This window comes from Streptomyces sp. 2114.4 (assembly GCF_900187385.1).
Taxonomy (GTDB): domain Bacteria; phylum Actinomycetota; class Actinomycetes; order Streptomycetales; family Streptomycetaceae; genus Streptomyces; species Streptomyces mooreae.
The window spans coordinates 3,854,049-3,909,332 of the sequence record NZ_FYEY01000001.1 but is presented as its reverse complement, the minus strand read 5'-3'; the positions used below and the strand labels follow the sequence as shown (position 1 = coordinate 3,909,332).

At 72.5% G+C, this 55,284-nt stretch carries 53 protein-coding genes, 2 pseudogenes and 1 riboswitch (2 of these 56 running past the window's edge); of the genes and pseudogenes, 27 read left to right on the top strand and 28 right to left on the bottom strand.

The annotated features are described in order from the left end of the window. The 3 genes from CFW40_RS17155 to CFW40_RS17145 form a co-directional block, all read right to left on the bottom strand. Positions 1–292 carry the start of a hypothetical protein gene (locus CFW40_RS17155; protein WP_176956480.1) on the bottom strand. 695 nt of this gene lie to the left of the window's left edge, so the window shows 292 of its 987 coding nt (coding positions 1–292); its start codon is at positions 290–292; the stop codon falls past the left edge of the window. A gap of 223 nt (positions 293–515) precedes the next feature. Further along, positions 516–1,208 (bottom strand): hypothetical protein, encoded by a 693-nt coding sequence (locus CFW40_RS17150; RefSeq protein ID WP_088798722.1) that lies wholly within the window; start codon positions 1,206–1,208, stop codon positions 516–518. A gap of 116 nt (positions 1,209–1,324) precedes the next feature. Further along, positions 1,325–2,344 carry a cation diffusion facilitator family transporter gene (locus CFW40_RS17145; protein WP_088798721.1) on the bottom strand — a complete coding sequence of 340 codons (1,020 nt, stop codon included), beginning with the start codon at positions 2,342–2,344 and terminating at the stop codon, positions 1,325–1,327. A gap of 226 nt (positions 2,345–2,570) precedes the next feature. Here CFW40_RS17145 and CFW40_RS17140 point away from each other — a divergent pair, with 226 nt between their 5' ends. From CFW40_RS17140 to cobM, 3 genes are all read left to right on the top strand, one after another. After that, complete coding sequence (locus tag CFW40_RS17140) at positions 2,571–2,840, top strand: hypothetical protein (RefSeq protein ID WP_256331427.1); 270 nt, start codon at positions 2,571–2,573, stop codon at positions 2,838–2,840. Positions 2,841–3,084: 244 nt separating this feature from the next. Beyond that, on the top strand, positions 3,085–4,536 hold the full coding sequence (gene cbiT, locus CFW40_RS17135; RefSeq protein ID WP_088798720.1) for a precorrin-6Y C5,15-methyltransferase (decarboxylating) subunit CbiT: 1,452 nt from the start codon (positions 3,085–3,087) through the stop codon (positions 4,534–4,536). Beyond that, complete coding sequence (cobM, locus tag CFW40_RS17130) at positions 4,533–5,369, top strand: precorrin-4 C(11)-methyltransferase (protein WP_256331428.1); 837 nt, start codon at positions 4,533–4,535, stop codon at positions 5,367–5,369. The genes cbiT and cobM overlap by 4 nt, the downstream gene beginning before the upstream one ends. Before the next feature lie 106 nt (positions 5,370–5,475). Here the strand turns inward: cobM and CFW40_RS17125 are convergent, their stop codons facing one another. After that, entirely contained in the window at positions 5,476–5,703 is a 228-nt protein-coding gene (locus tag CFW40_RS17125; RefSeq protein WP_088798719.1) for a bacteriocin, read from the bottom strand. 768 nt (positions 5,704–6,471) lie between these two features. Here CFW40_RS17125 and CFW40_RS17120 point away from each other — a divergent pair. Beyond that, positions 6,472–6,837, top strand: a complete 366-nt coding sequence (locus CFW40_RS17120) for a hypothetical protein (RefSeq protein WP_088798718.1) — start codon at positions 6,472–6,474, stop codon at positions 6,835–6,837. Between the two features lie 26 nt (positions 6,838–6,863). Here the strand turns inward: CFW40_RS17120 and CFW40_RS17115 are convergent, their stop codons facing one another. After that, positions 6,864–8,150 carry a cobalt-precorrin-5B (C(1))-methyltransferase gene (locus tag CFW40_RS17115; RefSeq protein ID WP_088798717.1) on the bottom strand — a complete coding sequence of 429 codons (1,287 nt, stop codon included), beginning with the start codon at positions 8,148–8,150 and terminating at the stop codon, positions 6,864–6,866. A gap of 17 nt (positions 8,151–8,167) precedes the next feature. On the opposite strand from CFW40_RS17115, the gene CFW40_RS17110 reads away from it, so the two are divergent. After that, entirely contained in the window at positions 8,168–8,947 is a 780-nt protein-coding gene (locus CFW40_RS17110; protein WP_088798716.1) for a cobalt-precorrin-6A reductase, read from the top strand. 135 nt (positions 8,948–9,082) lie between these two features. Here CFW40_RS17110 and CFW40_RS17105 read toward each other — a convergent pair whose 3' ends face one another. Further along, on the bottom strand, positions 9,083–9,310 hold the full coding sequence (locus tag CFW40_RS17105; protein ID WP_088798715.1) for a hypothetical protein: 228 nt from the start codon (positions 9,308–9,310) through the stop codon (positions 9,083–9,085). A 138-nt stretch (positions 9,311–9,448) separates the two neighbouring features. Between CFW40_RS17105 and CFW40_RS17100 the strand changes: the two genes are divergently transcribed. From CFW40_RS17100 to CFW40_RS38935, 3 genes are read left to right on the top strand one after another with little or no spacing between them, the layout of a single operon-like run. Continuing rightward, on the top strand, positions 9,449–10,273 hold the full coding sequence (locus CFW40_RS17100; RefSeq protein WP_088798714.1) for a helix-turn-helix transcriptional regulator: 825 nt from the start codon (positions 9,449–9,451) through the stop codon (positions 10,271–10,273). Beyond that, positions 10,270–10,479 (top strand): DUF397 domain-containing protein, encoded by a 210-nt coding sequence (locus CFW40_RS17095; protein WP_088798713.1) that lies wholly within the window; start codon positions 10,270–10,272, stop codon positions 10,477–10,479. Before CFW40_RS17100 ends, CFW40_RS17095 begins: the two co-directional genes overlap by 4 nt. A 23-nt stretch (positions 10,480–10,502) precedes the next feature. Beyond that, complete coding sequence (locus CFW40_RS38935; protein WP_088798712.1) at positions 10,503–10,853, top strand: DUF397 domain-containing protein; 351 nt, start codon at positions 10,503–10,505, stop codon at positions 10,851–10,853. 62 nt (positions 10,854–10,915) lie between these two features. Here the strand turns inward: CFW40_RS38935 and CFW40_RS17085 are convergent, their stop codons facing one another. From CFW40_RS17085 to cobG, 3 genes are read right to left on the bottom strand one after another with little or no spacing between them, the layout of a single operon-like run. After that, positions 10,916–12,493, bottom strand: coding sequence for a precorrin-2 C(20)-methyltransferase (locus tag CFW40_RS17085; RefSeq protein WP_371127290.1), 1,578 nt, complete (start codon positions 12,491–12,493; stop codon positions 10,916–10,918). After that, a complete protein-coding gene (locus CFW40_RS17080) occupies positions 12,490–13,167 on the bottom strand; it encodes a precorrin-8X methylmutase (RefSeq protein WP_088798710.1) in 678 nt (225 codons plus the stop codon). Before CFW40_RS17080 ends, CFW40_RS17085 begins: the two co-directional genes overlap by 4 nt. A 56-nt stretch (positions 13,168–13,223) precedes the next feature. Beyond that, positions 13,224–14,651 (bottom strand): precorrin-3B synthase, encoded by a 1,428-nt coding sequence (cobG, locus tag CFW40_RS17075; protein ID WP_256331429.1) that lies wholly within the window; start codon positions 14,649–14,651, stop codon positions 13,224–13,226. A 226-nt stretch (positions 14,652–14,877) separates the two neighbouring features. Beyond that, positions 14,878–14,950: riboswitch (cobalamin riboswitch) on the top strand. 56 nt (positions 14,951–15,006) lie between these two features. Here cobG and cobN point away from each other — a divergent pair. The 3 genes from cobN to CFW40_RS17060 all read left to right on the top strand — a co-directional run bounded on the left by cobN (position 15,007) and on the right by CFW40_RS17060 (position 20,061). Further along, positions 15,007–18,609: a cobaltochelatase subunit CobN gene (cobN, locus tag CFW40_RS17070; RefSeq protein ID WP_088798708.1), complete on the top strand. Its 3,603-nt coding sequence runs from the start codon at positions 15,007–15,009 to the stop codon at positions 18,607–18,609. 253 nt (positions 18,610–18,862) lie between these two features. Next, on the top strand, positions 18,863–19,135 hold the full coding sequence (locus CFW40_RS17065) for a DUF1876 domain-containing protein (protein WP_176956481.1): 273 nt from the start codon (positions 18,863–18,865) through the stop codon (positions 19,133–19,135). Between the two features lie 398 nt (positions 19,136–19,533). Continuing rightward, a complete protein-coding gene (locus tag CFW40_RS17060; protein WP_088798706.1) occupies positions 19,534–20,061 on the top strand; it encodes a CGNR zinc finger domain-containing protein in 528 nt (175 codons plus the stop codon). Positions 20,062–20,196: 135 nt separating this feature from the next. On the opposite strand, the gene CFW40_RS17055 is transcribed toward CFW40_RS17060, so the two are convergent. From CFW40_RS17055 to CFW40_RS17040, 4 genes and pseudogenes are all read right to left on the bottom strand, one after another. Further along, the gene (locus CFW40_RS17055) at positions 20,197–21,525 is read right to left on the bottom strand and encodes an LCP family protein (RefSeq protein WP_088802174.1); all 1,329 of its coding nucleotides are present in this window, start codon (positions 21,523–21,525) and stop codon (positions 20,197–20,199) included. Between the two features lie 327 nt (positions 21,526–21,852). Then, positions 21,853–22,032, bottom strand: coding sequence for a hypothetical protein (locus tag CFW40_RS17050; RefSeq protein WP_256331430.1), 180 nt, complete (start codon positions 22,030–22,032; stop codon positions 21,853–21,855). A gap of 330 nt (positions 22,033–22,362) precedes the next feature. Beyond that, a pseudogene (locus CFW40_RS36690) lies at positions 22,363–22,584 on the bottom strand (M56 family peptidase); the annotation flags it as partial. Between the two features lie 180 nt (positions 22,585–22,764). Beyond that, positions 22,765–23,154, bottom strand: a pseudogene (locus CFW40_RS17040) (BlaI/MecI/CopY family transcriptional regulator); the annotation flags it as partial. Between the two features lie 643 nt (positions 23,155–23,797). Between CFW40_RS17040 and CFW40_RS17030 the strand changes: the two are divergent. The 3 genes from CFW40_RS17030 to CFW40_RS17020 are packed head-to-tail and all read left to right on the top strand — an operon-like array spanning position 23,798 to position 25,496. Beyond that, positions 23,798–24,079, top strand: a complete 282-nt coding sequence (locus tag CFW40_RS17030) for a hypothetical protein (protein WP_088798704.1) — start codon at positions 23,798–23,800, stop codon at positions 24,077–24,079. Continuing rightward, on the top strand, positions 24,076–25,062 hold the full coding sequence (locus CFW40_RS17025; RefSeq protein WP_088798703.1) for an acyl-CoA desaturase: 987 nt from the start codon (positions 24,076–24,078) through the stop codon (positions 25,060–25,062). The genes CFW40_RS17030 and CFW40_RS17025 overlap by 4 nt, the downstream gene beginning before the upstream one ends. Beyond that, positions 25,059–25,496, top strand: a complete 438-nt coding sequence (locus CFW40_RS17020; protein WP_088798702.1) for a DUF5994 family protein — start codon at positions 25,059–25,061, stop codon at positions 25,494–25,496. The genes CFW40_RS17025 and CFW40_RS17020 overlap by 4 nt, the downstream gene beginning before the upstream one ends. Before the next feature lie 162 nt (positions 25,497–25,658). On the opposite strand, the gene CFW40_RS17015 is transcribed toward CFW40_RS17020, so the two are convergent. The 4 genes from CFW40_RS17015 to CFW40_RS17000 are packed head-to-tail and all read right to left on the bottom strand — an operon-like array spanning position 25,659 to position 29,475. Next, positions 25,659–26,351 carry a response regulator transcription factor gene (locus CFW40_RS17015; RefSeq protein ID WP_088798701.1) on the bottom strand — a complete coding sequence of 231 codons (693 nt, stop codon included), beginning with the start codon at positions 26,349–26,351 and terminating at the stop codon, positions 25,659–25,661. Then, positions 26,344–27,672 carry a sensor histidine kinase gene (locus tag CFW40_RS17010; protein ID WP_088798700.1) on the bottom strand — a complete coding sequence of 443 codons (1,329 nt, stop codon included), beginning with the start codon at positions 27,670–27,672 and terminating at the stop codon, positions 26,344–26,346. Before CFW40_RS17010 ends, CFW40_RS17015 begins: the two co-directional genes overlap by 8 nt. Before the next feature lie 53 nt (positions 27,673–27,725). Then, a complete protein-coding gene (locus CFW40_RS17005) occupies positions 27,726–28,526 on the bottom strand; it encodes an ABC transporter permease (protein WP_088802172.1) in 801 nt (266 codons plus the stop codon). Positions 28,527–28,536: 10 nt separating this feature from the next. After that, the gene (locus CFW40_RS17000) at positions 28,537–29,475 is read right to left on the bottom strand and encodes an ABC transporter ATP-binding protein (RefSeq protein WP_176956482.1); all 939 of its coding nucleotides are present in this window, start codon (positions 29,473–29,475) and stop codon (positions 28,537–28,539) included. A 366-nt stretch (positions 29,476–29,841) separates the two neighbouring features. On the opposite strand from CFW40_RS17000, the gene CFW40_RS16995 reads away from it, so the two are divergent. Next, positions 29,842–30,372: a DUF6344 domain-containing protein gene (locus CFW40_RS16995; protein ID WP_088798698.1), complete on the top strand. Its 531-nt coding sequence runs from the start codon at positions 29,842–29,844 to the stop codon at positions 30,370–30,372. A 410-nt stretch (positions 30,373–30,782) separates the two neighbouring features. On the opposite strand, the gene CFW40_RS16990 is transcribed toward CFW40_RS16995, so the two are convergent. Genes CFW40_RS16990 through fabI form a run of 3 tightly spaced genes read right to left on the bottom strand, consistent with a single transcriptional unit; the run spans position 30,783 to position 33,604 of the window. Continuing rightward, a complete protein-coding gene (locus tag CFW40_RS16990) occupies positions 30,783–32,324 on the bottom strand; it encodes a class I adenylate-forming enzyme family protein (RefSeq protein WP_088798697.1) in 1,542 nt (513 codons plus the stop codon). Beyond that, positions 32,321–32,827 (bottom strand): MaoC family dehydratase, encoded by a 507-nt coding sequence (locus CFW40_RS16985; protein WP_088798696.1) that lies wholly within the window; start codon positions 32,825–32,827, stop codon positions 32,321–32,323. Before CFW40_RS16985 ends, CFW40_RS16990 begins: the two co-directional genes overlap by 4 nt. A 6-nt stretch (positions 32,828–32,833) precedes the next feature. After that, positions 32,834–33,604 carry an enoyl-ACP reductase FabI gene (fabI, locus tag CFW40_RS16980; protein WP_088798695.1) on the bottom strand — a complete coding sequence of 257 codons (771 nt, stop codon included), beginning with the start codon at positions 33,602–33,604 and terminating at the stop codon, positions 32,834–32,836. A gap of 346 nt (positions 33,605–33,950) precedes the next feature. Here fabI and CFW40_RS16975 point away from each other — a divergent pair, with 346 nt between their 5' ends. Both CFW40_RS16975 and CFW40_RS16970 read left to right on the top strand, forming a co-directional pair. Beyond that, positions 33,951–34,205: an acyl carrier protein gene (locus CFW40_RS16975; protein WP_088798694.1), complete on the top strand. Its 255-nt coding sequence runs from the start codon at positions 33,951–33,953 to the stop codon at positions 34,203–34,205. Between the two features lie 605 nt (positions 34,206–34,810). After that, a complete protein-coding gene (locus CFW40_RS16970) occupies positions 34,811–35,365 on the top strand; it encodes a 4'-phosphopantetheinyl transferase superfamily protein (RefSeq protein ID WP_088798693.1) in 555 nt (184 codons plus the stop codon). Between the two features lie 25 nt (positions 35,366–35,390). On the opposite strand, the gene CFW40_RS16965 is transcribed toward CFW40_RS16970, so the two are convergent. Further along, positions 35,391–36,632, bottom strand: coding sequence for a helix-turn-helix transcriptional regulator (locus CFW40_RS16965; RefSeq protein ID WP_256331431.1), 1,242 nt, complete (start codon positions 36,630–36,632; stop codon positions 35,391–35,393). A 413-nt stretch (positions 36,633–37,045) separates the two neighbouring features. Here CFW40_RS16965 and CFW40_RS16960 point away from each other — a divergent pair, with 413 nt between their 5' ends. Together CFW40_RS16960 and CFW40_RS16955 are read left to right on the top strand one after the other, a co-directional pair. Beyond that, positions 37,046–38,290 (top strand): aldehyde dehydrogenase family protein, encoded by a 1,245-nt coding sequence (locus CFW40_RS16960; RefSeq protein ID WP_088798691.1) that lies wholly within the window; start codon positions 37,046–37,048, stop codon positions 38,288–38,290. Next, positions 38,287–40,002: a thiamine pyrophosphate-binding protein gene (locus CFW40_RS16955; RefSeq protein WP_088798690.1), complete on the top strand. Its 1,716-nt coding sequence runs from the start codon at positions 38,287–38,289 to the stop codon at positions 40,000–40,002. The genes CFW40_RS16960 and CFW40_RS16955 overlap by 4 nt, the downstream gene beginning before the upstream one ends. A 222-nt stretch (positions 40,003–40,224) precedes the next feature. Here CFW40_RS16955 and CFW40_RS16950 read toward each other — a convergent pair whose 3' ends face one another. Both CFW40_RS16950 and CFW40_RS16945 read right to left on the bottom strand, forming a co-directional pair. After that, a complete protein-coding gene (locus tag CFW40_RS16950) occupies positions 40,225–41,061 on the bottom strand; it encodes an ABC transporter permease (RefSeq protein ID WP_256331432.1) in 837 nt (278 codons plus the stop codon). Positions 41,062–41,075: 14 nt separating this feature from the next. Beyond that, positions 41,076–41,729 carry a DUF1707 domain-containing protein gene (locus CFW40_RS16945; protein WP_088798689.1) on the bottom strand — a complete coding sequence of 218 codons (654 nt, stop codon included), beginning with the start codon at positions 41,727–41,729 and terminating at the stop codon, positions 41,076–41,078. 371 nt (positions 41,730–42,100) lie between these two features. Here CFW40_RS16945 and CFW40_RS16940 point away from each other — a divergent pair, with 371 nt between their 5' ends. Further along, positions 42,101–43,348, top strand: coding sequence for a helix-turn-helix domain-containing protein (locus tag CFW40_RS16940; RefSeq protein ID WP_088798688.1), 1,248 nt, complete (start codon positions 42,101–42,103; stop codon positions 43,346–43,348). 57 nt (positions 43,349–43,405) lie between these two features. Here the strand turns inward: CFW40_RS16940 and CFW40_RS16935 are convergent, their stop codons facing one another. After that, positions 43,406–43,585 carry a DUF5708 family protein gene (locus tag CFW40_RS16935; protein ID WP_088798687.1) on the bottom strand — a complete coding sequence of 60 codons (180 nt, stop codon included), beginning with the start codon at positions 43,583–43,585 and terminating at the stop codon, positions 43,406–43,408. 522 nt (positions 43,586–44,107) lie between these two features. Here CFW40_RS16935 and CFW40_RS16930 point away from each other — a divergent pair. The 6 genes from CFW40_RS16930 (at position 44,108) to CFW40_RS16915 (ending at position 51,554) form a co-directional block, all read left to right on the top strand. After that, the gene (locus tag CFW40_RS16930) at positions 44,108–45,367 is read left to right on the top strand and encodes a beta-ketoacyl synthase (RefSeq protein WP_088798686.1); all 1,260 of its coding nucleotides are present in this window, start codon (positions 44,108–44,110) and stop codon (positions 45,365–45,367) included. 32 nt (positions 45,368–45,399) lie between these two features. Then, positions 45,400–46,281, top strand: coding sequence for a GNAT family N-acetyltransferase (locus tag CFW40_RS36680; RefSeq protein WP_176956483.1), 882 nt, complete (start codon positions 45,400–45,402; stop codon positions 46,279–46,281). Then, the gene (lanKC, locus tag CFW40_RS16920; protein ID WP_088798685.1) at positions 46,278–49,046 is read left to right on the top strand and encodes a class III lanthionine synthetase LanKC; all 2,769 of its coding nucleotides are present in this window, start codon (positions 46,278–46,280) and stop codon (positions 49,044–49,046) included. Before CFW40_RS36680 ends, lanKC begins: the two co-directional genes overlap by 4 nt. A gap of 167 nt (positions 49,047–49,213) precedes the next feature. Beyond that, positions 49,214–49,300, top strand: coding sequence for a class III lanthipeptide (locus CFW40_RS38930; RefSeq protein WP_218039239.1), 87 nt, complete (start codon positions 49,214–49,216; stop codon positions 49,298–49,300). A 57-nt stretch (positions 49,301–49,357) separates the two neighbouring features. Beyond that, positions 49,358–49,477 (top strand): class III lanthipeptide, encoded by a 120-nt coding sequence (locus CFW40_RS37545; RefSeq protein ID WP_208629161.1) that lies wholly within the window; start codon positions 49,358–49,360, stop codon positions 49,475–49,477. Between the two features lie 160 nt (positions 49,478–49,637). Beyond that, positions 49,638–51,554 carry an FAD/NAD(P)-binding domain-containing protein gene (locus CFW40_RS16915; RefSeq protein WP_176956484.1) on the top strand — a complete coding sequence of 639 codons (1,917 nt, stop codon included), beginning with the start codon at positions 49,638–49,640 and terminating at the stop codon, positions 51,552–51,554. Positions 51,555–51,650: 96 nt separating this feature from the next. On the opposite strand, the gene CFW40_RS16910 is transcribed toward CFW40_RS16915, so the two are convergent. Both CFW40_RS16910 and CFW40_RS36675 read right to left on the bottom strand, forming a co-directional pair. Further along, positions 51,651–52,205 carry a GNAT family N-acetyltransferase gene (locus tag CFW40_RS16910; RefSeq protein ID WP_088798683.1) on the bottom strand — a complete coding sequence of 185 codons (555 nt, stop codon included), beginning with the start codon at positions 52,203–52,205 and terminating at the stop codon, positions 51,651–51,653. Next, a complete protein-coding gene (locus tag CFW40_RS36675) occupies positions 52,202–53,464 on the bottom strand; it encodes a hypothetical protein (RefSeq protein ID WP_143034557.1) in 1,263 nt (420 codons plus the stop codon). The genes CFW40_RS16910 and CFW40_RS36675 overlap by 4 nt, the downstream gene beginning before the upstream one ends. A 347-nt stretch (positions 53,465–53,811) precedes the next feature. On the opposite strand from CFW40_RS36675, the gene CFW40_RS16890 reads away from it, so the two are divergent. Continuing rightward, positions 53,812–54,192, top strand: a complete 381-nt coding sequence (locus CFW40_RS16890; RefSeq protein WP_256331433.1) for a hypothetical protein — start codon at positions 53,812–53,814, stop codon at positions 54,190–54,192. Between the two features lie 105 nt (positions 54,193–54,297). Here CFW40_RS16890 and CFW40_RS16885 read toward each other — a convergent pair whose 3' ends face one another. After that, entirely contained in the window at positions 54,298–54,960 is a 663-nt protein-coding gene (locus CFW40_RS16885; protein ID WP_256331777.1) for a response regulator transcription factor, read from the bottom strand. A gap of 181 nt (positions 54,961–55,141) precedes the next feature. Then, positions 55,142–55,284, bottom strand: partial view of a sensor histidine kinase gene (locus tag CFW40_RS16880; protein WP_088798679.1) — the 3' end only. It continues 955 nt past the right edge of the window; only the last 143 of its 1,098 coding nucleotides appear in the window; the start codon falls outside the window, past its right edge; its stop codon occupies positions 55,142–55,144.

Genomic DNA, 55,284 nt, shown 5'->3' with positions numbered 1-55,284 from the left:
GGACGGCGTCCAGCAGCCCGTCGAGCCGGACATGCGCCATCACCCCGTCCGTCACATCGTCGACGACCGCGTTCTGCACGGCGGGGTTCTGGGCCAGTGGTGCCACCGCCGCCACATAGCTGTCGGTCTCGGTCAGCTCGGCCCGCGCCCAGGTCGCCGCCAGACCCAGCGGCAGCAGCAATGCCCCGCACAGCAGCAGCACCCTGCCGGCCACCGCCCGCCCGCGCCGCCATGGCGACCGCTCCCGCTCCGGCACCCGCCCGCCGGGGCGTAGGGGAGCGTTCGCCGACATCGCGTCTGGTCCTTCCTGCCCGGCGGACCCATGGGCCGGCCGGGCGCGGGACGTCCCCCGCAGCGCGCTCCACGGCCTGCTTCCAGGCAAGTGCGAACCCTCGCCGCCCGCGAGCGGGGCCGGTGCCAACGGGTGACCCGGCGGGCGGCCCCGGCCCGGTGCCGGGTGACCCGGCGGGCGCCCGTGGACTCAGCGCGGCCGTGGGCTCAGCGCGATCGTGGGCTCAGCGCGCCGCCGCGCCGCGCCGCCGCCGTACCGCCCGCACCACTCCCGGCCCGAGCAGCGCGGCGGCCGCGGCGGCCGCCGCCCACCACCCCCAGGCGTCGCCGGCCCCGGCGTCCGCGTGCGTCTCCGGCAGGTCGTCCAGGTCGCCGGAGCAGGCCGTGGGGGCGAAGGATTCGTCCACGTAGACACAGACCGTGGCGGCGGCACGCAGGGTGCCGGGGGCGGCGCTGCCGGTGCGGTCGGCCCGGTCGCCGAGCACGGCCGTGGCGGTGAACACCTGGATGTCGTGTGCGGGCAGATCGGAGCGCCAGATCACCTTCTGCCGGCCCACGCCGCGCCCTTCGACGGTGGCGCCGGGCGCGGTGGCGGAGGTCGTGGTGGCCGGCATCTCCTGCTCGATGCGGGCGCGGTGGACGGCGGTGGGGCCCAGGTTGTGCACGGTGATGCGGTAGTCGAGCCGTTTGCCGGCCTCGGCGTCGTCCCGGCCGTCGGTCACCGCCACCGTCACCGAGACGGCGGGGGGCGCCGGGGCGTACCCGGCGGCGGGCAGTGCGTGCGGGACGTACGCGGTGACGGGCAGTGCCTGTGCGACGTACCCGGCGGCGGGCGGTGCCTGCGGGGCGTACGCGGCGGCGGACGGTCCGGGGAGCGTGGCGGCGCACAGCAGCGCGCAGACAACGGCGGTTCTCATGCCGTCATCCGAGCATCGCGGCCCCCGTCACCGGCGGCAGGCGGCCTTCTCCCGGGCCGGGTTCACCCGAGTGAGGGGCGGTGGCCGTCGCCCCTCACCCGGGCGGTCGCCACTGCTCAACGCCGGTGCGGTCCCGACCGGTGCACCGGGCCGTGGGAGTCCTCGCAATGGCCGGCCTCCTCCTGCGCGTCGGCGCCGGGCCGCTGACCCAGTGTCAGCACGTCATCGGGCGAGCCCTGTGCGCCGACGTGGTCGACCTGGAGGGTGGCGTGGCTGATGCCGTACTCGCCGCTCAGCAGCTCCTGCAGACCGCGGCGGACCTTGTGGCAGTCGCCGCCCGGCGCCACCAGGATGTGCGCGGAGAGCGCCGGCTGCCCGGAGGTGATCTGCCAGATGTGCAGATCGTGCACCTCGACGACCTCGTCCGTGGCGACCAGACGCTCGCCCAGCGCGTCCGGGTCCACACCGGCCGGTGCGGCCTCCATGAAGATCCGCCCGGATTCGCGCACCAGCCCCGTACCGGCCCGCAGCATCAGCGCGACGACCACCAGCGAGGCGATCGCATCCGCCCGCTCGAAGCCCGTCGTCAGCACGATCAGACCGGCGAGCGCGGTGGCGACGAAGCCGAACAGGTCGGTGAGGATGTGCTGGTAGGCGCCCTCGACGTTCAGGCTGGAGCGGTTGGCGCGGGACAGCAGCCAGGTGCAGATCAGGTTCACCACGATCCCGGACAGCGCGGTGACCAGCACCAGCCCGCCGGTCACCGCGGGCGGCGAGATCAGCCGCTGGACCGCCTCGTACCCCAGCCAGACCGACAGCAGCAGCAAGGTGATGCCGTTGGCCTGTGCGGAGAGGATTTCGGCGCGCTTGAGGCCGTAGGTGTACCCGCCACGCGCGGGCCGCGCCGCCAGCCGCATCGCGACCAGGGCCAGCACGATCGAGACCGCGTCGGTGAGCATATGGGCGGCGTCCGAGATCAGTGCCAGGGACTGCGCCAGGACACCGATGACGACCTCGACCGCCATGTATGCGGTGAGCAGCACGAGCGCACTGCGCAGCCAGCGCCGGTCGGCGTCCGGTGCGACCCCGTGGGCGTGGCTGTGGCTGTGCCCGTGGCTGTGGGCGTGCTCGGTCATGGGCGCGCTCCTTCCTGGCTCCCTGCTGCGAAGCAAACCGCACTTCAGCAAAAGATCCAAAGGCTGCATCGGTGACCGTTGTCATTACCGTCGAACGGACTGTCGTGACTGGTCAGAGCGGTGCGGACGGAAAGGGGAGCGGGGCCGGCAAACGGAATTCGGATGTCCGCTCCCGGCTGGCGTGGGAAGCCGCCGGGGCCGGTGCGCCCGGGTAGCATCCGGCGCTATGAGCGCTACGGGCGAGACCGTGCGGCCCGCACCCGGCAAGGGCCAGATCCTGGCGGTGCTCGGCCTGCTGGCCGCCGTCGCGATCCTGTACGGGTACCACGACGGCCTCCCCTTCTGGCTGGGGGCCCTGACCGGCGTGGTCGCCGTGCTCGGGTACCTGGTCTGCTTCGACTCCCCTCGTGGCATCTGGCAGTGGCTGCCGGCGGGGGTGGGTTTCTGCGCGGCGTTCCTGTTCGCCTGGCAGTTCCTGCTCGTGGTGCTGGGGTGAGCGAAGGGGCCCGCCTCGCGGGTTGACGAGGGGCCTCGCGGGTTGACCAGGGGCAGGGGGCGCCGCGCGGGTTGACCGGGGCAAATGGGGCCGCCGCGCGGGCTGACCGGGGGGCAGCGGGACCGCGTGAGGCGACCGGTCAGTAAAGTTCGGCTCCCGTCCCCCGGACCGGTGCCCCTTCGTCGTCTTCGCCGTCGGCGGGTTCCCCGGCTCCGGCCCCTCCCGACCTCTGAGGTACTCGGCAGTGAGCCCCGCACCACCCGCCCCGGCCGCTCCTGAACCCGTGTCCGTCGTCGGCATCGGGGCCGATGGCTGGGACGGACTGCCCGCCGCCTCCCGGCAGGCCCTGCAACGGGCCGAGGTGCTGATCGGCGGCCCCCGCCAGCTCGCGCTGCTGCCCGGCGAGTGCGCCGGCGAGCGCGTCCCGTGGCCCTCCCCCCTGCGCCCCGCCGTCCCCGGACTGCTCGCCACGCACGCCGGGCGCCGGGTGTGCGTGCTGGCCAGCGGTGATCCGATGTTCTACGGGATCGGGCGGACCCTGACCGAGGTGCTGGCGGAAACGGCATCGGAAGCGGAAGCGGAGGGGGCACCGGGACGGGAAGGGGAAGCGGCAGCGGCCGCGGCGACCTCGCCAAAGCCCCAGCAGACCCAACAGACCCAACAGACCCAGCAGCCCCAGTCACCCCACCCGCCCCGGCTCCGGATCTTCCCGCACCCCTCCTCCGTCTCCTACGCCTGCGCCCGCCTCGGCTGGCCGCTGGAGGACACCGAGGTCATCACGCTCGTCGGGCGGCCCGCCGAGAATCTGGCCCGCGGGCTGTACGACGGCCACCGCCTGCTGGTGCTGTCCGCCGGTGCCGGCACCCCCGCCGAGGTCGCCGCCCTGCTGCGCGCCCACGGCTTCGGCCCGACCCGGATGCGCGTACTGGAACAACTCGGCGGTCCCCGCGAACGCACGGCCGAGGGCACCGCCGACGGCTGGGAGGCCCCGCCCGCCGACCCCCTCAACGTCATCGCCCTCGACTGCCGGCGCGCGCCCGGCACCCCGCCGCTGTCCACTGTCCCCGGCCTCCCCGACGCCGCCTACGAACACGACGGCCAGCTCACCAAGCGCCATGTCCGCGCCGCCACCCTCGCCGCGCTGGCGCCCGCCCCCGGCGAACTCCTGTGGGACATCGGCGGCGGCTCCGGCTCCATCGCCATCGAGTGGCTGCGCGCGCACCGCACCTGCCGCGCCATCGGCGTCGAGCGGGACGCCGTACGGGCCGAGCGGATCGGCCGCAACGCCCGCTCGCTCGGTGTCCCCGCGCTACGCGTCGTCCACGGTTCCGCGCCCGCCGCGCTGGAGGGACTGCCGACGCCGGACGCGGTGTTCATCGGTGGCGGGCTGACCGCCCCCGGCCTGCTGGCCGCGTGCTGGGAGGCGCTGCCCGCGGGCGGCCGGATCGTCGCGAACACCGTGACGCTGGAGTCCGAGGCACAGCTCGCCGACTGCCACCGGCGGTACGGCGGCGAACTGGTCCGGCTCGCGGTCGCCCATGCGGTGCCGGTCGGCGGCTTCACGGGCTGGCGGCAGGCGATGCCGGTCACCCAGTGGTCGGCAGTGAAGCCGCGGCCGGCCGTGCAGCCGCCGGCCGCCTTCCCGGCCACCTCCCCGTCCCCGTCCTCCCGCCCCCAGGAGACCGAGCAACCATGACCGTCCACTTCATCGGCGCGGGTCCCGGCGCCGCCGACCTGATCACCGTGCGCGGCGCCCGTACGCTCGCCTCCTGCGGGGTCTGCCTGTACGCGGGCAGCCTGGTGCCGCGGGAGCTGCTTGCCGAGTGCCCGCCCGGCGCCCGGCTCATCGACACCGCTCAGCTGGACCTCGACACCATCACCGCCGAGATGGTCCGCGCCCACGAGGAGGGCCACGACGTCGCCCGGCTGCACTCCGGCGACCCGTCCGTCTTCAGCGCGGTCGCCGAGCAGATGCGCAGGCTGGACGCGGCCGGGGTGCCGTACGACGTGGTGCCGGGCGTGCCCGCGTTCGCCGCGGCCGCCGCCGCCCTGGGGCGCGAGCTGACCGTCCCCACCGTCGGCCAGACCGTCATCCTCACCCGCGTCGCCCAGCGCGCCACCCCCATGCCCGAGGGCGAGGACCTGGCCACCCTCGGCCGCAGCGGTGCGCTGCTGGTCCTCCACCTGGCCGCGATGTACGTCGACCGGGTCGTCGACGAACTCCTGCCGCACTACGGCGCCGACTGCCCGGCCGCCGTCGTCGCCATGGCCTCCCGCCCCGACGAACTGGTCCTGCGCGGCACCCTCGCCGACATCGCAGGACAGGTGAAGGCCGCGGGCGTGGTCCGTACGGCCGTCATCATGGTCGGCCGCACGCTGGGCGCCGAGCAGTTCCGCGACAGCCACCTCTATTCGGCGGACCGGGAGCGGCCGCACGGCGGGTGCGGGGCAGATGGGGCCGGTGCAGGTGGGGGCGGAGGCGAAGGCGGTGCACAGGACTCCGTGCCCGCTCCTGCCGACACTCCCTGAACATCAGGGCAGACGCAGACGCAGACGCGGACGCAGACGCACCGGAGCCCCGGGACGGAAGGTCCCGGGGCTCCGGTGCGTCCTGCTGATGCCGGACGTGCCGGCCTCAGAGGCTGGTGGTGTGCACCGCGCCCATGACGGAGCCGGAGACCTGCGCAGCGGCACCCTCGGGGGAGACCGACGCGCCGGCGCCGAGGAAGCCGCCGACGTTCGCGGAGACGCCGTGCCCGGCGATCTCGGCACCCGTGTTGGCGCCGCCGGCGACGAGACCACCGGAGATGTTCTCGAGCTCGCTGTCGGAGATCTCCGTGGCGGCGATGAAGTCGTTGCGCATGGTGTGCCCTTTTCGTCAGTGCTGTGGATTCTGAACCAATGCAGGCCGAATTGTGGAGCAATTCGTCCGCAACACGGGCGCCTGGCACCGGGCACCGGAAACCGGACACCGGGAGAATGACGCACGTAATGGCGTCCGCGTGTTCATGAAATGCAATCACGGCGAGGGGTTTCGCGGCAACTTGCCGGCCGGTTTTCCATCGGCGTGAAATACGGCGTCACAACCACCCTGACGTGCATCTTTGTCCGGTTCTTGCCTGATGGGGCGCACCGGTTCTTCGCCGAGTGGGATGACGTGAGATGTCTGCATTTTCCGCGTAACGCGGGTTGTGGCGCGGGTTGTCATGCTGGTTGTCGCAGGGATTATGAATTTACGCCGAAGCCCTGAAATGCCCTTTGCGTTGCCGGGGGGGCATCACGTCCCTCGCGATGGCAGTCGCAGTCGCGCTTTCAGTTTCCGCTTTCCGGCTTTGGTTTATGGGTTTTCGGTGAAGGTTCCGCACTGAAAGGCGGCACATCCGTTTACGGACGCCCGCCTGGTGCCCTCGCTCCGCCCGCCCACTGCCTGTCCCGGCCCTGTCCCGGACCTGCCCCGGACCTGCCCCGGACCTGCCCCCGGACCTGAGCCCGGCCCCGTCAGACCCGACTTCCCCGGGCCCGTCCGGCTGACCATACGACCGCATAGGGGTGAATGTCCGTTACTCGGCTCCCGGGGGCCGGTAAGGAAGCTGCGACGCCCAAGGGGGGCCGAGCAAAGGAGTGCGCCACGATGCGTACCAGACTGGCCGCCGGTGCGGTCGGCGCCGCCGTCCTGCTGACGCTCTTCGGCGGCAACGTCGCCGGTGCCGACGGCAGGGACCACACCACGCAGGCGACGGCGGCGGACACCCCGGCACAGACGCCCGACAGCTCGCCGTGGATGCACGACAGCCCGGCCACGATGAACGACCGGCCGCTCCGGGTGAACACCCGTCCGGCAGGGCGCTACGACCGCGGGCAAGCCGGCTTCGACCGCAACGGGCGGTTCCGCGACAACCCGCTGCAGCTGACCTCCTGTGCCCTCGGCACGGCGCTGGGCAGGCTCACCGGCCGCGGCAACGACTGCGTGGCCAGCCGGTACGGGCTGCGTACCTGACGGGTGCGGGGAGGCGGGGGAGCCCTTCACCGGACCGGCCCTCCCTGACGGGCTCCCTGACGGGCTTCCCCCGGCCCCCGCGGCTCCGCCCGCCCCACCACCATGCCCGCCCGGTCGATGCAGATGACATCGACCGCGACGGGCGCCCCCCGCAGCACGGCCAGAGACTCGTCCCGCGCCGTCGCCGCCACCAGATCCCCCAGCGGGACGTCCGCCGCGGCGCACAACTGCAGCGCCGCCAGGCCCGTGTTGGCCTCGGCCACCGCCTGTGCCAGCGCCTCGTCCGCCCCGCCCCGCCGGGCGAGTTCCGCCAGGAACCCCTTGTCGACCTGGGACCGCGCGGAGTGCAGATCCAGATGCCCGGCCGCCAGTTTGGACAGCTTGGCGAACCCGCCGCAGATGGTCAGCCGCTCCACGGGATGGCGCCGGATGTACTTCAGCACCGCCCCCGCGAAGTCCCCCATGTCCAGCAGCGCGTCCTCGGGCAGGTGGTGCAGGGCGACGGCGGCCTTCTCCGACGTCGATCCCGTACACCCGGCCACATGCCGCCGCCCCGCCGCCCGCGCCACGTCCACACCGCGCCGGATGGAGTCGATCCAGGCCGAGCAGGAGTAAGGCACCACGATCCCGGTGGTCCCCAGGATCGACAGCCCGCCCAGAATCCCCAGCCGCGGGTTCCAGGTGCTCCGGGCGATCTCCTCCCCGTGATCGACGGAGATCTCCACCTCGACGTCGGCCGCCGCCCCCGGACCGCCGTACTGGGCCGCGACCTCGGCCAGATGCTCCCGCATCATCTGCCGCGGTACGGGATTGACCGCCGGCTCGCCCACGTCCAGCGGCAGACCGGGCCGGGTCACCGTTCCGACCCCGGGCCCGGCCTTGAACACGACCCCCGACCCGGGCGGCAGCGCCCGCACGGTGGCCCGGACGAGCGCCCCGTGGGTCACGTCGGGATCGTCGCCCGCGTCCTTCACCACCCCGGCCATGGCCGCCGTACGCCCCGGCGCCGGCCCCTCCCCTGTCAGCTCCTCCACCGTCAGCTCCTCCACCGTCAGCTTCTCCACCGCCAGCGCGAAGGACGGCGTTTGCCCCTTCGGCAGGGTGATCGTCACCGGGTCGGGAAACTCGCCGCTCAGCAGCGCCGTGTACGCGGCAGTGCTGGCTGCCGTCGCACAGGCCCCGGTCGTCCAGCCGTGCCGCAGTCCGGTGTGCGCGAGCTGCGCGCTGCGCCCGCCCGCGGCCTTGCCCGTACCCTGCGGCCCGGTACGGCCCTCACCCGTACGCCCCGTACCCTGCGGTTGCGCTTCAGCCACGGAGGAACCCACATCCCATGCCCGACGCAGCCCGCCCGCCGCGCCACGTACTGATCCTCGGCGGTACGACGGAGGCCCGCCGCCTGGCCGCCACTCTGGCAGCGGAGCCGTCCCTGCGCGTGACGACCTCGCTCGCGGGCCGGGTCGCCGCGCCGCGGCTGCCCGCCGGGGAGGTCCGCATCGGCGGGTTCGGGGGCCCCGAGGGCCAAGCCCGCTGGCTGCGGGAGCATGCGGTGGACGCGCTCATTGACGCCACCCATCCTTTCGCCGACACGATCAGTCACCACGCGGCCCTGGCCGCCGCCACCGCCCATGTTCCCCTGCTCGCCCTCCGCAGGCCCGGCTGGGTACCGGGACCCGGCGACGACTGGCACCAGGTCACCTCCCTGGACGAGGCCGCCGCCGCCCTCCCCGCCCTCGGCACCCGCATCTTCCTCACCACGGGTCGCATGGGCCTGGCCCACTTCGCCCACCTCACCGACCTCTGGTTCCTCGTCCGCTCCGTCGACGCCCCCGAGCCGCCGCACCCGCCCCGGATGACGACCCTCCTGGCCCGCGGCCCGTTCACCCTGGACGGCGAACGGGCTCTCCTCCGGGACCACCGCATCGACGTCGTCGTCACTAAGGACAGCGGCGCGGCCGCCACCGCCGCCAAGCTGACAGCGGCGCGTGAGGCGGGCGTACCGGTGGTGGTCGTCCGGCGGCCGCCCGTGCCGGAGGGGGTGCCGGTGGCGGTAGATCCGGACGAGGCCGTGCGATGGATCCGCGGCCTTTTCAGCGAGGCCAATGCACGCTGAAGTGATTGGCCTCGCGGACCCTTTTTGCTAATTCGTCGCGACGCTTTGCCGATTCCGCAGGCTCGTCATCGAGGTCGGCCTTCACATTTTCACGACCGGGCTCGCGGGCACTCGCGGATTCGTCCGTCTCGGCGCTCACGGGGCGCACGTCCGCACCGCTTCCGCGAGCCGGCGTGCGACGTCCGGGGTGCAGCGTCCCAGCTCCACGAGCGGCTGCGGAAAGTGATCCGCCAGCGAGACCGGGTCCACGGCCAGCGACGGCAGGGTGATCCCCACCCCCTTCAGCGCCGTCCGCAGCTCGCCGCACGCCTGCTCCGCGTCCCTGCGCTTCCCGGCCGCCGGCCCGCGCTCCGCCATTCCCATTTCTTCTTCTCCCTCTTCTGGGTTCGAGTCCTGACTGGGCTGCAAAAGCCCTTTCACACTCCTAGAGTCGTCACAACGGGCCGCTTCCGATAGGGAGTTGGCGTTGCCGTAGGGACAGGACAACAGGGGTATCGGGGAATGGTCGAAAAGAATTCCGAGGAGTACGAGGGTTCGGCCCGCTGGGTCCTCGCCTGCGAACTCCAGCGGTTACGGGAGGCGTCGGGCAAATCGCTGGCCCAGCTCGCCGAAGAGACCAACTACGACCGCACCTACCTCCACCGCCTGGAGACCGGCGAACGACTCTCGAAGCTCCCGGTCATGGAGGCGCTGGACCGGGTCTACGGGACGGGTGAGCTGCTGGTGCGGTTGTGGGGGCTGGCGCGGCTGGATGCCTTCAAGGACAAGTACCGGGAGTTCATGAAGCTTGAGGCGAAGGCCACGATTATTCACAAGTACGCGGTGGTCGTCCCTGGCCTCTTGCAGACCGAGGGCTTCGCGCGGTTCGTGCTGTCGTCGTCTCCAACTTCGAAAAGTCCGGACGAGCTCGAAGACGACGTCGCTGCTCGCATCGGTAGGCAGGAACTGTTGCGCCGCACCCCTCCGCCCAGCGTCCGGATCATTCTCGACGAGGCGGTTCTGCGGCGCCCGGCACCCGATCCCAAGGTCTGGCATGACCAGCTCGCCCGGATCGAGGGCGCTGCCGAAGCTCCGACCATGACGATCCAGGTGCTTCCGCTGTCTGCCGGGGTGCAGGGCCTCACCGGCGGGCCACTCTCGCTCCTCTGGATGGCGGACGGCAGTGCTGTTGCCTACCTGGAGGGCAACAGGTCAGGGGAGTTGGTCGAGGATCCAGCAGAAATCGAGCGATACCGATTGTCTTACGATCGCCTGCGAGACGCGGCACTGCCGCCGTGTGCCTCATCCACATTCATCCAGCAGTTGGTGGAGGACAGCAGGCCATGAAGACGATCCCCAACCTGTCAGGTGTTGCATGGCGCAAGAGCAGCTACAGCGACGGAGGAGAGGACAACTGCGTCGAGGTCTCTGATGGCTTCCCCGGCGCCGTCCCGGTCCGTGACAGCAAGAACCCGACTGGTGGTGTGCTGCTCTTTCCGGCTGAGGCTTGGTCGGCGTTCATAGTCACTGTCAAGGCGGACCAACTGAGCTGAGGACGAGGGGAACGGAGCAAGCCGTGAAGACGATCCCGAATCCGGCCGCCCTCGTGTGGCGTAAGAGCAGCTACAGCAATGGCGGCGACGCCAACTGCGTCGAGGTCTCCGACGGTTTCCCCGGAGCCGTCCCGGTCCGTGACAGCAAGAACCCGGCCGGTGGTGTGCTGCTCTTTCCGGACACCGCCTGGTCGGGCTTCATGGCCACCGTGAAGGACGGCCGTCTGCTGTCCCCGGCTGAGCGTGCAGAGCGCGCTGGGAAGGCGCTCACGGCGCTGAAGAAGTGGCACGGATACGCCCCGGCCGCGGCACAGCAGCAGGACGTGGACCGTGAGCTCGACCGGCGTCTGGCCGAGGTGACCGGCAGCCGGTGAGCGACGCCGGGGCCCCGGCACCCTCAGGGGGGTGAGCCGGAGCCCCATGCCGGCTGTCCGGCTCACCCCTCCGGATACCTCCGCGGCGTCCACACGACCTCCGTGCCGTCGTCCCGCCGTACCGCCTGCGTCTGCGATGAGCCGACGATCAGGAGGGTGCGCATGTCGACCTGGGTCGGGTCGAGGTCGGCCAGACGCACCGTGCGGACGGATTCCTCGGGGCCGCCGATGTCGCGGGCGAGGATGACCGGGGTGTCGGGGGCGCGGTGTTCCAGGAGGAGTTCGCGGGCCTTGCCGACCTGCCAGGTGCGGCTGCGGGAGCCGGGGTTGTAGAGGGCGAGCGCCAGGTCGGCGGAGGCCGCCGCGTGCAGGCGTTCGGCGATGACTTCCCAGGGCTTGAGGCGGTCGGAGAGGGAGATGACCGCGTAGTCGTGGCCGAGCGGGGCGCCGGCGCGGGCGGCTGCGGCGTTGGCGGCGGTGACGCCCGGGAGGACGCGTACGGGGATCGCGCGGTACGGGTCCTGGGAGGCGACCTCCAGGACGGCGGTGGCCATGGCGAAGACGCCGGGGTCGCCGCCGGAGACCACGGCCACCCGGCGGCCGCGCCGGGCCAGGTCGAGGGCGAGTTCGGCGCGTTCGGACTCGACCTTGTTGTCGGAGGCGTGGCGGCGCTGGCCGGGGCGCAGCGGGACGCGGTTCAGGTAGGTGGTGTAGCCGACGAGGTCTTCGGCGGCGGCGAGGGCGCCGCGGGACTCGGGGGTCAGCCAGAGGGGGCCGGCCGGGCCGGTGCCGACGACCAGGACCTCGCCGGGACCGGACGGTGCGGCGGCCTCGTCGGTTTCCGCTCCGGGCGCGCTGGAGGACTGCTCGGCGACGCGGCTGGGGACGACCGCGACGGAGAAGTAGGGGACGGTGTCGGTGTCGATGCCGGCGAGCGTGCCGGTGCGCTCGCCGGACATCGTGGCGCGCTCGACGTACCGGGCCTCGGGGAGGCGGCCGGAGCGTTCCATGGCGCGGCGCACGGCGGGGAAGGTGCGGCCCAGCTTCATGACGACGGCGGTGTCGGTCGAGGCCAGGCGGGCGGTCAACTCCTCCTCCGGGAGCGTGCCCGGGAGGATCGTCAGGACCTCGTCGGCCTCGGCGAGCGGCTTGCCCAGGCGGGCCGCGGCGGCGCTGATGGAGGTGACGCCGGGGATGACCTCGGTCGGGTAGCGGTGCGCCAGCCGCTTGTGCATGTGCTGGTAGGAGCCGTAGAAGAGCGGGTCGCCCTCGGAGATGACGGCGACGGTGCGGCCGGCGTCGAGGTGGGCGGCGAGGCGGGCCGCCGCGGACTCGTAGAACTCGTCCAGCGCGCCCCGGTAGCCGCCGGGGTGGTCGGTCGACTCGGTGGTGACCGGGTAGACCAGCGCCTCCTCGATGTGGTCGGGGCGCAGGTGCGCGGCGGCGATGGAGCGCGCGATCGAGCGTCCGTGCCGGGCGCTGTGGTACGCGATGACATCGGCGCCGACGATGACCTCGACCGCCCGGACCGTCATGAGGGACGGGTCGCCGGGGCCGAGGCCGACCCCGTAAAGGTGGCCCGGGCCGGCCGTCGCCGCGACGCTGCCGTCACGGGTTGCCTGCTGCTCGCTCACGCTCACTCTTCCTCGCTCGCCATGGCGTTGATCGCGGCCGCGGCCATGGCGCTGCCGCCACGGCGCCCGCGCACCACGAGGTGGTCCAGCTTCGACGGGTGGGCGATCAGCGCGTCCTTGGACTCGGCGGCGCCGATGAAGCCCACGGGTATGCCGATGACGGCGGCCGGGCGGGGCGCGCCTTCCTCGATCATTTCGAGGAACCGGAAGAGGGCGGTGGGGGCGTTGCCGAACGCGACCACGGCGCCTTCCATCCGGTCCCGCCACAGTTCCAGGGCCGCGGCGCTGCGGGTGGTCCCGGTCCGGGCGGCGAGTTCGGGGACCGCGGGGTCGGTGAGCGTGCACAGCACGTCGTTGTCCGCCGGGAGCCGCTTACGGGTGACGCCGCTGGCGACCATGTTGGCGTCGCAGAGGATCGGCGCACCGGCGCGCAGTGCCGCGCGGCCACGGGCCACCACCTCGGGGGTGAAGGCCAGATCGCGTACCAGGTCGACCATGCCGCAGGCGTGGATCATGCGGACCGTGACCTGGCTGACGTCGGCGGGCAGGCCGGCGAGGTCAGCCTCGGCGCGGATGGTGGCGAAGGACTGGCGGTAGATCGTCGCCCCGTCCTTCTCGTAGTCGAACGCGGTCACTTGGGCCTCGGGGGTGTCGGGTGCGGGCGGGCTCGGGCAGTTCATGGGTCTTCGGGGCAGATCATGGGGGTTTCGGGGTGGTGCCGGGGCTTCGGGGTGGCTCATGGGGCCGGGGGCGGGGGCGCCTTGGTGCGTGCGGCGGGCGGGGCGCCGGTCGGCGTACCGGTCGCGGCGGTGTCCGGATCCACCAGTGCTACCCGGTAGCCCTCCGCCGTGGCCAGTACGTCGACCCAGGTGCCGTGCGGGTGGCCGCAGCGGCGTTCGCAGCCGGACCAGTAGACGGGGACGCCCGCGGGAGAGAGGGGGACGCCCAAGGGAGGGGAGCCGGTGGGTGCTTCGTCCGGGACGGTCGTGCCGGCGGCGACGGCGGCCGTGGCGTCGGCGCGTACGTCGGTACGGGACTTGGCGCAGCCGGGGCGGCCCGTACAGGCGCCGAGGCGGTGCCAGGGGGAGGCCGGGTCGGTGATCAGGCCGGCGGTGGTGAGCTCCGCCAGGCGGTCCGGTGCCGTGGCGGCCGGCAGTCCGGGCAGGACGATGCCGCGCCACGGGGTGAGGCGCAGTGCGCCGGAGCCGTCGGCGCCGGCGATCGCGGTCAGCAGCCGCCACTGGGCCACCGAGAGCCGGCCCAGCGGGGCCAGGACCGAGAGCGCCCGGTCGCCGTCGGGGCCCTCGACGAGGCCGGGGGCGGCGGAGTCCGCGTACGGCGGGGCGAAGGACGGGGCGTACGGAGGAGAGGTACGGGTGGCGGATGCGGGCGCTTCGGCCACGTACGCGGCCTCGATGCCCGCCGACCGCAGTGCGTCGGCCACGTCCACGGCCCGCAGCCGGTGCCCGTCCGGGAGTTCGCGGACCCGCCAGGCGCCGCTGCCGCTCGCCGCGGCGGCGGTCAGGAAGGCCTCGGCGGCGGTGAGCGCGGCGCGCGGTGCGTCCGGGCCGGCGATCCGCAGCGCCGCCGGATCGTCGCCGACCCGCAGCAGGGCGCCGCCCGCCGGGCCGGCGCCGTCCCCGGCCGGCTCTGCGAGCAAGCTCACATCCCCGCCGAGCGCCGCCACATCGCCCCGCCCGTCGTCCAGAACGAACAGGAAACGGCCGGAGAGGGCGGTCGCGGACTCGCTCGCGCAGAGCAGCGCGTCCAGCTCACGGGCCCACCGTCGCACGTCAGAAGGGGTGTGCCGGTCCAGTCCCGCCAGCGGCGAGGCGAGGATGTTGCGGATGCGTTCATGGCGTTCGGAGGGCAGCAGACCGGCGTCGCGCAGCAGCGCGGCGAGGCGGCCGCCGCAGTCCTCCGCCAGGCCGCGGAGCTCGGCGTTGCCGCGGGAGGTGAGGGAGAGGTGGCCGTCACCGAGCAGGTCCGCGGCGTCGGCCAGGGCAGTTGCCTGACGCACCGTCAAATCTCCGGCGGGCAGCCGGATGCGGGCGAGGTGGCCGTCGGCGGCCTGATGCAGCCGCAGCGCTCCCGGGCAGGCGTCACCGCGGTCGCGCAGCGGCGGTGCGGCGGCCTGGGGCCGTGTCGAGGGGGAGGGCGGCATGGCCGCGAGCATACCCACGGGGGCGGGCGCCGATCCGGGCCGGATCCGGCCGGGCCGCCGGCCCGCCGCGTGCTCTTTGCCCGGCCCGCCGCGCGCCCGTTCCCCGTCCTGCCGCAGCCTGTCCCAAGGCCCGCTTACCCAGCCCGCCCCCACCCCTTACCATTCAGGTCGGTGGGTCGGCTGGCCCGCCGGACGCCAGCGACGGCGCAGGGGCTGCGGCCCCGGGGAGGAAGCCCGGTGAGAATCCGGCGCGGTCCCGCCACTGTGAACCCGGCAGCTGCCGGGCGAGCCAGGAACTCCCGCCGTCCTTACGACCACCCGGGGCGCGGACACCCCGAGGAAGGCCTGCGCTCGCATGCTTCTGCTGCTGTCGACCTCCGACACCGACCTGCTCAGTGCCCGCGCGGCCACGGGCCCCGTGCCGTACCGGCTCGCCAACCCCGCCCGGCTCGACGTCGCCGAGCTGCCCGCCCTGCTGGAGGGCTGTGACCTCGTCGTCGTACGCCTCCTCGGCGGCATCCGCGCCTGGGAGGAGGGCCTGGAGGTGCTGCTCGCCGAGGACCAGCACCGGCCGGTCGTCGTGCTCACCGGTGAACAGGCCCCCGACGCCCAGCTCATGGAGCAGTCGACGGTCCCGGTCGGCATCGCGGCCGAGGCGCACGCCTACCTCGCGCACGGCGGCCCCGCCAACCTCGGCCAGCTCGCCCGCTTCCTGTCCGACACGGTGCTGCTGACCGGCCACGGCTTCGAGCCGCCGGCGCCCGCCCCGAGCTGGGGACCGCTGGAGTGGGAGGGCCGCAACGCGACCGGCCCGCAGATCGCCGTGCTCTACTACCGCGCGCACCACATGAGCGGCAACACCGGCTTCGTACGGACCCTGTGCGAGCAGATCGAGGCCGCGGGCGGCCGCGCCCGTCCCCTGTTCGTCGCCTCCCTCCGCGCCCCCGAGCCGGAGCTGATCGAGGAGCTGCGGACCGCCGACGCCCTCGTCACCACCGTGCTCGCCGCGGGCGGCAGCAAGCCCGCCGAGGCGTCCGCCGGCGGCGACGACGAGTCGTGGGACGCGGGCGCGCTGGCCGCCCTGGATGTGCCGATCCTGCAGGCCCTGTGCCTGACCGGGCCGCGCAGCGCCTGGGAGGAGAACGACGAGGGCCTGTCGCCGCTGGACGCCGCCTCGCAGATCGCGGTCCCCGAGTTCGACGGCCGGCTGATCACCGTGCCGTTCTCCTTCAAGGAGGTCGACGAGGACGGCCTGCCGGTCTACGTCGCCGACCCCGAGCGCGCCGCCCGGGTCGCCGGGATCGCCGTCCGGCACGCCCGGCTGCGCCACATCCCGGCCGCGGACAAGCGCCTTGCCCTGGTGCTGTCGGCGTACCCGACCAAGCACTCCCGGATCGGCAACGCGGTCGGCCTGGACACCCCGGCCAGCGCCGTGGCCCTGCTGCGCCGCCTGCGGGCGGACGGCTACGACTTCGGGACCGAAGAGGTCCCCGGCCTGGAGTCCGGCGACGGCGACGAGCTGATCTACGCCCTCATCGAGGCCGGCGGCCACGACCAGGAATGGCTCACCGAGGAACAGCTCGCCCGTAACCCCGTCCGCATCCCGGCCGCCGACTACAAGCGCTGGTACGCCACGCTTCCGCAGGAGCTCCGGGACTCCGTCGAGGAGCACTGGGGGCCGCCGCCCGGCGAGATGTTCGTCGACCGGAGCCGCAACCCCGACGGCGACATCGTGCTGGCCGCCCTGCGCCGCGGCAATCTCCTGATCCTCATCCAGCCGCCGCGCGGCTTCGGCGAGAACCCGATCGCGATCTACCACGACCCCGATCTGCCGCCCTCGCACCACTACTTGGCGGCGTACCGCTGGATCGCGGCCTCCGCCGACGACGGCGGGTTCGGCGCGGACGCCATGGTCCACCTGGGCAAGCACGGCAACCTGGAGTGGCTGCCCGGCAAGAACGCGGGCCTGTCCGCGGCCTGCGGCCCGGACGCCGCCCTCGGCGACCTGCCGCTCGTCTACCCCTTCCTGGTCAACGACCCCGGCGAGGGCACCCAGGCCAAGCGCCGGGTTCACGCCACCCTCGTCGACCACCTCGTCCCGCCGATGGCCCGCGCCGAGTCCTACGGCGACATCGCGCGCCTGGAGCAGCTGCTCGACGAGTACGCGGCGATCTCCGCGATGGACCCGGCCAAGCTGCCCGCGATCCGCGCCCAGATCTGGACGCTGATCCAGGCCGCCAAGCTCGACCACGACCTGGGGATGGACGAGCGCCCCGACGACGACGGCTTCGACGACTTCCTGCTGCACGTCGACGGCTGGCTGTGCGAGGTCAAGGACGCCCAGATCCGCGACGGTCTGCACGTCCTGGGCGGCGCCCCGGCCGGTGAGGCGCGCGTCAACCTCGTCCTGTCCATCCTCCGCGCCCGCCAGATCTGGGGCGGCACCTCCGCCCTGCCCGGTCTGCGGGAGGCGCTCGGTCTCGACGAGTCCGCGGCCACCCGGACGACCGCCGACGCGGCCGAGGAGACCGCCCGTGGCCTGGTCCAGGCGATGGAGGACGCGGGCTGGGACCCGGCGGCGGTGTCCGCCGTCGCCGAGGGCCACCCGTCCGCGGTCGCCGACATCCTCGACTTCGCGGCCCGCCAGGTCGTCCCGCGGCTCGCCGCCACCACCGACGAGATCGACCACGCGGTGCACGCGCTGAACGGCGGCTTCGTCCCGGCCGGGCCCTCGGGATCCCCGCTGCGCGGCCTGGTCAACGTCCTGCCGACGGGCCGGAACTTCTACTCCGTCGACCCCAAGGCCGTCCCCTCCCGCCTCGCCTGGGAGACCGGCCAGGCCCTCGCCGACTCCCTGCTGGAGCGCTACCGCACCGACAACGGCGACTGGCCGCAGTCGGTCGGCCTGTCCCTGTGGGGCACCAGCGCGATGCGGACCAGCGGCGACGACGTGGCCGAGGCCCTGGCCCTGCTGGGGGTCCGCCCCGTATGGGACGACGCCTCGCGCCGGGTCAACGGCCTGGAGCCGATCGACCTCGCCGAGCTCGGCCGCCCCCGCATCGATGTCACCCTGCGCATCTCCGGCTTCTTCCGCGATGCGTTCCCGCACGTCATCGGCCTGCTCGACGACGCCGTACGGCTGGTCGCCGGTCTGGACGAGCCCGCGGAGTCCAACTTCGTGCGCGCCCACGCCCAGGCCGACCTGGCCGAGCACGGTGACGAGCGGCGCGCCACCACCCGCATCTTCGGCTCCCGCCCGGGGACGTACGGCGCGGGCCTGCTCCAGCTGATCGACTCCCGTGACTGGCGCACCGACGCCGACCTCGCCGAGGTCTACACCGTCTGGGGCGGCTACGCCTACGGCCGCGGCCTCGAAGGCCGCCCGGCCCGGGACGAGATGGAGACCGCCTACAAGCGCATCGCGGTCGCCGCCAAGAACACCGACACCCGCGAGCACGACATCGCGGACTCCGACGACTACTTCCAGTACCACGGCGGCATGGTCGCCACCGTCAAGGCGCTCAAGGGCAAGGCCCCCGAGGCGTACATCGGGGACTCCACCCGCCCCGAGACGGTCCGCACCCGCACCCTGGTCGAGGAGACCTCCCGGGTCTTCCGCGCCCGGGTGGTCAACCCCCGCTGGATCGAGGCGATGCGCCGCCACGGCTACAAGGGCGCCTTCGAACTCGCCGCGACCGTGGACTACTTGTTCGGCTACGACGCCACCACGGGCGTGGTCGCCGACTGGATGTACGACAAGCTCGCCCAGACCTACGTCCTCGACCCCGAGAACCGCGACTTCCTCCAGGAAGCCAACCCCTGGGCCCTGCACGGCATCGCCGAACGCCTCCTGGAGGCCGAGTCCCGCGGGATGTGGGAGAAGCCGGACGCCGAGACGCTGGCGGCACTGCGGCAGGCGTTCCTGGAGACCGAAGGGGAGCTGGAGGGGGAGGACTGACGGTCGCCGGGCCGGCGGTCTTGGTGGCGGCGGTCCCGGTGGCGCACCCGCGCCGCCGGGACCGCCGCGTCGTCATCCGGAGGACGCGAACGCCCCTGCCATCGGGCCAGGGCGGCGGGCCCGGCACCGGCCACGGGGCAAACCCCGCGGTCGGGTGCGGCAAGCCCCAGGTGCGGGCCGCCGGGGCCGGTGCGAGGATTTTTCGTGGGGGTGGTTCCTGTGCTGCTCACGGGGCGGAATGAGGAGGCTTCCGGTGACTGCCACGAAGACATGGAACGCCGAGATCAGCATCACCGAGACCGGGGGCGAGGTCCGGGCCGAGGCCAGGCTGCGCGGCAAGGAGGACGGGCAGATGGTGGGCCAGGGGGAGGCCCGTTGCAATCCCGCCGATGAGAACGTCCCGGCCATCGGGGACGAGCTGGCGGTGGCCCGCGCGATGTCGGATCTGAGCCATCAGCTGGTGCAGCGCGCCGCGCACGACATCGAAGTGCACACGGCCCGGCCGGTGGAGCGCCTGCGCGCCTGAGGTGGCCGTCGGCACACCGGACGCCGCCCGGCAGATACGCCCGGCGGCGTCGGTGGCCTGCCCTGCCCGGCATGCCGGGAGGACGTGGCTTCCGGCACACGCCGCCCGCCGGTCATGTAATGGTTGAATGTATTTGACCCATGACCGCACGCTGGCGGACATGGCACGACTCCCAGATGTGCAGTGTGAACCGTGGTGGTGTCCCGTATGCGGCCTCTCCTCCGAATCCTGCCGACCGATATCGGAACACCTCACGTCCGAGGGAATGGTGCGGTACCTGTGGTGCCACACCGGTGGATGGCTCATCGCCCGCTCGGACATCGAGCTGATCCGGGTGAGCCCGGGGGAAGAGCGCCACACCGCGGACGGTGGGGTTCCGTAACGCCCGAGAAGGTCACGTGAAGCAGAACGACTACGGCCGTCTCGGGGCCGTGCTGTCCGCCGATCTGATCAACCTGCCCGAGATGAGCGCGGCAAGTGTGCAGAGCCTGCTGGAGGCACACCGGATCCGTCGCCCGGCAGTCGTCGACGCCGACGTGGACGGCTTCCGCGGCTGGCGGGATCAACTGGCCCGCGTTTTCGGTTCCACGGATGCCGACGCGCAGTGCTCGGCCGTGAACGCCCTGCTGGTGGCGGCGACCCTGCGCCCCTGGGTGACCACCCATGACGGCCTCCAGCCCCACCTCCACTTCGTACCGGACGCGGCCGACGTGTTGTCCAGGGTCAAGGCAGTCACCGCCGGTGGCCTCGCCTTCGTCCTGTGCTGGGAAGGGGGCGCACGGCTCGGACGGTGCCTGCGCGCCGAGTGCGCCCGCGCCTATGTGGACACGTCCAGGAACGGGCGGCGGCGGTACTGCACGGCACGCTGCGGGAACACCGAAGCGGTGATGCGACATCGGTCCCGGTCGCCGGGCCTTAGGCCGTAGTCGTCGGGCCGCGGGCCGTAGAGGTCTTGCCCTGAGGTTTTTTCGGAGATCCTTTCCGGCAGTCCGGCAGTCCGGCAGTCCGGCAGTCCGGCAGTCCGGCAGTCCGGCAGCCGCTCGCCGGCCCGGACGGCATCCCTAGTGGCTTTCCGTCGGGAAGTCCGGTCCGATCGTCAGCGTCACCGCGCCCGGTGCCGCCCCGGCCGACTCCGTGGCCTTGATGCCGGGGAGGCGGGAGGACAGCACCTCGCTCTGGGTCTTGAGCGCGGCCGGATAGCTGACGGTGGTCTTGTCCGTCGCCGGGGCGTTGCCCGTGCCGACGACGGTGAAGCCGAGCCCCCGCAGCTGGTCGGCGGCGGAGGCGGCCCGGCCGGGCACGCCGGTGCCGTTGAGGACGCGGACCTGCACGGCGTGGGCGGTCACCGGGTTCTTCGCGGCCTCGGCGAGCTTCTGCTTTCCGGCGGCGCCGATCTCGCGGTCGTGCGCCAGGTCGCTGAAGAGCCGGCCGGCCTGCGGGTACTGCCAGACGACATTGGCCTTGTCGGTCGGGACGTCGGCCTCGCGGTAGTAGTTGGGGACCGTCAGGAAGGTGAGGCGGTCGGTGGGGATGTCCTTGACGGTCGCGGCCAGGTCGTAGAGCGGCTTGATACCGGCCAGGGCGTTGTCGGTGGTGAGGGACTTGGTGGCCGAGTTCAGGAAGTCGTAGAGCTCGCCGGGGCTGGTGAGCTTGGACTGGGCCTTGGCGCCCAGGGCCTTCATGAATTCCTGCTGGCGGCCGATGCGGCCGAGGTCGGAGCCGTCGCCGACGCTGTAGCGGGTGCGGACGTAGCCGAGCGCCTTCTCGTCCCGGACGTTCTGGCAGCCCGCGTCCATGTCGAGGTGGGCCTTCTTGTCGTGGATGGCGTGCTTGGGGCAGACCTCTATGCCGCCCAGCGCGTTGACCATGCCCTTGAAGCCCTGGAAGTCGACCGAGGTGAAGTGGTCGATGCGCAGTCCGGTGTTCTTCTCGACGGTCTTGATGGTGCAGGCCGCGGCCTTGCGGATGTCGCCGGAGTCACCGCCGATCGAGAACGCCTCGTTGATCTTGAAGTGGTGCGGGGACGACTTCGAGCCGTTGCCCCGGGTGCAGGCGGGGATCTGCACCCAGGAGTCCCGGGGGAAGGACAGCGCGGTGGCCCACTTACGGTTGGCGGCGATGTGCAGCACCATCAGCGTGTCCGACTGCATGGTGGTGAGGTTCCTGCCGTACTTGGCGTTGGCACCCGCGCGGCTGTCGGAGCCGACGACCAGGATGTTCTTGGAGCCGGGGCTGAGGTTGACCGGCCGGGGGCCGTCGACCCCGATGTCCACGCCGTGGATGTTGCCGTCCAGGTGCTGGTAGACCCACGCCCCGACACCGGCCGTGCCGAGCAGCAGCACGCCGAGCACGCCACCGGTCCAGGCGAGGACGCGGCCGCGGCGGGTCATCCGCAGCTTGCCCGTACCGGCCGCGGGACCGGCGCCGTCGCCGGTGGTACGGGACCTTCTGCCGGTGGTACGCGACGTTCCGCTGGTGCTGCGGGACGTCCCTCCGGGGGTGCGGGACGTTCCGGATGCGCCGCCGGTGCCCCGCCGGGCCGTCCGCTGGTGCGTCTGCCTGTCATGCACGCCGATGGCCCTTCTGGTCCTTCTGATACTGGTGAGGCGAGCGGTGCTCTAGAGGGGAGGGCGCGGCAGCGGCGGCCGACGGTGTCGGCTGTGGCGGCAGGGCCTGCTGTGCCGTCAGCGTCTGCTGTGGCGGTAGGGAAGGACGGCTCAGATGCCGGTGCTGGGCAGCAGCCGTATGGACTCGGGGTCGAAACGCAGCCACTGCGGACACGCGCTCGCGCTGCCGGGCAGGGTGCGCAACCGGCACCACAACTCGCCCGCGCCGTCCGTCCACCAGGCGTTGATCCGGCCCAGCGTCCATCTGCCGTCCGGGTATTGGACCTCCACCGGCTGATAAACCCATCGCACCTCCGCCTCTGGGGGCGGGCAGTCCCAGGTCAGGAGTCCGCACCTCGTTGCCATCTCCCCCTCCGGCCGCGCCTGTTGCGCATGTGCGCGCCACTGTACCGGGAAGGTCTACAGTGCTGTAGAAGTTGTCCGGTACCGCGTACGCACAGCGCGGGTGCGCCATGCGTGCCCCGTGAGGGTCAAGGGTCAGTGTGCCCCTAGAGGGGCGTTGCTGCCTTCAGAACAACGAACAGCGCTACCGCGGCGTTGAGCGCGGAGACGGCGGAGGCGGCCGTGCCCGCCGCGGCGACCAGGGCCGCCAGACCGGCCGGGGTCAGCGCCGGCGGCCAGTGGCGGGCCGGCGGCACGGGCCCGAGCAGCGCCACCGACCACCAGCAGGCCCAGGCACAGCGTGCTGCACAGGCCGAGGACCGCGGCGAGCAGGGTCAGCAGGCGGGTGGTGGCGCGGGGGTGGAGGTGCTGCTCCGCGAGCCGGGCGATCGGCAGGGCGGTGAGCGGCAGGACGAGCGGCAGGAACACGAAGACACCCACCGGTCAGCCTCCGCGCGCTTCGCCCGAGGGGTGGTGCCGGCCGGGGGGTGTGGGGGTGCCGGCCGTCGTGGGGCCGTCGGCCGTCGTGGGGGCCTCGGTGGCCGTGGGGGCCTCGGCCGTCGTGGGGTTCTCGGTAGCTGTGGGGGGCTCGGTGGCCGTGGAGTTCTCGGCCGCGTCGCGGTCGAGGAGGGTGCGCAGCAATTGCTCGTCGTGGGGGGAGAGCGCGGAGACGAAGCTGGTCAGTACGGCGTCCCGGTCCGGTTCGCCGTCCAGGACGCGGCGCATCCGCAGTGCGGCGAGCCCGGCCTCGTCGGCGGCCGGGGTCCAGAGGTAGGCGCGGCCGGACCGCTCGCGGGTGACGGCCTGTTTGGCGTGCAGCCGGGAGAGGATCGTCATCACGGTCGTGTACGCGAGGTCGTCGCCGAGCCGTTCCTGCACCCAGGCGGCGGTGGCCGGCCCCGGCGCGTGGTGCAGCGCGGCCAGCACCTGGGCCTCCAGCTGGCCCTGCCCCCGCCGGCGGGCGCGCTCCCGTCCGGCGCCCCCGAAGTTCCCGAAGGCGTTCCCGCCCATGCCGTCGCCTCCCGTCGCTCCGGGTGTCCCACTGGCCGGGACGTCGGGGCATCTTACTGAGCGGCCTGATCCGGGCGGCTCGTCGAGTGCCCCGGCTCCGGGCGGACCGCCGGGCGGCCGGATCCGGAACGGTGGTCCGCTCGTACCGTCGCCGGACGCCACGGATTCCGGCCGCTAACTTCTACACTCCTGTAGATTTTGAGGCTCACCCCGAATGCAGGCAACACCTGGAGGGAAGCCGCGGGGGTCTCGCCGGCCAAGGGCGGCAACGACTCGCTGTCGAAGTCCCCCGGTCTCGGCTTCGCTCCAACGTCTGAGCCGCTGACTCCGGTGCCGGTGCCGGTGCCGGTGCCGGTGCCGGTGCCGGTGCTGGTGCTGGTGTCGGTGCCGGTGCTGGTGTCGGTGTGGGGGGAGGGTGCGGGAGCGGGCGCACCCGCCGCCTCACCTCCCTCCCTCCCTCTCCCCCTCCCTCTCCCCCTCGTCGTCTTGCCCCCTCCTGCCTATAACCGCACACAACGGGATGTACCGGTCTCCCGCGGGGTACCTTGGAAACACCGGAACGCCGAAGGATGCCGAGGGCGCCGAGGGCGCCTGGGGACGCCCAGGGAGCCCGGGGAGGCGCGTATTCGGTGAGGTGAGCACCATGCAGACTCTCTGGACCGTGGTCGTGCTGCTGGCGCTGGTCGCGCTGGGGGCACTGTTCATCGCCCGGGTCAATGCCCAGGGGGCCGGACGGATGGCCCCCCATCGCTACGCGGACTGGAAGCAGTCGCTGCGGGGCCGGAAGCACAAGCCCCCGCACGAGCACGACGATGCCCACCCCGAAGCACCGCCGGCCGGGCCGCCTGCAGCTGGGCCGCCGACGGCCGCCCCACCGACGGCCGCCCCACCGACGCCACCGGACAAGGCAGGTGGCGACCCGTGACGTCCACCGCCCGGGGCGCCCCGTCGGCGCGGGACTACGACGGGACCTCCCCCTTCCCCGACAGCGACACCGAGCACCCGCCGACCCCCGGCCGCCGGATGTACGTCACGGTGACCGCCGTCATCGTCATCGCCCCCTTCGTCGGCCTGGCCGTCGCCATCCCCCTCCTCTGGGGCAGCGTCGTCCACCTCACCGACCTCGTTCTGCTGGCCGTCTTCTACGTCATCAGTGGCCTGGGCGTCACCATCGGCTTCCACCGCGGCCTCACCCACGGCAGCTACACCGCCACCCCCGCGCTGCGTGTCGCGCTCGCCCTCGCGGGCTCGCTCAGCTTCCAGGGCGATGTCATCGACTGGGTCGCCACCCACCGCCGCCACCACGCCTACACCGACCGGCCCGGCGATCCGCACTCCCCCTATCGCTACGGCACCAGCCTGCGCGGTCAGCTGCGCGGACTGGTGCACTCGCACATCGGCTGGCTGTTCGGCAACGACCCCACCTCGCACCGGCGCTTCGCGCCCGATCTGCTCGCCGACCCCGGGATCCGCGCGGTCGACCGGGCGTTCCCGCTGCTGTGCCTGCTCACCCTCGCCCTGCCGTTCGGGCTGGGCTGGGTGCTCGGCGGCTCCTGGGTCACCGCGCTGACCGCCCTGCTGTGGGCCGGATTCATCCGGATCGCGCTGCTGCACCACGTCACCTGGAGCGTCAACTCGCTCTGCCATGTCATCGGGGAGCGGCCGTTCCGCACCCGGCGCCACGACCGGGCGACCAACCTGTGGCCGCTGGCCCTGCTGTCGTTCGGGGAGAGCTGGCACAACCTGCACCATGCCGACCCGACCTGCGCCCGGCACGGCGTCGACCGCGGTCAGCTCGATGTGTCCGCCGCCGTCATCCGGCTCTTCGAACGTCTCGGCTGGGTCTGGGACGTGCGGTGGCCCGACCCGGCACGGGTGGCGGACCGCCGCATCAGGAGCACCGCATGACCACCGCCGGGGATCCCCATCCAGCCCCTCCCCGCCACCACGCCCCTCACGCGCCACCCCTCGTCGCCCGGCTGACCATCGCCCCGCACACCGATACGGTGCGGTGCATCGACGGTGTCTGGTGGCCCCACTCGGCCGACCTGCTGGCCGAACTCCCCGAGCTGCTGGCCGCGCTCCCCTTCGACTGGCCCCGGATCACCCACGCCACGGTGAACGGCGCTCCCTGGTCCGCTCTCCCCGCCCACACCCTCGTCGAAGGCCATGTCGTCCGCCTCCGCAGAACCACCGGCCGCCCCGGCCCCGACACCATCTGCCTGGTCTCCCCCGGTCACGGCCGCTGGGACCTGCTGATCATCCCGCCCAGCACCCCGGAGCCGGAGGCCGTGCGCATGATGGCGCAGATGGCCCGCACGGGGGAGCTGACACCGGCCTGAGCGGGACCACCAGTCAAGGGGCTGCGTGGGCTGCATGGGCTGCATGGGCTGCGTGGACTGCCCCATGCCCACGGGCAGTCGTGCGGCCGTTTCACGTGAAACGGCCGCACCGATCGAGGGCGACGCCGCACTGCCCCGAAGGCACGGCCGCGCCGGGCGTCGCTAGCCGAGAATCCCCCGGTCGTACGCCACCGCCACCGCCGCGGCCCGGTCCTTTGCGCCCAACTTGCCGTAGATATGCGTCAGATGGGTTTTGACCGTTGCCTCGCTGATGAACAGCACGGCGGCGATCTCACGGTTCGAGGTGCCCTTGGCGACGAGTGCCAGGACCTCGCGCTCGCGGGCGCTGAGCGGTTCGTTGCCCGGTGACCTGACCCGTGAGACCAGACGGGAGGCGACCGCGGGCGAGAGCACCGTACGGCCTTCGGCCGCCGCACGGACGGCCGTGAACAGTTCCTCGCGAGGGGTGTCCTTGAGGAGGTAGCCGGTGGCACCGGCCTCGATCGCCGGGAGGGTGTCGGAGTCGGTGTCGTAGGTCGTGAGCACCAGCACTCGGCAGCGCGGAGCCCGGCGCGCCAGCTCGACGATAGCCGCGACCCCGCCGCCACCCGGCATCCGCAGATCCATCAGGACCACATCGGGGTCGAGGCGGGTGGCGAGTTCCACCCCCTCGATGCCGTCGCCGGCCTCACCCAGCACCTCGAAGCCGGCGGCGGAGGCGAACATGCCGCGCAGACCGTCCCGGACGACGGGGTGGTCGTCGACGATCAGGACGGTGACGGGGGCGGCCGGGCCGGTGCGGTCGCTGGGCTCGGTCCGCTCGGCGCGCTCGGTTCGCTCGGTGTGTTCAGCCATGGCGGACCAACGGTACGCGTGCGGAGACGGCTGTTCCCTGGCCCGGTTCGGACTCGATGCCGACGGCGCCCGCGATCCGTTCGGCACGTGCCCGCATCCCGCCGAGGCCGAAGCCGCCGGTGCGCTCTCGGGGCGGCAGCGCCGCCGGGTCAAAGCCCCGGCCGTCGTCGCGGATGTCCAGTGTCACCTCGTCCCCCATGTACGAAAGGGTGACGCCGACCCGCGAAGCATCCGCGTGCCGACGGGCGTTGGCCAGGCCCTCCTGAGCGATCCGCAGCAGGGTGGCCTCGACCTCGTCGTGCAGCGGCTCGGCGGTCCCGGTGACGGTGAACTCGGCGCGCACGCCCGCCACGGCCGACCATTCCTCGACGGTACTGCGCAGGGCATCCGGCAGTGCGGCGTGCTCCAGCACGCCGGGGCCCAGGTTGTGCACGGAGCGACGGGCCTCGCCGAGGCTGTCGCGGGCCAGCGCCATGGCGCGCCGGGCGTGCCCGCGGGCGGCCGCCGGATCGCTGCTCTCGGTGGCGGCCTCCAGCTGGGTGATGATGCCGGCCAGGCCCTGCGCGAGAGTGTCATGGATCTCCGCGGCCAGCCGGCGGCGTTCATCGGCGATGCCCGCTTCCCGCGCCTGGACCAGCAGCTGTGCGTGGAGGCCGACGTTCTCCTCCAGCGCCGATTCCAGCCGGGCGTTGGTGCGTGCCAGCTCGGCGATGGTGGCGGCATTCGCCGCGGCGTGCTCGGCCTCCTGGACGGCGATCCGGCTGAAGACCAGGACCAGGGGGGCGTTGAGGAGGAACAGCAGCCCGAATGCCACCCAGTTCACGGCACTCGTCGGGGGCAGCCCACCGGACTGTGAGCCGGACATGATCACCGCGGTGCCCAGCAGCCCTGCGTGCCTGAAACGCGGCCGCAGCAAGTGCCCGGCATCGAAGTTGCCGAGCATCGCGTAGATCGCGAAGAAGGGGTTCAGCCAGGTCAGCGTGAAGGCCAGCAGAAAGCGGACGAGGTAGTAGACCTGCCCGGCAGGTGCCTGCGCGGGCAACCGGTAGCCGGCCCGGCTCCACCACACCTGGAGTGCCAGCGCGGCCGCCACCAGTACCCCCGCTGCACCTGCCTCCTGTCCCGGCAACAGCTCATCAGCCGACGCGGCCGAGGTCAGGACCCCGAGGCCGAGCATCGGGTAGCCGCCCCACCGCCGGAAGTTGCGGTCCCACGCCTGCTGCGCGGAGCTTCGGGGCTGCACGAAGCCGGGAGGGGTGGGCGGCACCGGTCGGCCGGCGAGGGGGCCCGCCGTCCCGCCCTTGCTGTCGACGCTTGCCATGCGGGCAGTGTCTCCCGGGCGGCGTGCGGAGACCCAGGCTCCGGTTGCCACCCTCACTCCCACCGGAAGCGATGCCTGGCGACCGTGCCCACTACGAGGGTCCATACCGCCAGCACGGCGAGATGCGACCAGGTGGGCCAGTGGCCGGAGGAGGCCTGGGCGAGTGCCTGCGAGGCGGCACCGAACGGCAGCAACTGGACGATCTGCTGCAGCGTGTCCGACATCGACTGCACCGGAGCCCACACTCCCGCGGCGAACATCATCGGGAAGAACACCGCCGAGCCGGCCACACTCGCCGCCTTGGTGGTCGGGGAGAGCGCGCAGAGCAGGCAGCCCAGGGCGAGCGCGCTGCACAGGGTCAGGACGGCCGCCAGCACATAGCCGGCAAGCTGTCCGGGCAGCGCCACTCCGAAGGCGAGCCGACCGACGGTGAGCGCCAGCGCCATGGAGACCACGGTGGCCCCACCGTGCAGCGCGATCTGCGCACCGAGCAGCGCCACGGGCCGCACCGGGGTCGTCGACATCCGGCGCAGGATGCCGCGCTCCCGATAGCCCGTCAGCACCGCGGGCATTACCTGGATTCCGGTGGTGATCGCGGCGAGCAGCAGCGCCACCGGAACATACAGGTCGATGGTCCGCTGGCCCCCCAGTGACGGATTGGCCTCCCGGAAGGAGGGGATCAGGCCGAGGATGGTCAGCAGCAGGGTCGGGAAGACCAGGATCCAGAACAGGGACCCGGGGTCGCGCAGGAACAGCCGGGCCTCGGTCTTCAGGACGGCGCGCGAGGCGGCAGCCCGGGTCTTCGGCGGGGCCGGCGGGTGTGCCGGGGCGGATGTGGTGGACGTGGCGGGCATGGCGGGCACCTCAGGCTTCCTGCGCGGTCAGATCGAGAAAGGCGTCGTCGAGCGTGGCGTTGCCGACCCGTAGTTGACGTGCGGTGATGCGGTGCCGGGCCAGCAGGGAGATCACCGCGTCGACCGTGGCGTCCGTGCCGTGGATCACCAGCCGCTCACCGGCGGCCCCCGGCGCGCCCCGTCCGTCGGTCCGGCCGCTCCGTTCCACGGACCCGAGCTGTGGCAGCGCCGCCAGCTCGGCCGGGTCGAGCGGGGCCGACGGAGTGAAGGAGATGACGACGGACCGCGAGGCCTTGCTGATCAGGCCCGCCGGGGTGTCCAGCGCGGCGACCCGGCCGCGGTCGATCACCGCGATCCGGTCGCACAGCCGCTGGGCCTCCTCCATGAAGTGCGTGACCAGCAGCACCGTCACCCCGGAGGCACGGACCTCCTCGATCAGCTGCCAGGTGTCCCGGCGGGCCCGCGGATCGAGGCCGGTGGTCAGCTCGTCGAGCACCACCACCCGCGGATTGCCGATCAGCGCAAGCGCGATGAACAGCCGCTGCTTCTGGCCGCCGGAGAGCTTGCCGAAGCGTGCGGAGAGCCGGTCGGTGAGGCTGAGCCGTTCGACGAGCCGGCGCCAGTCGGCCGGGCGGGGATAGCAGGCGGCGTAGAGCTCCAGCGCCTCTTGCACGGTGAGTTTGTTCTGCAGCTCGCTCTCCTGGAGCTGGGAGCCCAGGATCTGGGTGACCCGGTCGTGGTCGGCGACCGGATCCAGCCCGCCCACGCGCACCGTCCCGCCGTCCGGGACGCGAAGGCCCTCGATGCATTCGACGGTCGTCGTCTTGCCGGCGCCGTTCGGGCCGAGGACGCCGAAGATCTCTCCCTCCTCTACGGCGAAGGAGACCTCGTCGACCACGGCCCGGCCCCCGTAGACCTTGCGCAGCCCGGTGACTTCGATGATTGCCATAACCCGAGAATCCGCCCGGCGCACCCGATGGCACATCGCCCGACCCGCTCGGAACGGCATCAACCGATCGGTTGACCGGAGGCTGCGACCCGTCGCCGGCCTGCCGTCCGACGGCTGTGGCTACTGCGTACGGGTGGTGTTCATCGGAAGAACGCCGATCCGGGGGCGTCGGTCCATGAATCCTCCCATTGCGTACTCATCATAAGAAAACGCAACAGAAGCGACGCCATCCAAGCAGTGCACCGGAAGCGGCGCAACTGAAGCGAAGCAACCGAAGTGAAGCGCCTGAAGCGAAGCAACTGAAGAAGCACAACGAAGCAGACGCAACGGATCTCTCGGGGAGATCCTGACCGAAAGTGAGGGACCATGGCTGCGACCAAGGTCATGAAGTTCTGGGCGGTGTGCCTTGCCGTGCTGGGCAAGCTGCTGGCAGCACTGGGTGTCTCCGCGACGGCCTCGGCCGCGCGCCGGGATGCCGCACTGTACGAGCGGACCCTGGGTAACGAGAAGGCGGGCACCGACGCGCCTGAGGCCGAGGCCCCGGAGGAGGTGAGCTGCGGCGCACCGGACCGCGGTCCAGGGACGGGAACCCCTGCCGTGCCCGCTCCGCGCGCCGTGCCGCTGTACTGCCAAGCCGGCCCCGCCCGGCGGATGTTCGCCCGGCCCGAGCTGCCGCCGACGATCAAGCAGCGCATCAGCGCCGAGGCCCATGGCACCTCGCCCGGTCTGCGCACCCGCCTTCGTTCCCGCACCGAGCCGACGGCCGATGAGTTCGCCGCCCCGGCCCCTGCCCCGGCCCCTGCCGGTACCGGGCCGGACGCCTGCGCCGAGGCGGACGCCCGCCCCGCGGCCATTCCGGCGGCCCGCCGCCATGCGCACACCGCTCGCGCCGTCTGAACCGGGCGGCAGCCGTTCTGAAGCCGGTACCCGGCCCTGGGAAAAGGGCGCAACGACGCGTGACAGCTCCGGCGGACACTCACGCCGAGCGAAGGCTCACGCCGAGGGACCTCACACCGAGCGAAGGCTCACACGGAGCCCACGCCGGCGCGGACGTCGGCGAAGGAGCGTCGTAGACGCAGCGCAGACCGACATGTTCCACGTGAAACAACGGCAGACGTGACGCATCCGAAGGCTTGACCCCTCCGCGGGCATGAACCAGCCACCCACGGACGTGAACCACTCACGGACGTGCACCACCCACGGACGTGCACCACCCACGGACGTGCACCACCCGCAGACGTGAACCACCCGCAGACATGAACCACCCGGACTTCCCGGGGATCCCGTAGACCTGAACCACCCGCCCTTCACCCGGAGTTGTCCGGCTCAGCCCCGAGCGGGGCGCCGGTCCCCGGACCCCCTCCCAGCTCCAGCCCGAGCTCCGCACGCAGCGCACGCGTGTCGGGCTTTCCGTTGGCCGTGAGCGGGAAGTGGTCGACGACATGGACCGCATTGGGCTGTTCATACTCCGCGAGGTGTTCGGCGAGCCGTCGGCGCCAGGTGAGCGGAGCCTCCCCGTCGGGGTCGGCGACCACGAAGTGCAGTGCACTGCCACGGCGTTGGTCCTCGACCGCCAGTACTTTCACCGGCCGGCCACAGGCCTCGGCGCGGCGTTCCAGGCTCTCGGGGTAGAGCGTGAAGCCCAGCCGGTGCACGGCCTGATTGCGGCCCATCACCCGTACGGTGCCGTCGGCGTCGACACTGCCCAGGTCGGCCGTCGGATACCACGCGTCCGGGTCGACCGGCGTGAGCGAGCCGTCCTCCTGGAGGTAGCCGGCCATCAGCCCGGGTGAGCGCACCTCGATGCCGCCGAGCTCGCCGGGGCCGGCAGCGGTGCCGTCGGGGCGCATGACGCGCAGCCGCACGCCGGGCAACGGGCGCCCGCAGCCGTGCGGTGCGTCGGGGGTGGCCAGCGCGACATTGCCGAGTTCCGTCAGACCGTAGCCGTCCAGGAGCGGGCGGCCCATCGTCGTGCGGAAGGCCTCGGCCAGCGGAGCGGGCAGCGGTGCACCGCCCACGCCCCAGAGCCGTACGCCGGCGAGTCCGGCGCGTACCTCCGGGCGGCGGCGGACCACGCCGAGGAGCGAGTGGTACGTGGACGGGGCGGCGTCCACGGCGGTGGCGCCGTGGGCCGCGGCCTGGCCGACGGCCGCGTCGAGCCGCTGGTAGGGGGTGACCAGCAGGGTGCAACGGGCCAGCCACCACAGCAGGATGACGGAGAGACCGTACTGGTGCGAGAAGGGCAGCAGCGGCGCGAGGACGTCGTCCTCCCGGTAGCCCATGGCCTGGATGGTGCGCAGCGAGTTGTCGAGGACGGCCCGGCCGGGCTTGATGATGCCCTTGGGCCGTCCCGTGGTGCCCGAGGACCACAGAACGAGGGCGTCGGGGCGGCGGAACCAGGCCTCCAGACCGACGGGGCCGGACGGGGGCGGCGGGGCGTCGGCGGCCGGCCGGGGGTAGTGGATGACGCGCCGGTCGGGGATGCCGGGGAAGCCGGTGGCATGGTCGGCGGCGGTGACCAGCCAGCGGGCCCCGGCCTGGCGGCCGGCCGCGGCGGCGTCGGCGGCGGAGAGCCGGTGGTCGAGCGGGATGAGCGAGGTGTCCAGCTGCATCAGGGCCAGCAGGGTGACGACGTAGTCGATGCTGTTGTCGCCCTGTACCAGGACCCGGTCGCCGGTGCGGAGGCCGAGCTGCCGCAGGGCGTGTGCGGTGGTGCGTATCCGGCGGCCGAGCGTCGGGCCGTCGAGGCGGCCGGTGGCGTCGAGCGGGGCCGCGCTGCCGTCGGCCGGGGCCGCGGTGCCGTCGACGAGGCGGGCGGCGGCGATGGGAGGGGCGATGGTGTCGGTCATGGGTGGTCCGATTCCGTGGTGTCGAGCGGGCGCCGGGCGGGCCACGGTGCGGTGGCCGGGCACAGCAGTGAGGAGGTGGTGGTGGCCACCCAGGCGCCGCCCTCGTCCCGGAACTCGCAGTCGAGGGTGAGGAGCGGGCGGCCGGCGAGGGTGGTGGTGGCGGCCAGGCACACGGTCGCGTGCAGGGTGTCGCCGGCGTGTGCGGGACGGGCGTGGCGCAGCGTCTGCGCGCGGTGCACGGTGCCCTCGACGGACGCGAAATCCGGTTGCAGGCCGAGGAGTTGGTCTTCGGCGTGGGCGGCGAGGGTGGCCAGATAGGTGGGCGGCGCGATGATGTCCGGGTGGCCGAGGGCGCGGGCGGCGGCCGGGTCCGTGTAGGCAGGGTGGGGGTCGCCGAGCGCGGCGGCGAAGGCGGAGATCCGTACCCGCTCGATGAGGTACGGCCCGCAGCACAGGATGGTGGGCGCCGTCGCTCCCTCCGCCGTCCCCCCGCTGTCCGTCATCGCCGCTCAGTCACCGATCATGTGGTGACCGCCGTCCGCGTGCACGATCTCGCCGGTGGTGGCGGGCAGCCAGTGCGAGAGCAGCGCCACACACGTACGGGCGACGGGTTCGGCGTCCTGCGGATCCCAGCCGAGCGGGGCGCGGGCCGCCCAGCTCTTCTCGAAGGACGGGCCGTCACCGCCGATACCGCGCGCGGCCAGGGTGCGCAGGGGGCCGGCCGCGACGAGGTTGGCCCGGATGCCCTGGCCCCCGAGGTCGCGCGCCAGATAGCGGGAGCAGGCCTCCAGTCCCGCCTTGGCGACGCCCATCCAGTCGTAGCCGGGCCAGGCACGGGAGGCGTCGAAGTCGACGCCGACGACACCGGCCCCGGGGCGGAGCAGCGGCCGGCAGGCCATGGCCAGCGCCACCAGGGAGTACGTCGAGGTGTGCAGGGCGGCGGACACATCGCGCCACGGTGCGGTCAGGAAGCCGCCGTCCAGGCAGTTCGCCGGTGCGTTGGCGACGGAGTGCAGTACGCCGTCGAGGCCGTCCAGGTGCTCGCCGACGCGGTCGGCGAGGGTGCTGAGCTGCTCTTCGTCCGTGACGTCCAGCTCCACGACGGGGGGCTTTTCCGGCAGCCGTCGGGCGAGCCGGGCGACCAGACTCGGCCGTCCGTAGGCGGTGAGGACGATCTTGGCGCCCTCTTCCTGGGCGAGGCGTGCCACCGCGTAGGCGATCGAGCTTTCCGTGATCACACCCGTGATGACCAGCTGCTTTCCGTCGAGCAGACCGCTCATGCGGTTCCTCCGTCTGACTCATTCCGGACTTCGGAGTCACTGAAGTCAACTCAGAAGCTGTGTCCTGGCTTGGTCTTGAAAGGGCATCATTGACAACCTATCGGACCTCCAGTTGACTGGAATAGTCAAGTGTAGTCAAAACAATGACTCTGGTGTCATGGAGGCGCGGACGTCGCGTCGGCGCGCAGGACTTCTCGGTGCCGCCCCCGTGCGGGATGCCGCGCCGGGCGGTCGGCGCCGGCCCCGGCCGACGGCATCCCGCCGGCCGGGCCGCAGTCGCTCCGCACGGCCTTTGGGCCGCCCCTCCGCCCTGCGCCACCCCGCACTCCACAGAGAGGTGACCGTCATGACCGTCCCGCCCCGCGAAGAAATCGTTGCTCAGCTCGCCGAGATCCTGCACGAGGTGGCCGGCGTGCTGCCGGCCGAGGTGACCGAAGAGAAGTACCTGGTCGAGGAGTTGGATGTGGACTCGCTCGCGATGGCCGAGGTCATCGTCGTGGCGGAGGAGCGCTTCGGGATCGAGCTGCCCGAAGAGGAGATGAAGGACCTGCGCACGGTTTTGGACATAGTGATCCGGGTGGAGAAGCAGGCGGCGTCCTGAAGGGCGGCCGCCGGTCCGTGCGCTTCTGCCGCCGTGCCGTACCGGCAGAAGCGCATCCGCACAAGAGGCGACCGTGTACGGGTGCCCGTACAAGAGGGCATCCGTGCAAGGAGGATGAATAGTGATCAGCCTGCCGGTGACTGCGGAAGAACCACCGGCCCCCGACTTGCGGTCACCCGGGTCCACCGCCTCGTGCCGGGCCGCACGGTGGCGAAAGCTCGTAATGACCCCGGGTAAACCGAAGTTGATTTTCGGTCGTCGCTTGTTGACGCAGGCATAGACCAGGGATACCTTGAAGATCTCCGGAGTTTAATCAAATCGACTCAGTGCACTGCTTTCTCGGATGTGACCGTCCGGAAAGGAGACATGGTGCGAGGGGATCTATGCGGGGGGACCAGCCTTCCTGTGGCGCGCATTCGCTCAACCATGACGGTGGACCGGCCAACGTGCCCCAAGCCGAGACGTGTTGGGATCCGTCCCGCTCATCGGAATTAGCCGATGGTCTTTTGCATATATTCTCGAACGTCCCCGTTGACATTCGACAGCCCGACTGTTTAACGGCATTTCTGGGCCGGCTGCTGCATTGTTCTCCCGGTGATATTCGGGTGACCCGGGACGGCTTCGGACGGCCGGTGTGCGCCGAGTCGCCCGCCGCCGTCGGCCGGCGACCGGGCACCCGCCTTTGCCTCGACGCCGGTGCGGACACGGGACGGCGGTTCCTGGCCCTGATCACGGACCTCCCGGTGGCGCTGTCCGTGCACACCGTGCCCCGTGGGCCGGTCGGCGAACTGCTGCTCCCCTTCACCCCGTTGGAGCGCAGCTACGTCCAGGAGGCACCGGCGGGACAGCGGGGCCGGCGACTGGCCGAGCTGTGGACCCGTAAGGAAGCGGCACTACGGCTGACCGGCCGCGGCGCGCTGGCCGCCGCCGATGCGATCGACGCGCTGAGCGGTGCGCGGGAGGGAAAGATCGTGATCCCCGGTTCCGCCGCGGGCCCCGGCGGCACGGCGTACGTCCGCGAGCTGCCCGCGGGCCCGCAGACCGTGGCCTGTGCGGCGACGCCGGCGCCGGTGCCCGGGGTCCGGATCTGGCGGGCGAACGCGCCGTACGGGCCCGTCGGTACCCACGGCGACGCGGCAGCCGGGGCGGGCAGCGCCTGAAGAGACGCCCGGTCCACGGACACCGCTACGGCATGAGCACCGCATGGGGATCCGGCCCCTCGTCCGTGCGGCCGCCGGCGCTCAGCTCGCGCCAGCTCTCCAGCGCGAGCCGGAAGGCGCCGGCGTGCTCATAGCCCTCGGCGGCCTCCTTGAAGTCGGCCTCCGCGGCCTCCGCGCCGCCGTCCGCGCGATGGGCGCGGGCGAGGTGGAGCAGCGCCCGGGCACGGTCGAGGGGCGTCAGCCCGGCGGCGTCGGGGTCGATCGCCGCGGCGTGCTCCGCGGCCGCCCCCGCCCGGTGGTGTCGCAGCGCCGCGGCCGTCTCCAGGACGGCGAGCCAGGTCCTGGCGGCCGGGGTGTCGATGAGCGCGGTAGCCTGCCGGGCCCGCTCCAGCAGGGCGTCGGCCTCGTCCGCCGGGGCCGCGGCGAGGGCCAGCAGCGTACGGGCGCGGGCCAGTTGCAGCCGCAGCCGCACCCCGTCCGTCGCGGCGAGCAGCTGCTCCGCCTCGGCCAGCAGCTCCAGCGCCCGCTCCGGGTGCCCGCCGAGATACTGCGCACCGGCGACCGCCCACAGCGCGCCCGCCCGCAGTTCACCGGCGGGGAGGGGGGCGACCTCCGCCTGCAGCTCCGCCCCGAGCTGCGTGGCGCGGCTCCACTCTCCGCTGTCGACGGACAGCGACAGCAGCGCCATCCGGGCCTGTGCCCGCTCCGGGCGGCCGGGCTCCAGCTCGCCGGTGACCCGGACGGCCTCCTCGGCGAAGCGGACCCCGTCCGAGAGACGGCCCACGGCGCGCAGCAGCTGGGCGAGTTCGACCGCGACGCGGGCGTGCAGCACCGGCGCGGAGCGGGTGAGCGGGTCGTCGAGGAGGTGGCGCAGCGCCGCTTCGTGGCGGGCCGGGTCGTCGAGCCGCCCGAGGACGGTGGCCAGTTCCCAGCGCGCCTCCCAGCGCACCTCGTCGTGACCGGTGCCGGCCTGCTCCACCACGGACTCCAGCTGCCGCCGGGCGGCCGGCCAGTCACCGGCCAGCTGGCTGGACCGGGCGGCCACCAACTGGCCGACCAGGCCGAGGCGTCGGGTCAGCCGGTCGCCGGGCTCGTCGGTGGCGCACAGTGCCTCGATCGTGGTGCCGAGGCGCTGGGCGAGGGTCCGGGCGATCTTGGCGCCGGGGACTCTGCGGCCGTTCTCGACCAGCGAGACATAGCTGGGGGAGAGATCGTCCCCGGCGAGGTCCCCCTGGGACAGACCCTGAGAGCGCCGGACCTCCCGCACTCGCTTACCGAAAGCAGGCTGCTCAATCGTCAAGAAAATCGCTCGCAGTTGAGTGGGGCGGACGGACGGTGACGGGGCGCGGACGCTGCGGACAGAGAGAACGCAATGACCGCGAGTCTACTCGTCGCGGGCCTGCTCAGGGGCGTTTGTGAACGACCTGACTCCCGGTCGGGAGTCATTTTCTTGTCACGTCCGGAGCCAGGTATTCCTGCGCCCCGGTGGGAGCGTTACGACAGATGAGCGGGCCACGAGAGGTTCGCGCCAGGGTGAGCAGGGGGGTGAGGGGGCTGACGGACCGTCCGGAAGGGCGGTCGCTTGTCATATGATGCAGTCGAGTGCAATGACTTTACTTGACAATAAATGACAGGTGGCTGACGCTGACCCTCCATGGACTACGCCCCGAGGAGGGACATATGAGCTCCGCTCCCGCATGGCCGACCGTGGCCGCCGAGCCGGAGGAGACCAGCACCGACAGCAGGCGTGCGGCGGCCGTGCACCGGGTCCGGGACTTCCTGGTGAACGACGCCGGTACCGTGCACGAGCTGCTGTGCGAGATCTCCACCCACCGCGCCGCGCGCTACGAGATCGAGTCGACCATCGCCACCCTCGACGGGGCCCTGGACGAGGTGGCCGCCCACCGGCCCGGCCGGGTCCCCCGGCTGGCCGCCTTCATGCCGTCGAACGTCCTCCTCTACTCCTACGCCCTCTACCTCCTGGTCCCGGCGCTCTACACCGACCGGCTGGTCTTCCGCCCCTCCAGCCGGGTCAAGGACCAGATGCGCCGGCTGCACACCCTGCTCGCCGAGCGGCACGGCCTGCCGATCACCCTCAGCGGCGCCAGCCAGCGGGAGTTCCTGCAGGAGCACGTCCGCCCGGCCGAGGTCGTCGTCTTCACCGGCGCCTACGCCAACGCCGAACAGATCCGCGCCCGGCTCTCGCCCGGGCAGCTCTTCCTCTTCCTCGGCTCCGGCGTCAACCCGTTCGTCGTCGCCCCCGGCGCCGATGTCGGGCAGGCGGTCCGCGACGCGATCGCCATCCGGGTCCTCAACACTGGTCAGGACTGCCTGGGCCCCGACCTGTTCTGCGTCCACGAGTCGCTGCTCGACCCGTTCGTCGACACTCTGGTCAGCGAGCTGAAGGGGCTGCGCTACGGCCCCTACTCCGACCCGGACGCCGACTTCGGGCCGATCTTCTACGAGAGCGCGCTGGAGGACGGCGCACAGTTCCTCGCCCGCAACCACGGCGGCATCGTGCACGGCGGGCATGTCGACTTCCGCGGCCGGCGGCTCGATCCCACCGTCGTCGTCGGCCCGGAGGTCACCCCGCGCACCCACGTACCGGAGTTCTTCGCCCCGATCTTCAACATCGCCGGCTACCGCGACCAGGACGCGCTGGCCGGGACCCTCACCACCGGCATGTTCACCGAACGCGCCCTGGGCTCCAGCGTCTACGGCCACGCCCCCGGCCTCGTCGAGGCGCTGCGCCGACGCACCACCGTCACCCTCGACACCACCCTGCTCTCCATCGACAACGGCAACGCCCCGTTCGGCGGCTACGGCCGGATGGCCAACTACATCGCCGACGGCGAGGACGTACGGGCCGAGCCCGTCCTGATCTCCCAGGCCGTCGCCACCCACCGCCCGGGAGCCCGCCGATGACACCCCATGTCCACCCCACCGCCTGGGCCGCGATCGCCGACCACCTCCACCACCTGGGCACCGAGGTGGTGTTCGGGCTGCCCGGCGACGACATGGCGCTGCTCGGCGAGCTGGAGCGGTCCACCGCCGAGGTGGTGCTCTGCCGCGATCAGCGCAACGCCCTGTTCATGGCGACCGGTTACGCGCTCGCCGCCGGCCGCCCCGGCGTCTGCGTGATCGGCAAGGGCCCGGCGCTGACCAACGCGCTCACCGGCGTCCTGGAGGCGCGCTCCGCCGCCGTGCCGCTGATCCTCATCGCCGACGGCACCCGGCTCGACCGGCTCGGTACCGGCGCCTTCCAGGAACTGGACCAGCTGACCGCGATCCGCCCGTACGTGAAGTGGGCGACCCGCGTCGACCACCCCGAGCGGCTGCCCGGGGCCCTGGAGAAGGCCGCCGCGCTCGCCGTCAACGGCGCCCCGGGCCCGGTCTACCTGGAGCTCGCCGAGCAGATCGCCGCCGAACCGGTCACCCGCAACGGGCCGTGGCGCCCGGCCACGCCTCAGCGGCCCGCCCCCGACCCGGCGGCGCTGGCCGCCACCGCCGCCCGGATCGCCGCCGCCGAGCGGCCGTTGCTGCTGGTCGGCGGCGGTGCCCGGCACCGCAACACCGGCCGCCGGATCGAGCGCTTCGCCGAACTGCTCGGCGCCGGTCTCTTCAGCACCGCCTCCGGCCGCGGCACGGTCGCCGAGGATCACCCGCTCCACTGCGGCGTCAGCGGCCTCTACACGGTTGCCCCGATGGACGCGCTGTGGCGCGAGGCGGACCTGGTCATCGCGCTGGGCAGCCGCCTGGAGGAGACCGCCACCTTCGGCTGGCCACAGGAGACGGCGCAACTCCCGGTGATCCAGGCGGTGCTGGGCGAGGAGAATCTGGCCATGGAGCGGCCCGGCGACCATGTGCTCGGGGACGCCGGACGGATCGTCGACGGCTGGGCGGAGCTGCTGTCCGGTCACCGGCCCACGGGCGCCTGGCCGGCGCGGGTCCGTACGGTGCGGGCCGCGCTGGAGCGGCGCGCGGCGGACCGTGCCGAGGAGGCCGCCAAGACGGTGGCCGAGGGAGCCGTGCCGGTCGCCCGGGTGCTGGCCGCCCTCGACCGCGCGCTCCCCGCCGACCGCGTCCTGGTTCAGGAGAACGGCCTGCAGGACATGTGGTCGTACTTCTTCCCGCACTGGTCGCTGGGGTCCGGCGGCGGTTCCGTCGTGCCCAGCGAGCAGACCCCGCTCGGCTTCGGCGCGGCCGCCGCAGTGGGCGTACGGCTGGCCGAACCGGCCGGGCGGCCGGTGGTCGCGGTGGTCGGCGACGGTGCCTTCAACCTCTTCCGCGGTGAGCTGCCCACCGTCGCCGACACGGGCGTCGCCGTGCTCTATGTCGTCCTCGACAACGGCGGTTACGGCTGGCTGCAGTCCAACCTCGACCGGGTCTCCCCCGACGGCTCGCGCTTCGCCTTCACCCGGCCACGCCCGACCGGCACCGAGGGCCTGGCCCGCGCCTACGGCCTGGGCTACCGCCGGGTGACGGACGCCGAGGAGCTGCCCGGGGCACTGGCGGACGCCTGGCGGCAGGTCGCGGCCGGGACCACCGCCGTGGTGGAGGTGGCGACCGCGCTCGCCGACACCCCGCCGGGGATGACGGCCTCCGCGGGGGACTTCCCGGAGCGGGAGGAGCATTAGGGCGCCAGCCGGGCCACTTGGCCCGGTGTCCGGTGGCCCATGGGGGTGGCGCGGCGCGAGGAGTGTGTGGCGCGGCCGCGCCCCCCGACAGGGAGTGTGCGTGCCCGGCTCCCTCCGGCCCGGGGGTGCCGGAGGGAGCCGGGCACGACTTCTTCGTACGGAGGGAGCCACGCCCGGGGGGCGTGCCAGGGGAGGCGCTCGGCTCCGTACGGATCGGTGTTGTCAGGTCTTGGCGCGGAACTTGGCGACGGCCACCGGGGCGGTGAGGGCGGTCAGACCCACCGACCACACCAGCGTCCAGAGCACCGGGCCGGCCACCGGGCCCTCGCCCAGGGCGAGTCCGCGGGCCGCATCGGCCATATGGGTCAGGGGGTTGAAGCGGGTGAAGGCGGACAGCCAGTCCGGCATGGTCGAGGGCGGCACGAAGATCGAGGAGCCGAACTCCAGCGGGGTCAGCACCAGGACCGACAGCCCCTGGATGGCCTGCGCGGTGCGCAGGGTCAGGCCCAGCAACATGAAGGTCCACACCAGCGAGGTGCCGAACGCGGCGGTCAGGGCGGTGGCGGCCAGCAGGCCCGGCCAGTGTGCGGCGACGTCGAAGCCGAGCACCGCGCCGACGATCAGCAGCACGGCGATGGCCACCAGCATCCGGCCGGTCTCCACCACCACCTTGGCCACCAGCACCGAGGAGCGGCCGATGGGCATCGCGCGGAAGCGGTCCATCACGCCCGTACGGAAGTCGTCGTTGACGCCGACGCCCACGGCCATGGCGATGGTCATGCCGAGGATCACCATCAGCCCCGGGACCAGGAAGGCGGTGTACCGCACCCGGTCGCCGCCCGGGTCGACCGCGCCGCCCAGGACGAAGACGAACAGCACGGTCAGCACGACCGGCATCAGCAGCGCGTCGGTCATCGCCGTCGGGTTCTGCCGGATCTGGAGGAGGTTGCGGCGGACCAGCGCGCCGGTGTGCCGTGCGCTCGCCCGCAGCCCGGTCCGGCCCTCGTCGGACACGGGGGCGGACGGTGCGGAGCGGGGCAGGGTCTGAGCGGATGCCACGGCTGCTCCTTGGGTCAGGCCCGGGTGCGGCGCTCGTCGAGCCACTTCTGCCAGTACGTACGGCGGTCACTGTCGGGGTGGGCGACGATGATGTCGCCGAGGACGGCGGCGCCGGTGATGCGTACGAGCGGGGTGATGGCTTCGGGTCCGGCGTGCGCCCGGGTCAGATCGCGCACATCACCGAGGACCTGGCTGCAGTTCATCTCGACCCGGACGCCCTCCGGGAGCAGCAGATGCACATCGCCGACGATCGCACGGGCCGCGATGGTCAGTTCGCCGGTGGACGGTGCCGGGGAGGCGCACAGGTCCAGGGTCAGATCCCCGAAGACCGCGGTCGCCTCGATGCCGTGTTCCAGGACGGGGCTGCGGTGGACGAGGTCGCCGAAGGTGGCGCGGAAGGTGCGCGCTCCCGACGGGCCCGGCGGCGGCGGGGGTGTCACCTCCGGCAGATCCTCGCCGACGGTCATCAACTCCGTGCGGGTACGGGCCAGATAGGCCGCCTCGGAGCGTTCGGCCAGCTCCTCCAGGGTTAACCGGCCTTCCACGGCGGCCTCTCTGAGCCGTTCGACCATGTTCTCGCGCTCGGCGTCGGAGGCCAGCACCGTGGGCGACGAGGAGGAAGGGGGCGCCGGATCCTTCTGCAGATTCGGCCGTGCGGGCTGCGTCATAGGTGGTGCCTCCGCGGAGTCCGGCGGTGGTGGGGCGCTTGCTGCCTCATCCGACCACGGCACCTCCCCGGTGTGCATCGCCGTGCGGTAGTACATCGAAAGGTTGACCCGCGCCGTCGCGGGCACACAGTTCGGTGTACCGGGCAGCCGGTTTTTCGCTCCGGCCACCGATATCTCGTCATTGCTCCGAGCGCAATGCACCGCGGCCCTCGAAATGATCTCGACGGGCCCGGGGAAGGCGGACGGAGGAATCCGAATATCGGTCGACTTCTTCTTGACTACTTGGTAAAGTACCGACCACTCATTGTGACTCGGCGATTTATGCAGCCGGCCGGGATCATCCATCGTCCGAAATCCGGAGGGTTTGTCGAATGCCTGAGCTGGCGGACACCGGGAGGAGAATCAAAGAGCTCCGGGTCGGCGCAGGTATGACACAGCACGACCTTGCCGGGCCCGACATGTCCTCCAGCTACATCTCGCTGGTGGAACGCGGGAAGCGTATTCCCAGCGGCCGGGCACTCAAGATCCTGGCGGAACGCCTCGGCGTGGGCGTGGAGGAAATATCCGGTACCGCCGGGCAGACCGAAACCACCGGCCGGGTCCGCAGGCTCGACCTCGTCGGGCGATTGGTGGCGGCGCGCAGGCAATGGGACGGCGGTGACGCCGAGGGCGCGCTGTCCGAATTCCGGGCACTGGCCGAGAGGGAACCGGCCGGCCGGCAGGACGACGTATTTACCGAGGCGCAGCTCGCCATTGCCGAAATACTGGGCACGCTCGGCCGCGCCGACGAGGGCGCGGAGGTCCTGCTGCGGATGCTCCAGGCGCCGGCCCCCCTGCCGTACGCCGAGCCCCGGCTGCGGGCTCTGATCGCGCTGGCCGATCTGCTGGAATCGGCCGGCCGGGTCCAGGACGGCCTGCGCCACGCGCTCACCGGCTACCTCGAATGCGAAGGCCGGCGCCCCGAGACCGGGTTCCACTCGCTGCTGGTCCTCGAAGTGCTCACCCGCTGCGCGTATTGGAGCGGCTGCCCGGACTGGGCTCCCGGCGGCGATCAGCCCCGGCCCCCGGCGGACGGCGTGCTCCCCGGGCCGCGCGCCGCCATCGCTCTGCACCGGGCGCTCGATCTGTGCGACCGGGGCGAGCTGGAGCGCGCCGACGCCCTGCTGGGGGAGTGTGCGCGCCGGGTGACCCCGGCCGCCGGCTTCCCGCTGTGGGAGAAGATCAACGGCCGCTACGCCCTGCTGTTGCTGCACCGGGGCGAGACGGAGCAGGCCCACAGCATCGTCGAGCGCGGACTGGTGGTGGCCTCGGTGGCGCAGGAACCGGAGTTCCCGCTCTGGCTCACGACCGCTGACGCGGTCCGTGCGGAGGCGGCCGGTGACACCGACCGCCTCTTCGCGCTGGGCGAGCGGCTGGCCGCGCTGCCCGATACCGGCCGCAGCCACGAGAAGGCCGCCGCGCTCGGTGAGATCGCGGCGGCATGTGAGCGGGTGGGGGACCGGGAAAGGGCGGCCGGGCACTTCCGGTATTCCGCGGAACTGTTCCGCGGGGCCCAGGCGTACCGGCACGCCGAGCGGGCCCGGGAACGGCTGACGGCTCTCCTCGAAAAACGGGACTGACGGCACCGGGGCCGTGTCCCGCTGTGGTGCAATGCCACTCTTGCGCGCAATGCGCGTTTATTTATTAGCTTTCTTTCCCAATCCCAGAAGTGCGAACAAGGCCTCCGCGCCGCCGATGATCGCCAGGATCAGCCCGGCCTTGTGAAGCGAGACGATCGGGGTCTCCACTTCCTTTGTGGTCAGCCACAGGACCAGACCTGCGATCGCCAGCACAATGCCTACGGCAATACCCTTCATGAGTTCCCCTCGTTCCCTGTGATGTGTCGGAGCACGTTGTACGGACCAGCGTCCCGCCCGGCCGGCTCATTGGGATCATCCGCAGGTAGGCACTTTCCGTCCCGCTGTCTGTCACTTTCTATGTACTCCGCGGCCCTGCCGGGGGAGGCGAGGATGCCTCGGACGGTGTGCCGAGGGGCGCCGGAGAAGGCGTCAGGCATGGGGTGGGCGGCGGAAGTTGTGGGGCGAAGGCCCCGGGGGTGCCCCTGTCCCGGCCGGGTCCTCCGCCTCCGCCGCGCGGGCGCCGGGACCTCGTCGCACCCCGATCCGTTGCCCACCACAGTCAATTTTAGTGACTCTCTCAGTCATCCCCTTGGGGGTGTTCCCGCTGGTGCGGGGCCTGTCGATGCGCCAGGAGACGGGGCGTCGACTGACTGACTTCTCCGCGAGCCGTTGACAGCGCAATGACTCACCTGTCATGTTTCTGGTCATGAGAACGCCCCGAGCGTGACAACGGGGGCGGGAAATCAGGAGGCGGGTTTCATGGAGTTGCGCACGGATCGGCGACGCGTGGTCGTCACCGGCTGCGGCGTGGTGTCCCCCGTGGGAAACACCACCGCGGACTTCTGGGCCGCTCTTCTCGCCGGCCGTAGCGGCGTCCGCCCCCTGACCCGCTTCGACGTTTCCCGCCTTCCGGTCCGTATCGGCGGCGATGTCACCGGTTTTGACACGACCGGTTACCTCACCCCGCAGGAAGCCCGGCGCTGCGACCGCTTCACGCAGTACGCGGCGGTCGCCGCGGGGCAGGCGATGCGGGCCGCCGGCCTCGAAGAGTCCGCCGGCCGGGACCCGTACCGCTTCGCCGCGGTGATCGGCTCCGGCTACGGCGCCGCCCACGCGATCCAGCAGCAGTACGACGTCCTGACGGTGCAGGGCCCGCGCCGGGTCTCCCCGTACCACTCGGTCCTCACCGCCATCGACCACCCGGCGAGCCTGCTGTCGATCAAGTACGGCATCAAAGGCCCCAGTTGCGCGGTCTCCGCGGCCTGTGCCACCGGCGCGGTGGCCCTGGGCGAGGCGGCCGAGCTGGTCCGCAGCGGCCGGGCCGATATCGCCCTGGCCGGCGGCACCGACGACGCCCTCACGGCCGTCGACCTGGCCGGCACCGCCAACGCCCAGGCGCTCTCCCGCCGCAACGACGACCCCGAAGGCGCCAGCCGGCCCTTCGACCGGGACCGCGACGGGTTCGTGATGGCCGTCGGCGCCACCGTCCTCACGCTGGAGGAGGCCGGCCACGCCGAACGCCGCGGAGCGGAGATCCTTGCCGAGGTGGCCGGTTACGCCGCCACCACCGACGCCCACCACGCCACCGCCCCCGACCCGACCGGCGCCGGAGCCGTCCGCGCGATACGCGGCGCGCTCGCCGACGCGGGCCTGGAACCCGAGGACGTCGGCCAGGTCAGCGCGCACGGCACCGGCACCCTCCTGAACGACCGCATCGAGGCGTCGGCGCTGCGCCAGGTGCTCGGCCCCGACCAGCTCAGCCGTACGCCGGTGACCGCCGTCAAGAGCATGACCGGGCACATGCTCGGCGCCTCCGGGGCAGCCGAGGCCGCCGCCGCGGTGCTGTCCCTCCGGGACCGCAAGATCCCGCCGATCCGCAACTGCGATCACCCCGAGGAAGAAGACCTCGATCTGGTCCTCAAGGGCGCCCGCGACTGGGACGGCGACGTGGTGCTCAGCAATTCCTTCGGCTTCGGCGGCCACAACGCCGTCCTCGTACTGACCCGCTACACCCGCTGACGACGCGCACACGCACCGATGACGGGCGCCACGTGCCCGACGACCCGCTCCACCCGCTGACGATCCGCCACCACCCGCTGAGGAGGGAACGCACCGTGCAGGGACGACTGGTGACCTTGGAATGGCCCGGCGACGACGACTGGGCAGCGATCGCCTCCTGGCTGCGGCCCGGCTCACCGGCCGCCGTGCTCAGCGGTGACTGGGAGCTGCTGGGCGCTGCCGAGGTCGAGCAGGCCAACCGCTCCGGCCGGGTCCACCACCTGGTGATCCGCAGCAAGGACGGCGAGCGCATCGGTACCGTCAGCTATCAGCGGTCCGGCCGGATCGGCGGCTTCACCGTCGGGGGCGCGATCGGCTCGCCCGAACTGTGGCGCCGCGGCTACGGCGCGGAGGCCGTCGTCCTGCTCGTCGACTACCTCTTCCACCAGCTCAACGCGCACCGCGTGCAGGTCACCACCGCGGGCTACAACAAGGGTGTCATCCGGCTGATGACCAAGACCCCCTTCGTGGTCGAGGGCATCCTGCGCGACCACTGCTACCTCGACGGCCGGTACCACGACGCGATCGTCTGGGGCCTGCTGCGCGACGAGCACTACGCCTCGCTCAAGCCCAGTGAGGACAACCGCGTGCTGGCCGTCGGCCTCGCCGACTTCCTCTCCGACGACGACAAGACCCAGGCCCGCGCCGTCCTCGCCGAGCACCTGGCGACCGGCCGCCGCACCGCCCTCGACGCCTACCTGGACGAGGCCCCCGAACCCGTACGGCCCGCGGCACCGCTCGCCGCCGAGGCCGGCGCGCCCGCCGGGACGACCCACCCCGGGCCGCCGGCCGCCGGGACAGCCGAGCCCGATCCGCTCGCCGCACCGCCTGCCGCCGAGGCCGGCGCGCCCGCCCCCGCCCGGGGTGCCGCATGAGAGACGGCGCCGAGAGCTTCGCCCTGGCCGACCGCACCTTCTTCGACTGGCCCGGCAACTGGGACCTGGAGGCCACCCGCTTCCCCGCCCCGCCGCTGCCCGACGGCTGGCGGCGCGACGACAACGAGGCCTGGACCTTCTGCCGCCCGCCCGAGGACCGCCTCCCGGACCAGGGCTGGAAGATCCACGTCAGCGCGGCCCCCGACGACGCCCCCCGCACCCTCGTCGATGTCGCCCGCTACTGCACCCGGCACGGCATCGCCTTCAAGTACCTCAAGAGCGCCAACGTCCTGCGCGCCCTGAGCCGCAAGTACGCGCAGCGCTCCTCGGCCGGCAAGCTGCTGACCGTCTACCCGGTGGACGACGCCGAGTTCGCCCGCACCCTCGAAGGACTCGACGCCCTCGTCGGCGGCCGTCCCGGCCCGTACGTCCTCACCGACCTGCGCATCCGGCAGGGCCCGCTCCATGTACGTTACGGCGGCTTCCGTACCCACTACATGGAGGACACCGACGGCGAGCTGGTCACCGCCTTCCACCGCCCCGACGGCACCCCCGAGCCGGACCGCCGCACCCCGGTCTTCCACACCCCCGACTGGGTCGAGGTGCCGGACATCCTCAAGGACTCGCTGGCCGCCCGGCAGGCTCTGGACGACTTCCCCTACCGGATCACCGGGGCGCTGCAGTTCTCCAACGGCGGCGGTGTCTACCGCGCCGTCCCGACCCGCCCCGACGCCCTCGGCGCGGGCGAGGCAGGCGTCGTCCTCAAGGAGGGCCGGCCCTACTCCGGCACCGACGGCGTCGGCCGCGACGCGGTCAGCCGGCTCGCCCACGAGCACCGGATGCTGGAGCGGCTGGCGGGGATGCCAGGGATCCCGCGCACCTTCGGCACCCTCCAGGTCCGCGACCACCTCTTCCTGGTGCTGGAGGACATCGCGGGACAGGACTTCCAGACCTGGCTCGCCGCGCACCACCCGCTGACCGTCCCCGACCCCGACGAGCAGGCCGTCGCGCAGTACCGCGACCGCGCGCTGGCCCTGTTCGGCCGGATCGAGGCGCTGGTCGCCGCGGTGCACGGCCGCGGCATCCGGATCGGCGACCTGCACCCGGGCAACCTCATCATCAGGCCCGGCGACGATCCGGTCCTCATCGACTTCGAGGTGGCCGACGAGCTCGACCGGGCCACCCCCAGCAGCCTCGGCGCCCCCGGTTTCCACCGCGCCGACGCGACCGGTGCGGACGGCGACCACTATGCGCTCGCCGCCATCGGACTGTGGCTCTTCCTGCCGCTGGCCGCCCTCGGCGGGCTCGCCCCGGACAAGGCGCCCGCCCTGCTGGCCACCGCGGCCGAGCGGTTCGGGCTGCCGGACGCGCTGGTGGCCCGGCTGGCACCGCAGCTGGCCCCCAACGACAACACGACCTCCACGCTCCGCTCCTCGCCGGGCACCTTCCCACCCACCGAGGTGCTGGTCTCCCTCGCCCGCGGGCTGCGCGACAGCGCCACCCCGCACCGCCTCGACCGGCTCCACCCCGGCGGCTTCGAGCAGTTCGTCGAAGGCGGCGCGGGCTTCGGACACGGCGCGGCCGGCGTCCTGTGGGCCCGGCACACCGCCCTCGGGGAACGCGACGAGGAGGGCGTGGCCTGGCTGCGCGCCGCCGTCGACCGGGTCCCCGCCGAGCGGATCGGCTTCTACGACGGCCTGCACGGAATGGCCTACGTCCTACGGCAGCTGGGCGACGACGAGGCGGCCCTGCGGGCCCTGAACCGGGCGGCGGACAAGCTCTCCGTACGCCACTGCCCCAGCCTCTACCGCGGTCTGTCCGGCGTCGGCCTGAACCTGCTGCACTTCGCCGACGCGCTCGACAGCGCCGACCTGCGCCGGCAGGCCCTTTGCCTCGCCGACCGCGTCACCGAGCGGCTGACCGCCGCCCGCACCGAACCCGTCGAGCGCCGCCGCCGGCGCGGCTCGAAGGACGCCGCCGGCCTGATGTACGGCTGGTCGGGCGCCGCGCTCTTCCTCCTGGCCGCCCACCGCGCCACCGGAGACACCGCGTTGCTGGACGAGGCGGTCCACGCCGTCCACCGCGACCTCGACCGGTGCGCACCGGGCCCGCAGCACACCCTTCAGGTGGACGAGGGCTTCCGGCTCCTGCCCTACCTGGACAACGGCAGCGCCGGTATCGCCCTGGTGGCGGCCGAACTGCTCCGGGTGCGCGACGACGACCGGATCCGCGCGGCGCTGCCCGCCCTGCTGCGCGCCTGCGCCGCCGACTTCGTCATCGAGTCGGGGCTGCTGGGCGGACGCGCGGGCCTGCTCGCCACCCTGGCGGTGCTCCGCGACCGGGTGCCGCTCTCCCCGGACACCGGGGAGCGGCCGGACGGCCCCGCGCTGAGCGGCCCAGCCGTCGACCGGTATCTGCGCCGTCATCTGACCCGGCTCGGCCAGCACGCCATGACGTGGAACGGAGCGACGGTCTTCCCCTGCGACGGCCGCGCCCGGATCTCCATGGGGCTGGCCGACGGCGGTGCCGGCGTCCTGCTGGCGCTCTCCGCCACCGAACGGGGCACCCCGCTGCTCCCGTTCCTCACCGACTCGCGCCCCGCGGCGGCCGTTTCGCCGGCCGCACCGGGACGCGCCGGCGGCGCCCGAGGCGCCGCCACCCCCACCGCCCCGGCCGGGGCAGCGGGCACTGCGCACCGCGGAAGGGAGGTGTCGTCAGATGACCATCATGGACCTTCAGGGCCTGGAGGTGCCGGGCGAGCGTGACGCCCAGGCGCTCGGCTCGACCATCAGCGGCGGCTGCTGACGCGTCGCCGGGTGGACCGTGCGCCTGTCATGCACGGTCCTCCGGCTCCAGGTGTCCCGCAACGGCACCTGGTACGTCACCACCGTGTTTCCGCACCACGACGAGTCCCCGGGAGGAGGTGTCGTAGATGACCATCATGGACCTTCAGGGCCTGGAGGTGCCGGGCGAGCGTGACGCCCAGGCGCTCGGCTCCACCATCAGCGGCGGCTGCTGACACAGCCGACCACACGGTGTGGGTACTCCACCACGCGCCGTGTATCTCACCGTACACATGTCCACCGATCCACGGAAGGGAGGTGTCGAGATGACCATCATGGACCTTCAGGGCCTGGAGGTGCCGGGCGAGCGTGACGCCCAGGCCCTCGGCTCCACGATCAGCGGCGGCTGCTGACACGGCGCCCGGCGGCCCCCTGCTACGGCACGGGCCGCCGGGCCCCTGTGCGTGACGGGCCCCTGTGCGTGACGGGCGTCGGCACTTCACGGTCATCCCGGGTGTCACAGCGCTCCCGCACCACCACTCCCCCTGAACAAGGCCGTTGGACGGAGGCCAGGTGAACGACCAGGTGGGCCCGGCCCGCTCCCTGTGCCTCATCGGCTGCGGCCCGCGCGGCGCCTCGATCGTCGAGCGGATCCTCGCCAACGTCCCCGCCCTGTACGGCGACCGGCCCCTGGACCTGCACATCGTCGACCCGTACCCACCCGGCGCGGGCCGTACCTGGCGCACCGACCAGTCCGGTCTGCTGTGGATGAACTCCGCCGCCGAGCAGGTCACGATGTACCCCGACGAGAGCGTGGCGTGCGCAGGGCCGCCGCGCCCCGGCCCCACCACCGCCGGCTGGCTCGACGCCCCGCTGCACGACGGCGCCTACGCCGCCCGCCGCGACCAGGGCCGCTATCTGCGGCACTTCTTCGAGACCGTCACCCGCGAGCGGCCCGCCTCGGTGCGGCTCTTCGTCCACCGGGCGCGAGTGGTCGATCTGCGGCGCACGCCCGCCGGGGCGGTACCGGGCGGGCGGGGCCGCCAGCAGGTGATCCTCGACTCCGGCCAACCGCCCTTCCTCGCCGACCGGGTGGTGTTCGCCCAGGGCCATACGGACACCCTCGCCGCCCCCGCACCGGACGGCCTGACCCGGATCGGCCCCGGGCCCGCCGATCCGGACGCGCTGGCGGCCGTCCCGCCCGGCGCGCGGGTCCTGGTCCGCGGCCTGGGCCTGGTCTTCATCGACTGCCTGGCGCTGCTGACGGAGGGCCGCGGCGGCCGCTTCGTCCGCCCCGCCCCCGGCGGCCCGCTGCGCTATCTGCCGTCCGGCCGCGAGCCCCGGCTGTACGCGGGCTCCCGGCGTGGCGTCCCCCTGCCGCCCAAACCGGCGTATGCGCCACCGGCCGCCCCTTCGGTGGCCCCCGCCGCCCCGCGCTTCGCCACCGTCGACGCCTGCCGGGCCGTGCTGTCCCGGCCCGGTGCCTCCTTCGGCGGCGACGTGTGGCCCCTGGTGGTGGCCGAACTGGGCTGGTGCCACTACCGTGCGCTCTTCGCCGGGCAGCCCGCCCGTACGCGCATGAGCTGGCCGGATTTCGACGCCCAGTACGCCCTGCTGCACCCCGACGCCGACCGGCTGGCCAAACTCGCCCGCGAGGCGGTGCCCGACCCCGCCGACCGCCTCGACCTGGACCGGCTGGCCGATCCGCTGGCCGGGCTGCGGTTCGCCGGCGCCAACGACCTCCAGCGCCGGCTGCACGGTCTGCTCGCCGAGGAACTGCGCCGCCGCACGGGCCCCGCGAGCGGTCTCGCCGCCGCCCTGGTCGACGGCTTGCAGCGGTCCGGTGCGGTCATCGAGGAGCTGTGGCGCTCCGGCGAGCTGGCCGCCGCCCAACTGTCGGACGCGCTACGCCACTTCGCGCTCGGCACCTACCTGAGCTCGGGCCCGCCGCCCCTGCGCGCCGAGCAACTGCTGGCGCTGGCCGAGGCGGGCGTGCTGACATTCGTGGGCCCCGGGATGCGGGTGGCGACCGTGCCTGGCGACGGGGCCCTGCCTGGCGACGGGGCCGTGCCCGGAGACGGGGGCGCGCAGGGACACCGGGCCGTGCCCGGAGAAGGGGCCGTGGGCAGTGCCCCGCGCCGCGCCGTCTTCCGCGCGACCAGCCCCGCCCTCCCCGGCACCGTGTACGAGGCGGACATCCTCCTCGACGCCCGGCTGGCGGCGCCCGAGCCCGACCGTGTGACCGATCCTCTGCTGCGCGCCCTGCTTTCCCGCGGCGAACTGGTCCAGGAGCCAGCCGAGGACGGCGCGGCCGGCATGCTGCGGCTGTCCGGCGCTGACCTGCACCCCGTCGACTCGACCGGCGCCGTGCACCGCGACCGGACCATCGCCGGACCGGCCCAGTTCCCCCGCCCGCACACCAACGCCGTCTACTTCCGCCAGAACGACGCGATCGCCCGCGGCCTGCTCGCCGACGCCGACGGCGAGTGAGAGCGGCGAAGCAACTGTCCCAAAAGACCGGGGGCGGGCGGAGCCGCAAGCGTCGAGCAAGTGCTCCCGCCCTCTCTCACAGGCGCTCGCCGGTTCTCACCGGAGGTCGAGCAGCAGCACGTCATGGAGAGCCGCGCCTTCCCACGGGCGCGCCTCACCCACCTTGCGGTACCCCCACGACCGGTAGGCCGACTGAGCTGCTTCGGCGTCCGGCAGCGCATTGAGCAGTACGCGTTCTTCGTCGCCCCCTCCGAGGATCACCTCGTGCAGCCGCCGACCGACCCCGAGCCGTCGCCAGGAAGCCCGTACTGCGAACTCCATCAACCCGAACGTACGTTGCCCGTCCTCTCGCCGGAAGTCGGCCGGAACCGGCGTGATCAGGTGATCCCACCAGCCGGTCGTGGGGCTGAGCGGATACCCGTAGGCGATGCCCACCGGTTCACCGTCGGTGGTACGGGCCAGGGCGCTGCGAAAGGTGGATTTGCGGACTTGAGAGCGGAAACGACGGAAGGCCGCCGCTATCGATTCCGGGGTTTCCTCGTACGGTTCCCCGGCAAACACCTCGGCGTAGACGAGCCGGAATGCGGGCTCGGACCGCGCGGCGGCCGGGCCGTCCAAAAGCTCGACACCGATCGTCTCCTGCCTGGTCATGCGCAGCCTCCTCGCAAAGCGTCGTGGATCCGGTCCGAGGTGTCGCGGACCGCCGTGGTGCCGAGGGCATTGATGGTCTTCTGAAACGCCCGGAGGCGGTGGGTGAGGCGGCTGGAGGAGATCTCTCCGTACGAGTCGAGTACACCTGCCATCTCGGCGCATGCCTCCTCCGCCTCCCCCGCGTCGAGAAGCGCGCAGGCCAGCTTGGACCTGTACCACGCGGTGTTCCGGGCGTAGCCGCCTCCGAGACCGTCCACTGCAGCGCGCAAGAACGACACGGCGCCCCGGGGCTTCCCCGCCCTCGCGTACATCTCCGCCGTGGCGTAGTCGATTTCCACGGGGCCGGCGAAGCGCGCCCAAGGGGGAACCTCACTGCTGTCCTCATCGCGGCTCTGGTACGAGAGTGCGCGGCTGAGCGCGCGGCGGGCCGCGACCGTATCCCCGACATGCGTGGCGACATTGGCTTCGCGGAGCGCAATCACGAGGTGAACGGTGGGCCCGGCGCCGGCCCTGCCGGCCAGACCGTACGCGGCCTCGACCGCAGAAGCGGCTTCCCATGCCCGGTCTGCCTTGATGTCGGTCAGTACGAGCGTTTCAAGAGCCGAAATCTGCAACATCGCGTCGTCGATGAGCTGGGCTGCGGTGAGAGCTTCCATGGCAGCCGTGCGTGCCTCGTCGACGGGTCCGCCGCCGTAGCCGTACCACGCTTGGTTGCTGTGCAGCTCGGACAACATCGCCTGGAGAGCACGGCCGGTCTTGGCTGTACACACGGACTCCTTCAGCGTCCGGGTTAAGTGCTGTTCGAGTTGTTTTGCGCGAGCCTTGGCAGGGATTCCGCCGGATCCGTGATCAACCGTGTACAGGTCGGCCAGGCGGGCGCGAAAGGCCGCTACGTCACTTGCGCCTATATGCGGACAGTGCCGCTCAGGGAGAACGGCCGCTGCCGCGAGCGCCCCCGTGCCAGCGACGAAAGCTCGACGTTTCACGTCTCCATCGTTACCGATCCGCTGGACAGTGGCGTGTCTGTGCACGGGTACCGCGAACCCCATCTCGCTCAGTGGGAGGCCGAACACTGTTTCCAGTACCACCTGTTGGCCCGGGTGCGGTAGCGGTGGTGGCGACTCGTTCTCCCACCGTCGAAGCTGGCGGACACTCACCGAAGAGTCGATCCCCAGACGTGCGGCCTCGCGGGCGAACGCAGCCACGAAGGCCTCTTGCGTGTAACCGGCTTCCTTACGCAACCAGGCGAGCCTGTTCACGTTTCTCCCACCATGCCGGACCCCTTGTGCGTGCGGATTCTCTGTTCACCGTAACGACTCAGACCGGGCACCGTCCGTGAAAACGTCCGCCTGAACGTCCGGTCGCCAATCGCCCACGGATGCCTTCGAGGCGCTGAACTGGTGGGGCGCCACGGCAACACGGCAAACGATCAAAGACCACCGCGCAAACACCACGAGCGACCCCCGCGACCGGGTGAACGGTCCGGGGGCGTGGCCACCAACCCCTGGGAGGTTGACGACATGGCGAAGCGTATCGCCAGGACTTTTGAACCGCTGCTGCGGCGGTTATTGCCGTGCCGGTGCCACGGTGGACAGGGGGTGGGCTGATGGGTCCCGAGGACACCGTGCGTCTCCTGCCATGGCTGAGCCCGGACGGGAAGCCGTGCTTCCTCGCAGGTGACGGGACCGGGTACGTGTCCCGTCTCGCCGACGAGATGGAGGATGCGCAGCTCGACGAGGCCGCCGAACTCATTGAGGAAGCGTGCCGCGTCCTTGCCGCCCAGATGTGGACACCCGGAGAACTTCACCTGCTGGCCGTCGAATTGACCGCGGCGCTCACCCGTGTGCATCGGGTGGCTGAGAGCAGGGGGGCGCGGGTGCCCGCGCGGGACGATGGCGACCCGGGACGGACGGCGCTCCGGATGACGGTGGTGGCCGACAGCTTCCGACGCTGCCGGCGGAGGTGTTCGGATGATCCGGGCGCGTGAAGCAGGTACCGGAGCTACGCAGGCCCCGAGCAGCCGACGGGCAGTGCGACGCACGTGATGTAGGCCGGGAAAGGGGCCGGGGGCCACCCCGCCCGGCCTCGCACCTCACCCCCGCAAGGCGATCCCGTGCTGTTGGGCCAGGATCGCGGCCTGGACGCGGCTGCGCAGGTTGAGTTTTGACAGGATGCGGCTGGTGTGGGTTTTCACGGTGCCCTCCGCGAGGTGGAGGGTTTCGGCGATGGCGCTGTTGGCCAGGCCGCGGGCGATGCAGGCCAGCACCTCCAACTCCCGTTTGGTGAGGGTGTCGAGGGCCTGTGCGGCGCCTGCAGGGAGGGTGGGGCCGGCCACCGGCGGGCGGCCGGCGAACTCGGTGATCAGCCGTCGGGCGATGGCCGGGGTGAGGAAGCCGTCCCCGTGTGCCACCTCGCGTACCGCGCTGACCAGTACGGCCGGCTCCGCGTTCTTGAGGATGAAGCCGCCGGCGCCGGCCCGTAGCGCCCCGAAGATGTACTCGTTGAGGTCGAAGGTGGTCAGCACCAGCACCTCGGCCAGCCCGCGCTCCACGATCCTGCGGGTGGCGGCGACCCCGTTGAGCTGCGGCATCTGTACGTCCATCAGGACCACATCGGGCCGTAGTTCGGCGGCCATCCGGACCGCCGCAGCCCCGTCGCCGGCCTCGCCGACCACCGTGATGCCCGGGTCGGTCTGGAGCACCAGCACCAGTCCCGAGCGCACCGCGGCCTGGTCATCGGCCACCAGCACCCGTATGCCCTCGGGCCGTATGTCCTCGGGCCCGTCCGCCGGGGAATGGTCCGGCGCACCCGCCGGCCCGCCCCTCCGTCCGTCCGCCGCTGACTCCTCCGCCGGCCCGTTCACCAGCCCCTCCACTAACCCCTCCACCGACTCCTCCGTCGCCTGCTCCACTGGCTGTTCCACCTTTTCTCGTCCGCTAGGAGTTCTGTGTCAGCGGGAGCACGGCCCGCACCCGCCAGCGTTCGGGGGCGGTGCGGTCGGGTCCCGCGTCGAAGATGCCGCCGACCAGTGCGGCCCGTTCGGACATGCCGGTGAGGCCGGCGCCCGCTCCGGTGGTCA

Bases quoted from the DNA above. Each gene is read 5' to 3' on its own strand.
- CFW40_RS17150 (WP_088798722.1), bottom strand. From the start codon at position 1,208: ATGAGAACCGCCGTTGTCTGCGCGCTGCTGTGCGCCGCCACGCTCCCC.
- CFW40_RS17145 (WP_088798721.1), bottom strand. From the start codon at position 2,344: ATGACCGAGCACGCCCACAGCCACGGGCACAGCCACAGCCACGCCCAC.
- CFW40_RS17140 (WP_256331427.1), top strand. From the start codon at position 2,571: ATGAGCGCTACGGGCGAGACCGTGCGGCCCGCACCCGGCAAGGGCCAG.
- cobM (WP_256331428.1), top strand. From the start codon at position 4,533: ATGACCGTCCACTTCATCGGCGCGGGTCCCGGCGCCGCCGACCTGATC.
- CFW40_RS17125 (WP_088798719.1), bottom strand. From the start codon at position 5,703: ATGCGCAACGACTTCATCGCCGCCACGGAGATCTCCGACAGCGAGCTC.
- CFW40_RS17120 (WP_088798718.1), top strand. From the start codon at position 6,472: ATGCGTACCAGACTGGCCGCCGGTGCGGTCGGCGCCGCCGTCCTGCTG.
- CFW40_RS17110 (WP_088798716.1), top strand. From the start codon at position 8,168: ATGCCCGACGCAGCCCGCCCGCCGCGCCACGTACTGATCCTCGGCGGT.
- CFW40_RS17105 (WP_088798715.1), bottom strand. From the start codon at position 9,310: ATGGGAATGGCGGAGCGCGGGCCGGCGGCCGGGAAGCGCAGGGACGCG.
- CFW40_RS17100 (WP_088798714.1), top strand. From the start codon at position 9,449: ATGGTCGAAAAGAATTCCGAGGAGTACGAGGGTTCGGCCCGCTGGGTC.
- CFW40_RS17095 (WP_088798713.1), top strand. From the start codon at position 10,270: ATGAAGACGATCCCCAACCTGTCAGGTGTTGCATGGCGCAAGAGCAGC.
- CFW40_RS17080 (WP_088798710.1), bottom strand. From the start codon at position 13,167: ATGAACTGCCCGAGCCCGCCCGCACCCGACACCCCCGAGGCCCAAGTG.
- cobG (WP_256331429.1), bottom strand. From the start codon at position 14,651: ATGCCGCCCTCCCCCTCGACACGGCCCCAGGCCGCCGCACCGCCGCTG.
- cobN (WP_088798708.1), top strand. From the start codon at position 15,007: ATGCTTCTGCTGCTGTCGACCTCCGACACCGACCTGCTCAGTGCCCGC.
- CFW40_RS17055 (WP_088802174.1), bottom strand. From the start codon at position 21,525: ATGACCCGCCGCGGCCGCGTCCTCGCCTGGACCGGTGGCGTGCTCGGC.
- CFW40_RS17030 (WP_088798704.1), top strand. From the start codon at position 23,798: ATGCAGACTCTCTGGACCGTGGTCGTGCTGCTGGCGCTGGTCGCGCTG.
- CFW40_RS17020 (WP_088798702.1), top strand. From the start codon at position 25,059: ATGACCACCGCCGGGGATCCCCATCCAGCCCCTCCCCGCCACCACGCC.
- CFW40_RS17015 (WP_088798701.1), bottom strand. From the start codon at position 26,351: ATGGCTGAACACACCGAGCGAACCGAGCGCGCCGAGCGGACCGAGCCC.
- CFW40_RS17010 (WP_088798700.1), bottom strand. From the start codon at position 27,672: ATGGCAAGCGTCGACAGCAAGGGCGGGACGGCGGGCCCCCTCGCCGGC.
- CFW40_RS17005 (WP_088802172.1), bottom strand. From the start codon at position 28,526: ATGCCCGCCACGTCCACCACATCCGCCCCGGCACACCCGCCGGCCCCG.
- CFW40_RS17000 (WP_176956482.1), bottom strand. From the start codon at position 29,475: ATGGCAATCATCGAAGTCACCGGGCTGCGCAAGGTCTACGGGGGCCGG.
- CFW40_RS16995 (WP_088798698.1), top strand. From the start codon at position 29,842: ATGGCTGCGACCAAGGTCATGAAGTTCTGGGCGGTGTGCCTTGCCGTG.
- CFW40_RS16990 (WP_088798697.1), bottom strand. From the start codon at position 32,324: ATGACCGACACCATCGCCCCTCCCATCGCCGCCGCCCGCCTCGTCGAC.
- CFW40_RS16985 (WP_088798696.1), bottom strand. From the start codon at position 32,827: ATGACGGACAGCGGGGGGACGGCGGAGGGAGCGACGGCGCCCACCATC.
- fabI (WP_088798695.1), bottom strand. From the start codon at position 33,604: ATGAGCGGTCTGCTCGACGGAAAGCAGCTGGTCATCACGGGTGTGATC.
- CFW40_RS16975 (WP_088798694.1), top strand. From the start codon at position 33,951: ATGACCGTCCCGCCCCGCGAAGAAATCGTTGCTCAGCTCGCCGAGATC.
- CFW40_RS16960 (WP_088798691.1), top strand. From the start codon at position 37,046: ATGAGCTCCGCTCCCGCATGGCCGACCGTGGCCGCCGAGCCGGAGGAG.
- CFW40_RS16955 (WP_088798690.1), top strand. From the start codon at position 38,287: ATGACACCCCATGTCCACCCCACCGCCTGGGCCGCGATCGCCGACCAC.
- CFW40_RS16945 (WP_088798689.1), bottom strand. From the start codon at position 41,729: ATGACGCAGCCCGCACGGCCGAATCTGCAGAAGGATCCGGCGCCCCCT.
- CFW40_RS16940 (WP_088798688.1), top strand. From the start codon at position 42,101: ATGCCTGAGCTGGCGGACACCGGGAGGAGAATCAAAGAGCTCCGGGTC.
- CFW40_RS16935 (WP_088798687.1), bottom strand. From the start codon at position 43,585: ATGAAGGGTATTGCCGTAGGCATTGTGCTGGCGATCGCAGGTCTGGTC.
- CFW40_RS16930 (WP_088798686.1), top strand. From the start codon at position 44,108: ATGGAGTTGCGCACGGATCGGCGACGCGTGGTCGTCACCGGCTGCGGC.
- lanKC (WP_088798685.1), top strand. From the start codon at position 46,278: ATGAGAGACGGCGCCGAGAGCTTCGCCCTGGCCGACCGCACCTTCTTC.
- CFW40_RS38930 (WP_218039239.1), top strand. From the start codon at position 49,214: ATGACCATCATGGACCTTCAGGGCCTGGAGGTGCCGGGCGAGCGTGAC.
- CFW40_RS37545 (WP_208629161.1), top strand. From the start codon at position 49,358: ATGTCCACCGATCCACGGAAGGGAGGTGTCGAGATGACCATCATGGAC.
- CFW40_RS16910 (WP_088798683.1), bottom strand. From the start codon at position 52,205: ATGACCAGGCAGGAGACGATCGGTGTCGAGCTTTTGGACGGCCCGGCC.
- CFW40_RS16890 (WP_256331433.1), top strand. From the start codon at position 53,812: ATGGGTCCCGAGGACACCGTGCGTCTCCTGCCATGGCTGAGCCCGGAC.